Source organism: Sphaerisporangium sp. NPDC049457 (genome assembly GCF_055586705.1).
The window spans coordinates 57,672-114,969 of sequence record NZ_JBVJHR010000029.1; the positions used below are offsets into that span (position 1 = coordinate 57,672).

General features: G+C 72.1%; 47 protein-coding genes (2 of these 47 only partly in view). 19 read left to right on the forward strand and 28 right to left on the reverse strand.

The window, feature by feature from the left end:
• Window positions 1-170 carry the 3' end of an aldo/keto reductase gene (locus ACZ6QO_RS34990; RefSeq protein ID WP_465857325.1) on the forward strand. The gene continues 880 nt to the left of window position 1, outside the view, so the window shows 170 of its 1,050 coding nt (coding positions 881-1,050); its start codon lies off the left edge, out of view; its stop codon occupies window positions 168-170.
• A 99-nt stretch (window positions 171-269) separates the two neighbouring features.
• On the opposite strand, the gene ACZ6QO_RS34995 is transcribed toward ACZ6QO_RS34990, so the two are convergent.
• The 7 genes from ACZ6QO_RS34995 to ACZ6QO_RS35025 all read right to left on the reverse strand — a co-directional run bounded on the left by ACZ6QO_RS34995 (window position 270) and on the right by ACZ6QO_RS35025 (window position 9,230).
• Window positions 270-599, reverse strand: a complete 330-nt coding sequence (locus ACZ6QO_RS34995; protein WP_465857327.1) for a YciI family protein — start codon at window positions 597-599, stop codon at window positions 270-272.
• A 250-nt stretch (window positions 600-849) separates the two neighbouring features.
• A complete protein-coding gene (locus ACZ6QO_RS35000) occupies window positions 850-2,508 on the reverse strand; it encodes an MFS transporter (RefSeq protein WP_465857329.1) in 1,659 nt (552 codons plus the stop codon).
• Between the two features lie 596 nt (window positions 2,509-3,104).
• Window positions 3,105-4,106, reverse strand: coding sequence for a prephenate dehydrogenase (locus tag ACZ6QO_RS35005; protein ID WP_465857331.1), 1,002 nt, complete (start codon window positions 4,104-4,106; stop codon window positions 3,105-3,107).
• Between the two features lie 699 nt (window positions 4,107-4,805).
• Window positions 4,806-5,609, reverse strand: a complete 804-nt coding sequence (locus ACZ6QO_RS35010) for a TIGR03084 family metal-binding protein (protein WP_465857333.1) — start codon at window positions 5,607-5,609, stop codon at window positions 4,806-4,808.
• A gap of 56 nt (window positions 5,610-5,665) precedes the next feature.
• The gene (locus ACZ6QO_RS35015; RefSeq protein WP_465857335.1) at window positions 5,666-6,859 is read right to left on the reverse strand and encodes a carboxymuconolactone decarboxylase family protein; all 1,194 of its coding nucleotides are present in this window, start codon (window positions 6,857-6,859) and stop codon (window positions 5,666-5,668) included.
• A gap of 149 nt (window positions 6,860-7,008) precedes the next feature.
• Window positions 7,009-8,664 (reverse strand): FAD-dependent oxidoreductase, encoded by a 1,656-nt coding sequence (locus ACZ6QO_RS35020; RefSeq protein WP_465857336.1) that lies wholly within the window; start codon window positions 8,662-8,664, stop codon window positions 7,009-7,011.
• Window positions 8,661-9,230, reverse strand: a complete 570-nt coding sequence (locus tag ACZ6QO_RS35025; protein WP_465857339.1) for a DUF5987 family protein — start codon at window positions 9,228-9,230, stop codon at window positions 8,661-8,663. The genes ACZ6QO_RS35020 and ACZ6QO_RS35025 overlap by 4 nt, the downstream gene beginning before the upstream one ends.
• A gap of 368 nt (window positions 9,231-9,598) precedes the next feature.
• On the opposite strand from ACZ6QO_RS35025, the gene ACZ6QO_RS35030 reads away from it, so the two are divergent.
• On the forward strand, window positions 9,599-10,372 hold the full coding sequence (locus tag ACZ6QO_RS35030; protein WP_465857341.1) for a helix-turn-helix domain-containing protein: 774 nt from the start codon (window positions 9,599-9,601) through the stop codon (window positions 10,370-10,372).
• A gap of 404 nt (window positions 10,373-10,776) precedes the next feature.
• On the opposite strand, the gene ACZ6QO_RS35035 is transcribed toward ACZ6QO_RS35030, so the two are convergent.
• The 9 genes from ACZ6QO_RS35035 to ACZ6QO_RS35075 all read right to left on the reverse strand — a co-directional run bounded on the left by ACZ6QO_RS35035 (window position 10,777) and on the right by ACZ6QO_RS35075 (window position 24,792).
• On the reverse strand, window positions 10,777-12,258 hold the full coding sequence (locus tag ACZ6QO_RS35035) for a cytochrome P450 (RefSeq protein ID WP_465857343.1): 1,482 nt from the start codon (window positions 12,256-12,258) through the stop codon (window positions 10,777-10,779).
• Window positions 12,255-12,794: a flavin reductase family protein gene (locus tag ACZ6QO_RS35040; RefSeq protein ID WP_465857345.1), complete on the reverse strand. Its 540-nt coding sequence runs from the start codon at window positions 12,792-12,794 to the stop codon at window positions 12,255-12,257. The genes ACZ6QO_RS35035 and ACZ6QO_RS35040 overlap by 4 nt, the downstream gene beginning before the upstream one ends.
• 33 nt (window positions 12,795-12,827) lie before the next feature.
• Window positions 12,828-13,256, reverse strand: a complete 429-nt coding sequence (locus ACZ6QO_RS35045; protein WP_465857347.1) for an acyl-CoA thioesterase — start codon at window positions 13,254-13,256, stop codon at window positions 12,828-12,830.
• A gap of 76 nt (window positions 13,257-13,332) precedes the next feature.
• Window positions 13,333-19,128, reverse strand: a complete 5,796-nt coding sequence (locus ACZ6QO_RS35050) for a type I polyketide synthase (RefSeq protein ID WP_465857349.1) — start codon at window positions 19,126-19,128, stop codon at window positions 13,333-13,335.
• Window positions 19,125-20,132: an enediyne biosynthesis protein gene (locus ACZ6QO_RS35055; protein ID WP_465857351.1), complete on the reverse strand. Its 1,008-nt coding sequence runs from the start codon at window positions 20,130-20,132 to the stop codon at window positions 19,125-19,127. Before ACZ6QO_RS35055 ends, ACZ6QO_RS35050 begins: the two co-directional genes overlap by 4 nt.
• Before the next feature lie 5 nt (window positions 20,133-20,137).
• Window positions 20,138-22,105 carry a CRTAC1 family protein gene (locus ACZ6QO_RS35060; RefSeq protein ID WP_465857353.1) on the reverse strand — a complete coding sequence of 656 codons (1,968 nt, stop codon included), beginning with the start codon at window positions 22,103-22,105 and terminating at the stop codon, window positions 20,138-20,140.
• Window positions 22,102-23,082 (reverse strand): DUF1702 family protein, encoded by a 981-nt coding sequence (locus ACZ6QO_RS35065; RefSeq protein ID WP_465857355.1) that lies wholly within the window; start codon window positions 23,080-23,082, stop codon window positions 22,102-22,104. The genes ACZ6QO_RS35060 and ACZ6QO_RS35065 overlap by 4 nt, the downstream gene beginning before the upstream one ends.
• 237 nt (window positions 23,083-23,319) lie before the next feature.
• Complete coding sequence (locus ACZ6QO_RS35070; protein ID WP_465857357.1) at window positions 23,320-24,312, reverse strand: DUF1702 family protein; 993 nt, start codon at window positions 24,310-24,312, stop codon at window positions 23,320-23,322.
• 234 nt (window positions 24,313-24,546) lie between these two features.
• Window positions 24,547-24,792 (reverse strand): acyl-CoA carboxylase subunit epsilon, encoded by a 246-nt coding sequence (locus ACZ6QO_RS35075; protein ID WP_465857359.1) that lies wholly within the window; start codon window positions 24,790-24,792, stop codon window positions 24,547-24,549.
• Between the two features lie 297 nt (window positions 24,793-25,089).
• Here ACZ6QO_RS35075 and ACZ6QO_RS35080 point away from each other — a divergent pair, with 297 nt between their 5' ends.
• Window positions 25,090-25,809 (forward strand): carboxymuconolactone decarboxylase family protein, encoded by a 720-nt coding sequence (locus ACZ6QO_RS35080; RefSeq protein ID WP_465857361.1) that lies wholly within the window; start codon window positions 25,090-25,092, stop codon window positions 25,807-25,809.
• A 153-nt stretch (window positions 25,810-25,962) separates the two neighbouring features.
• Here the strand turns inward: ACZ6QO_RS35080 and ACZ6QO_RS35085 are convergent, their stop codons facing one another.
• Window positions 25,963-26,358 carry a nuclear transport factor 2 family protein gene (locus tag ACZ6QO_RS35085; protein WP_465857363.1) on the reverse strand — a complete coding sequence of 132 codons (396 nt, stop codon included), beginning with the start codon at window positions 26,356-26,358 and terminating at the stop codon, window positions 25,963-25,965.
• A 279-nt stretch (window positions 26,359-26,637) separates the two neighbouring features.
• On the opposite strand from ACZ6QO_RS35085, the gene ACZ6QO_RS35090 reads away from it, so the two are divergent.
• The 3 genes from ACZ6QO_RS35090 (at window position 26,638) to ACZ6QO_RS35100 (ending at window position 29,424) form a co-directional block, all read left to right on the forward strand.
• Window positions 26,638-27,195, forward strand: a complete 558-nt coding sequence (locus tag ACZ6QO_RS35090) for a carboxymuconolactone decarboxylase family protein (RefSeq protein WP_465857365.1) — start codon at window positions 26,638-26,640, stop codon at window positions 27,193-27,195.
• 107 nt (window positions 27,196-27,302) lie between these two features.
• On the forward strand, window positions 27,303-27,869 hold the full coding sequence (locus ACZ6QO_RS35095; protein ID WP_465857367.1) for a hypothetical protein: 567 nt from the start codon (window positions 27,303-27,305) through the stop codon (window positions 27,867-27,869).
• Window positions 27,870-27,873: 4 nt separating this feature from the next.
• On the forward strand, window positions 27,874-29,424 hold the full coding sequence (locus ACZ6QO_RS35100) for an NAD(P)-binding domain-containing protein (RefSeq protein ID WP_465857369.1): 1,551 nt from the start codon (window positions 27,874-27,876) through the stop codon (window positions 29,422-29,424).
• A 37-nt stretch (window positions 29,425-29,461) separates the two neighbouring features.
• Here the strand turns inward: ACZ6QO_RS35100 and ACZ6QO_RS35105 are convergent, their stop codons facing one another.
• On the reverse strand, window positions 29,462-30,616 hold the full coding sequence (locus ACZ6QO_RS35105; protein ID WP_465857371.1) for a carboxylate-amine ligase: 1,155 nt from the start codon (window positions 30,614-30,616) through the stop codon (window positions 29,462-29,464).
• 345 nt (window positions 30,617-30,961) lie between these two features.
• On the opposite strand from ACZ6QO_RS35105, the gene trpS reads away from it, so the two are divergent.
• From trpS to ACZ6QO_RS35125, 4 genes are all read left to right on the forward strand, one after another.
• Entirely contained in the window at window positions 30,962-32,083 is a 1,122-nt protein-coding gene (gene trpS / locus ACZ6QO_RS35110; RefSeq protein ID WP_465857372.1) for a tryptophan--tRNA ligase, read from the forward strand.
• A 225-nt stretch (window positions 32,084-32,308) separates the two neighbouring features.
• Window positions 32,309-32,995 (forward strand): GOLPH3/VPS74 family protein, encoded by a 687-nt coding sequence (locus ACZ6QO_RS35115; protein ID WP_465857374.1) that lies wholly within the window; start codon window positions 32,309-32,311, stop codon window positions 32,993-32,995.
• Between the two features lie 31 nt (window positions 32,996-33,026).
• Complete coding sequence (locus ACZ6QO_RS35120; RefSeq protein ID WP_465857376.1) at window positions 33,027-34,499, forward strand: APC family permease; 1,473 nt, start codon at window positions 33,027-33,029, stop codon at window positions 34,497-34,499.
• Window positions 34,496-35,137 carry a GNAT family N-acetyltransferase gene (locus ACZ6QO_RS35125; protein WP_465857378.1) on the forward strand — a complete coding sequence of 214 codons (642 nt, stop codon included), beginning with the start codon at window positions 34,496-34,498 and terminating at the stop codon, window positions 35,135-35,137. Before ACZ6QO_RS35120 ends, ACZ6QO_RS35125 begins: the two co-directional genes overlap by 4 nt.
• Before the next feature lie 139 nt (window positions 35,138-35,276).
• On the opposite strand, the gene ACZ6QO_RS35130 is transcribed toward ACZ6QO_RS35125, so the two are convergent.
• Window positions 35,277-35,717: an ester cyclase gene (locus tag ACZ6QO_RS35130; protein WP_465857380.1), complete on the reverse strand. Its 441-nt coding sequence runs from the start codon at window positions 35,715-35,717 to the stop codon at window positions 35,277-35,279.
• 529 nt (window positions 35,718-36,246) lie between these two features.
• On the opposite strand from ACZ6QO_RS35130, the gene ACZ6QO_RS35135 reads away from it, so the two are divergent.
• On the forward strand, window positions 36,247-37,902 hold the full coding sequence (locus ACZ6QO_RS35135) for a M28 family peptidase (protein WP_465857382.1): 1,656 nt from the start codon (window positions 36,247-36,249) through the stop codon (window positions 37,900-37,902).
• Between the two features lie 411 nt (window positions 37,903-38,313).
• Complete coding sequence (locus ACZ6QO_RS35140) at window positions 38,314-40,149, forward strand: glycoside hydrolase family 27 protein (RefSeq protein WP_465857384.1); 1,836 nt, start codon at window positions 38,314-38,316, stop codon at window positions 40,147-40,149.
• A 73-nt stretch (window positions 40,150-40,222) separates the two neighbouring features.
• Here ACZ6QO_RS35140 and ACZ6QO_RS35145 read toward each other — a convergent pair whose 3' ends face one another.
• Together ACZ6QO_RS35145 and ACZ6QO_RS35150 are read right to left on the reverse strand one after the other, a co-directional pair.
• Complete coding sequence (locus tag ACZ6QO_RS35145) at window positions 40,223-40,957, reverse strand: SDR family oxidoreductase (RefSeq protein WP_465857386.1); 735 nt, start codon at window positions 40,955-40,957, stop codon at window positions 40,223-40,225.
• A 106-nt stretch (window positions 40,958-41,063) separates the two neighbouring features.
• Entirely contained in the window at window positions 41,064-41,294 is a 231-nt protein-coding gene (locus tag ACZ6QO_RS35150) for a hypothetical protein (protein WP_465857388.1), read from the reverse strand.
• 281 nt (window positions 41,295-41,575) lie between these two features.
• Here ACZ6QO_RS35150 and ACZ6QO_RS35155 point away from each other — a divergent pair, with 281 nt between their 5' ends.
• From ACZ6QO_RS35155 to ACZ6QO_RS35170, 4 genes are all read left to right on the forward strand, one after another.
• Window positions 41,576-42,496 carry an RNA polymerase sigma-70 factor gene (locus tag ACZ6QO_RS35155; protein ID WP_465857389.1) on the forward strand — a complete coding sequence of 307 codons (921 nt, stop codon included), beginning with the start codon at window positions 41,576-41,578 and terminating at the stop codon, window positions 42,494-42,496.
• Between the two features lie 490 nt (window positions 42,497-42,986).
• Window positions 42,987-43,808, forward strand: coding sequence for a sensor histidine kinase (locus tag ACZ6QO_RS35160; RefSeq protein WP_465857391.1), 822 nt, complete (start codon window positions 42,987-42,989; stop codon window positions 43,806-43,808).
• 64 nt (window positions 43,809-43,872) lie between these two features.
• Window positions 43,873-44,856, forward strand: coding sequence for an ATP-binding protein (locus tag ACZ6QO_RS35165; protein ID WP_465857393.1), 984 nt, complete (start codon window positions 43,873-43,875; stop codon window positions 44,854-44,856).
• Window positions 44,857-44,900: 44 nt separating this feature from the next.
• On the forward strand, window positions 44,901-45,665 hold the full coding sequence (locus ACZ6QO_RS35170; protein WP_465857395.1) for an SDR family NAD(P)-dependent oxidoreductase: 765 nt from the start codon (window positions 44,901-44,903) through the stop codon (window positions 45,663-45,665).
• 81 nt (window positions 45,666-45,746) lie between these two features.
• Here ACZ6QO_RS35170 and pdxR read toward each other — a convergent pair whose 3' ends face one another.
• The gene (gene pdxR, locus ACZ6QO_RS35175; RefSeq protein WP_465857397.1) at window positions 45,747-47,162 is read right to left on the reverse strand and encodes a MocR-like pyridoxine biosynthesis transcription factor PdxR; all 1,416 of its coding nucleotides are present in this window, start codon (window positions 47,160-47,162) and stop codon (window positions 45,747-45,749) included.
• 47 nt (window positions 47,163-47,209) lie between these two features.
• On the opposite strand from pdxR, the gene ACZ6QO_RS35180 reads away from it, so the two are divergent.
• Together ACZ6QO_RS35180 and lexA are read left to right on the forward strand one after the other, a co-directional pair.
• Window positions 47,210-48,373, forward strand: a complete 1,164-nt coding sequence (locus ACZ6QO_RS35180) for an MFS transporter (protein ID WP_465857399.1) — start codon at window positions 47,210-47,212, stop codon at window positions 48,371-48,373.
• 179 nt (window positions 48,374-48,552) lie between these two features.
• Window positions 48,553-49,212 (forward strand): transcriptional repressor LexA, encoded by a 660-nt coding sequence (gene lexA / locus ACZ6QO_RS35185; RefSeq protein WP_465857401.1) that lies wholly within the window; start codon window positions 48,553-48,555, stop codon window positions 49,210-49,212.
• Between the two features lie 126 nt (window positions 49,213-49,338).
• Here the strand turns inward: lexA and ACZ6QO_RS35190 are convergent, their stop codons facing one another.
• Window positions 49,339-51,144 (reverse strand): family 43 glycosylhydrolase, encoded by a 1,806-nt coding sequence (locus ACZ6QO_RS35190; RefSeq protein ID WP_465857403.1) that lies wholly within the window; start codon window positions 51,142-51,144, stop codon window positions 49,339-49,341.
• 649 nt (window positions 51,145-51,793) lie between these two features.
• On the opposite strand from ACZ6QO_RS35190, the gene ACZ6QO_RS35195 reads away from it, so the two are divergent.
• A complete protein-coding gene (locus ACZ6QO_RS35195) occupies window positions 51,794-52,534 on the forward strand; it encodes a FadR/GntR family transcriptional regulator (protein ID WP_465857405.1) in 741 nt (246 codons plus the stop codon).
• 15 nt (window positions 52,535-52,549) lie between these two features.
• Here the strand turns inward: ACZ6QO_RS35195 and ACZ6QO_RS35200 are convergent, their stop codons facing one another.
• The 5 genes in view from ACZ6QO_RS35200 to ACZ6QO_RS35220 are tightly spaced (each overlapping or abutting the next) and all read right to left on the reverse strand, a layout consistent with a single transcriptional unit that may run on beyond the window.
• Window positions 52,550-53,404 (reverse strand): amidohydrolase family protein, encoded by an 855-nt coding sequence (locus ACZ6QO_RS35200; protein WP_465857407.1) that lies wholly within the window; start codon window positions 53,402-53,404, stop codon window positions 52,550-52,552.
• Complete coding sequence (gene larC / locus ACZ6QO_RS35205) at window positions 53,401-54,525, reverse strand: nickel pincer cofactor biosynthesis protein LarC (RefSeq protein WP_465857409.1); 1,125 nt, start codon at window positions 54,523-54,525, stop codon at window positions 53,401-53,403. The genes ACZ6QO_RS35200 and larC overlap by 4 nt, the downstream gene beginning before the upstream one ends.
• A complete protein-coding gene (larB, locus tag ACZ6QO_RS35210; protein WP_465857411.1) occupies window positions 54,522-55,187 on the reverse strand; it encodes a nickel pincer cofactor biosynthesis protein LarB in 666 nt (221 codons plus the stop codon). The genes larC and larB overlap by 4 nt, the downstream gene beginning before the upstream one ends.
• Window positions 55,184-56,437 (reverse strand): nickel-dependent lactate racemase, encoded by a 1,254-nt coding sequence (gene larA / locus ACZ6QO_RS35215; protein WP_465857413.1) that lies wholly within the window; start codon window positions 56,435-56,437, stop codon window positions 55,184-55,186. Before larA ends, larB begins: the two co-directional genes overlap by 4 nt.
• A protein-coding gene (locus ACZ6QO_RS35220) for an aldo/keto reductase (protein ID WP_465857415.1) crosses the window boundary here: on the reverse strand, window positions 56,427-57,298 show its 3' portion. Its footprint extends 43 nt past the window's final position; only the last 872 of its 915 coding nucleotides appear in the window; its start codon lies beyond the right edge, outside the window — the gene reads right to left on this strand; it ends in the stop codon at window positions 56,427-56,429. Before ACZ6QO_RS35220 ends, larA begins: the two co-directional genes overlap by 11 nt.

Sequence of the window (57,298 nt, forward strand, 5' to 3'; positions counted from 1 at the left end):
CGCTGCTGAAGGGCGCCTCACTCACCCTCGACGACGCGACCCTCGACCGGATCGACGAGATCGTGCCACCCGGGACCGACATCTACCACCCGGACGGCGCCTGGCGCCCGCAGTCGCTGGCCGACACCGCCCTGCGCCGCCGGCCGTTCGCCGAACGATCCGCGGCCTGACTTCGGCCCGGTGGAAAACGCGATCGCCGCGGCGGGCCGTTGGACCGCCGCGGCGATGGGTGCCGCTCTGGGATCCCGCCCCACGGGCGGGTGGGGAAGTCAGCCGAACAGGGGGCGGACCTCGATGCCGCCGCGCCAGGTGCCGGGGCTGAGCTTGGCGATCTCCACGGCGTGGTCGATGTCACGGGCCTCGATCACGGTGAAGCCGCCGAGCACCTCCTTGGCGTCGATGAAGGCGCCGTCGGTGACGCCGTCACTGCGGACGGCCTTGGCGGTGGTGCTGGGCTGGAGCGCGTAGCCGGCGACGATGCTGGCGCCGAGCTCCTCGATCTTGCCCGCGTACGCGCCGTGCGCCTCGAGCTCCTCCGGCGGGGCCTCCGACCAGTCGGCGGGGGTGGGAGCGTAAAGCAGAACCGCGAACTGAGCCATCAGAATTTCCTCTCGTCGTTTTCATTTACAACGAACCGGCTACCACCGTATGGGGATCGTTCTTTTATCAATGGTACGGTCCGATTCTTTTGGTGTCCTGGAATCGACGCGTTCGGCCGGCGATCCAGAAATCGGGTCCCCAAATGCGGGGAATTCGGATAGGCGCGATCGCCGGATTTCGTGCGGCACGTGCCCCGGTGCCGCCGGGGCCTGGAGGACGACTCGCTCCGCCAGGCCCCGACAGCCGCCGCTAGGACTCGCGACCCGCCACGGCGACCTCGTCCCGTGCCGGCTGAGCGCTCGGCTGCGCCTCGCCGGCGGCCGCGCCGCCGGCCTGGGCCTCGCCGTTCGCCTCCGCGCCGCCGCCCGCCTCGCCGCCGTCCGGGCCGGCCGGGGGCTGCCCGAAGGCGGGCAGGTCCTTCAGCACGACCGCGTTGAGGACGGCGATGCCGAGGACGATGAGGGCGCTGATGGCGGCCACCACGTGCAGGCCGTTGGAGAACGCCTCACGGGCGGGCGCGAGCAGCGTCTCGGCGACCTGCTGTGGCAGGCTCCCGGCCGCGGCCGTGGCCCCGGCGACGCTCTCTCGCGCCGCTCCGGCCGCGGCGGCCGGGACGCCCGCGGGGATGGCGTCGGCGATCTGGGTGCGGTAGACGAGCGTGCCGATGGTGCCGACCGTCGCGATGCCGAGCGCGTAACCGAACTCGTTGGAGATCTGCGCCAGCGACGACGCCGACCCGGCCTTCTCCGGCGGGACGGACCCGACGACCAGGCCCATGCCGAGCGTGAGCAGCGGGCCGCCGCCGAGGCACCAGATGGCGTAACCGATGATCATGCCGGCGGCCGAGTCGACCTGGGTGAGGACCACGAGACCGGCGACCACGATGAGCAGGCCGCCCGCGATGAGGTGCGCGGGCTTGAAGCGCCCGCCGAGCTGCGGGCCCACCGTGACGCTGACGATGCCGAGCACCAGGCCGGGGAGCAGGCCGAGGCCGGCCTGCAGCGGCGTCATGCCCGCCACCGTCTGGAAGTACTGGGCGACGAACAGCATGGTGGTGCCGGTGAGCGCGCTGTAGAGCAGCATGCTGCCCAGCTCGGTGTTGAACATCTTGTTGCTGAACAGCCGCAGGTCGAGCAGCGGGTCGCTCAGCGCGCGCTGGCGGCGCAGGAACACGACCGCCATGATCAGGCCGAAGACCAGGGCGACGAGGGGGACCGCCTGCCAGCCGGTGCGGGCGAGCTCCTTGATGCCGTAGATGACCGGCAGGACCGCCGCCAGGGACAGGGCCACGCTGGTGAAGTCGATCTTCCCGGCCTGGGGGTTGCGGTACTCGGGCAGCAGGATCGGGCCCGCGATGAGCAGCAGCACCATCGGCGGCACGCCCAGCAGGAAGACCGAGCCCCACCAGAAGTGCTCCAGCAGCACGCCGCCGACGACCGGGCCGATGATCGCGCCCAGCGAGAACGACCCGGCCCACACGCCGATCGCGCTCGCGCGCTGCTTGTCGTCGCGGAACATGTTGCTGATCAGCGAGAGCGTGGACGGCCCGAGGGTGGCGCCGGCGATGCCGAGCACGGCACGGGCGATGATGAGCGTGATGGCGCTGGTGGAGTACGCCGCCACGATCGAGGCGACGCCGAAGGCCGCCGCGCCGATGAGCAGCAGCTTGCGGCGGCCGATGCGGTCGCCGAGGTTGCCCGCGGTGATGAGGAAGCCCGCGACCATGAACCCGTAGATGTCCACGATCCAGAGCTGCTGGGTGCTGTTGGCGCCGAGCTTCGCGCTCACCTCGGGCAGCGCCAGGAGCACCACGAAGATGTCCAGGGCGACGAGGATCGCGGGCAGCGCCAGAACCGCCAGGCCCACCCACTCACGTCGTCCGGCCTTGAGCCGCACTTCGTCGGTCACATTCTTGTCCTCTCTTCGTCGGCCGCGCACCAGCGGGTGACCGCTTGGAGCCGGGTGGTGCGATTACGGGAGGTGCTCGATTTCCGGCCGGTCTTCCGGTGCCCGCGAGACGGGGCGTACCGGCCGCGGAGTTCCGGCAGCGGCGCCCCCTTCCACAGGGATCCGAGATCGGTCTGATCACGCGGGCGGCGCCTGCGGAGTGACAGGGACCCGGACGAAGGGAGCGCCCAGCGATCGCCACCAGAGGACACGGCGGGAGACCGAGCGACATTCCCGCACACCCCGCCTGAGAAGAGAGAAAGCGGGGTCTTCACCGAACCGCCCTGCCGGGGTGGTGAGCCGGTCAGAGCGCAAAAGGGCGGAACACACCGACACCAGCCGACGCGCGATACTCCGGACCTGGCCGCCGAGGTGCGCCACAGGGCGGAACCTTGCCGGTAAAGCCAAGTCAAGCCGTCTTGTCATGCTGGTCGGCACGCTCCTTTCCGCCGGCGGTGGCCGGGCCACGGCCATCCGCCGATGCTCTCCTCAGCATTGTCTCGTCGGCCGCCCCGCCGTACTTCTTCCAAAATGCTCTGTCACGGAGACCGGGCCGCTCAGGCCGCCACCCGCACCGCCGTCACGGAAGCCTCCGACACGGAATCGGCCTGAACGGAAGCGGCGGGCTTGGCGTGTGTCCAGCGCGACGGGCCCGCCTCGACGATGCGCTCGCGGCCGAGGTTGCCCCTGACGAGCAGGTCGGCGAGGACGCCCGCCGCGGCCGGGTCGTCGCCGCGCAGCGCCGCGGCGACCTCCGCCAGGTCGCGCACCACCGCTTCGAGCGCGGCGGCGACCGGTTCCGCGTTCTGCCGCAGGATGTCGCACCACAGGCCCGGGGATCCGTTCGCGATGCGCGTGGTGTCCTGCAACCCCGCGCCGACCAGCGACAGCGTCGCCTCGTCCGCGCCGGCGAACCGCGCGGCGAGCGCCGCCGCCACCAGGTGCGGCACGTGCGACACGGCGGCCACCACCCGGTCGTGGGCGTCGGACGCCAGCATCCTCACCCGCCCGCCGCACATTTCGACCAGCCGGGCGACCAGCGCGACCGCCTCCCGCCGCGTACCGGGGTGCGGGCACAGAGCCCACGGCCGCCCGGCGAACAGCTCCTCGCGGGCGGCGCCGGGCCCCGAGAGCTCGCGGCCCGCCATCGGGTGCCCGGGTACGTAGGTCGCCATGTCACAGCCGGCCGGCTCGGCCTGGGCGGTGATGCGGTCCTTGGTGCTGGCCACGTCGGTGTAGGCGGCGCCGAGCCCGCGGGCCTGCGCGTCGCGCAGCACGGGCACCACGGTGGAGGGCGGGGTGGCGATGACCACCACGTCGGCGGCAGGGGTGCCGGGCCCCAGGGGTACGCCCGCGCCCATCCGCACCGCCTCCGCGAGCGAGGCGGCGTCCCGGTCGTACAGCGCGACCTGGACGCCGGCGCGCCGCAGGCCGAGCGCGATCGAGGTGCCGATCACCCCGGTGCCGATGACCGTGACGCGGCGGATCGCGGGCGAGTCCGGCGCGCCGGCCACCCGGATGTGCGATGGCTTGGCGCCCGCGGTCATCGTCGTCACCATGGCGTCGCTCCCTTTTCTCTACGTTCTCTTCGCCGGTTACGGAGAATGCGTCCGGCGGTGGAATTCCGCGGATTCGTTCCGCACCACCAACTGTGCGCCATTCCGACGTCCACCGGACCAGAGAACAAAGGCAGCAAGTTGCCGACCCCCCGCCATTTCCTGCCATCAGCCACCGGACGAATCCCTTATCACCTCCGCCGGGCACGGCAAGCCCGGTAGACCAAGGGCATAAGAAGGGCCTCACCGGCACCCGCCCGGTGAGGCCCTGTTCCGACGACCCGCGCTTAGTGCGGTGTCCACCAACGTTCGCCGGGCCGGCCGCCGTAAGACCGGCGCCGGTCTCGCCGTACCCATGACCGGCCGCTTCGGCGCCAGAAAAGCGCATCCACTGGGGCGGCGAAAGCTCGGTACACGCCGACCTTCGCGGAGCGAGCTTCCCGCCGACCCACCAATGAGGTTCACTCATCGGCGCCGGGGCGGCGGGACGGTGGGCGGCGAACTCGGCGCCGCCCTACGGCGCGGACCCCGCGAACCCTCCCGGTCACCCCGTCCAGCGCGGTGTCCACCAAGGATCGCCGGGCCGGCCGCCGTAAGACCGGCGCCGGTCTCGCCGTACCCATTGACCGGCCGCTTCGGCGCCGGACAACGCATGCATGCGGGCGGTGGAATCCTCGGCACGGTCGATGAGTGGGTACCGCACTAGACTCCGGCGGTGGCGAATTGGCCGGGGGTGCGGCCGGCGCCGGCGGGGCCGCGGTAGCACTGGGCGATGTCCAGCCAGTGGTCGGCGTCGGGCCCGATGGCGGTGACCGCGAGGTCGTCGCGGTGCCGGCGGCGGGTGGCCAGCAGGCAGAAGTCCACTGCGGGGCCGGTGATGCGCTGCTCGGCGTTCTCGGGGCCGAACGCCCACAGTTCACCGGACGGCGCGGTGAGCTCCCAGCGGAACTCCACGGGCGGCGGGGTCAGGCCGCGCGCCTGGTACCCGAAGTCCTTGGTCAGGATCGCGAAGATCACCAGGTGCTTGATGCGGTCGGTGCGCTCCAGGCGCGCGCCCACCGCGTCGGCGATGTCCTGCCCGTGCGCGAACTGCTCCATGATGCCCGCGCAGGTGAGGATGATCGGCGGCAGCGGGTTGACCAGCCACGGCACCACCTGTCCGTCGGGCACGGCCGCGAGCGCGTCGACCACGAACGCGCGCTCGGCGCGCCAGCGGGCCAGCAGCACCTCGGGGGTGTCGCCGGCATAGTCGGCGAGGGCGGCGTTCACCGCGCCGTTGAAGTCGTGTTCGGCGCCCGCGGCGATGGCCTTGAACTTCTCCGGGTCGGCGGCCGCGGTGCCGGCGATGCGGAAGATGAACGCCAGGTGGGCGATCTGGTCGGCGACGGTCCACCCCGGCGCGGGAGTGGGCAGGCGCCACTGGTCGGGGGTGAGGCCGGCGACCAGGTCGTCGAGTTGCTCACCTTCCGCGGTCAGGTCTGCGAGCACGGCATCCAGTTCGGACACGTGTCTCTCCTCTCACTGGTCACTGGTCGTCGGTCACAGGTCTGTGGCGGCGGTCGTCACTCGGCGCCGGCGCCGGAGTTCTCGCGGGCGTCGACTCGGTCAGCGGATGCCGAGCCGCCGCCAGGACCGGAGTTTTCGCGGGAGGCGGCGCGGGCGTGGCTCGTGGGGTCGGTGCTGGGGGTTCTTGGTGTGGTGGGGAGCCAGGTGGCGATTCGGCGGGATGCGGTGAAGGCGGCCCAGGAGGTCAGCTCGACCAGGGCGCGGTCGCCGGGCGTCTCGGCTCGGAACTCGGCCACGACCGAGCGGTCGACCTGGTAGGAGGCCTTCGCGGTCAGCAGCGCCAGGCGGCCCGCCGGGCGGAGGCCGGGCGGCAGCGCGGACACGGCGTTGTTCACCCACGCGCGGCTCGGGCCCGCCGGCTCGCCGTTCCAGGCGTCCAGCTCGGCCGTCACCAGTTCGCGTACCGGCGGCGGCACCGCGTGGCGGCCCGCCTGTTCCATCGCCGCGGCGGCCCGCGCGAAGGCGCCGGCGACGAACGGCGTGCCCTCCGCCCAGGCCAGGTCGCCGGGCAGCGGCGCGGGGGGCAGCAGCACCAGGGACGCGCCGGGGGTGGCGGCCCTGCGGGCGGCCGGCCGCATGACCAGGCCGAACAGCCGCATGAGCGGGCCGCGCGCCCGGTCAGGGACCTGAGGGGGCAGCGGAGAGTCGTCGAGGAAGACGTTCACCATGCGGTTGAGGTACTGGAACGTCACCGCCACCGCGGCCAGTTCCCTCATCTCCTCCGCCGGTGCGGGCGGTTCCAGCCGCGTGGCCGTCTCCCGCGTCCCGCTCGCCAGCGCCCACTCGGCCACCGCGCGCATGCGGAGGTCGGCGATCGCCCCGGCGCGGTCGCGGGCGATCGCGGCGGCCTGGCCGCCCGGCACGAGGCCGTCCATGGTGGCCCGGTGCACGTCGACGCAGTACGGGCAGGCGTTGCCGGCCGAGACGGCGGTGGCGACCGCCTCCTTGACCGGACGGGGCACGGCGCCGGCGGCGAGCAGCGACTCGCGCAGTATCGCCCAGGAGGCGGCGAGCGGCCCCGGCGCGGGCGAGTGCAGGATGATGGGCGGCGCGAGCATGCCGAAGTCCGGCTCGACCTGCGCGTACACCCGGGCGACCAGGCCGTCGGCCGCGCCCGGCCGCACCGGCGTGACATGCCGCACCTGTCTCAGCACCCCGGGCAGCGTCAAGCGGCTGAGCACCCTACCCATCGCTCCCCCTCCCTCCCTGGTCGTCCACGCGCACGCGCCGGGCGGCGCGCCGTCGAAGGCGCCGGCCGCCCGGCGCCGCGTCCACCCGCCGCGGCGTCGCAGGACGGCACGGCGGCGGGACGCGGACGCCCCGTCCACCCGGCATCGGGCTATCGGCGCATCAGTTCGGGCACCTGGGGTGCGGCGGCGCGGCGGGCGGCGACGCCGCCGTTCGGCGCCGGGGCTCCGTAGGTGACCTCGACGCCCCGCTCGCGGGCCGCCGCGACGATGCCCGGGATGGCGCGCTCGGCCAGGGCGGAGATGGTCATCGCCGGGTTGACCGTGAGCGCGCCGGGTACGGCCGAGCCGTCGGTGACGAAGATGCCGGGGTGGCCGCGCAGTTCGTGGCGGTCGTCCAGCGCCGAGGTCTCCGGGTCGTCGCCGATGCGGCACGACGAGAGCGGGTGGACGGTGTAGGCGCCGACCACGTCGTTGGTCCACGCGGCGACCTCGGCCAGGCCGTCGCGCTCCAGGATGTCCTTGCACTCGGCGTCGGCGAGGGCCCAGGCGCGCAGCGTCTGCGGGGTCGGGTCGTAGCGCAGGCTGCCGACGCCGAGCATCTGCTGCGAGAGCCGGTCGGCGTTGCCCCGGGCGGGCGGCGGGCCGAAGACGCCCTCGTTGTTGTCCTCGATCATCTGGAAGATGATCAGCCAGGAGCGCCAGCGCTTGAGCACTTCCTTCTTGTCCACGCCGAACCAGCTGATGCCCTCGGCGCCGGGGACCTGGGCGAGGATGGTGCCGAGGCCCGGCGGGAAGTACAGCTGCTCCAGTGAGAAGCGCTCGAACTCGGGCAGCGAGCCGTCCAGGCGATCCCAGTTGGCGACGACCGGGCCCCTGCCGATCTGGTTGGCCTCGTACGCCATGCCGTTCCCGCGCGAGAGGCCGAGGACGTCGCGCACCTTGTCCTCGTTGAGGATGGCGGTGTTGAGCCGCTCGCCGTTGCCGGAGAAGTACCGGCCGACGGCGCGCGGCATGGCGCCCAGCGTGGCCTCGCTGCGCTGGAGGATGACCGGGGTGGCGCCGGCGCCGGCCGCCAGCACGATGATCTTGGCGTCGATGGCGCCGCTTCCGGTGGTGATCCGGTAGTCCTCGCCGTCGACGACCTGGTAGTGGACGCGGTAGCCGCCGTCGTCGGTGCGGGAGATGTGCTGCACCTCGTGCAGCGGGCGGATCTCGGCCCCGTGCGACAGCGCGGCCGGCAGGTAGGTGAACAGCAGCGACTTCTTGGCGTCGAAGCGGCAGCCGGCCATCATCCAGTTGCAGTTCACGCACTGGGTCGGGTCGACGGCGACCGGCACCGGGTTGGCCGTGCGGCCGGCGTGGTCGCACGCCGCCGCCCACAGGCCGCCCGCGTAGGAGACGTCGTTCCAGCCCTGCTGGTAGATCGGGATGGACTCCGCCACCCGGTCGTACCAGGGGTCGAGGGTGTCGCGGCTGATGGCCGACGGCCACATGCGCCGCCCGATGCTGCCGTGCCGTTCGAAGACGAAGCGCGGCGCGCGCGGCATCGCGGCGAAGTACACGACGCTGCCGCCGCCCACGCAGTTGCCGCCCAGGATGCTCATCCCGTCGCCCACGACGAAGTCGAACGCCCGCGTGTAGGACGAGCCGAGCTTGAAGTCGTGGTCGAAGTCCTGGCCGGTCAGCCACGGCCCTCGTTCGAGCACCACGACCTTCGCGCCGCCCGCGGCGAGGTGGTAGGCCGCGATGGCGCCGCCGAAGCCGCTGCCGACCACGAGGACGTCGGTGCGTTCGGTGCTGGTCATGCGGGGCTCCCTGAGGGGGTCGTGTCCGGGTGCAGGCGAGCCAGGGGACGGCCGTAGGTGTACTCGTCGAACCGCCACAGGCCGCCTGCGCCGGGCTTCTCGATGCCCAGCGCGATCAGCCCGGGGTGCCCCTGGGCGATCGCGTCGGCGGTGTGCATGTGGGCCGCCGAGTCGAACGCCATGTTGCTGAACAGCGCCAGGCTGACCCACAGGGCCTTCTCGGGGTGGCCGGGGAGCGTCAGCCGCTGCACCAGGGCGGTGCGGTCCTCGAAGGGCAGCGCGACGAAGGGCGGCACGGAGTCGTCCAGGGTGAGGCCCCGCTCGTCGGCGTAGGCCCGCGCGTGGGCGTCCAGCGCGGAGGCGAAGCCGTCCAGGCTGTCGGCCAGGCCGGTCGCGTCCCATTCGAGCAGCTCGATGGCGCCGGCCTGCACCGCGCCGCCGCCGTCGGCGGCGCCCGCGATGGCCCTGTCGTCCGGCGACCGCTTCTCGCCGGGGACGATCGTGTCGGCGAACGCCTCCAGCGTCATCGTCCTGGCGTGTTCCCCCTCGGGGGTTGGCGACGGCATAGGCGTTCCCTTCGTCGGTCCCAGGCGGCTGCTGACCAGTTCCACGTTCAGGCACGCCCGCCGCCGGTGCATCTTCTGAGTTGCTTTCACATTCCCTCCCCGCCGCGGGCGCAGAAAGCGGATATGGGCAGGCAGGGGGGCCTTAGGGGTTGTCGCAGAAGGCGCCGGACGCCAATTCTGATGGCATGGCCGAGTGCCGTCGATGTGTCGTCGCCGAGCGTCGTCTTTCCCGGAATTCAGCACGGTGACCGGGTGGGGTCCATTCACTGCAGTGAGGTGTGAGCTAATGACGGAGGCTCGCGAACACGAGTTCTCCCGTGGCAATTCGAGGTCGATTCCGTCAACACCTCCAATGCACGGGAGGAGCAATGGATAGCGCAATCGAACAGGCCGTCCTTCGTGTCGTCAGGAGCATGCACGAAAACCTCGGCGAGCAACTGACCATCAATGACATGGCGCGTACGGCGATGTTCAGCAAGTTCCACTTCTCCCGCGTCTTCCAGCGGGTCACCGGGTTGTCGCCCGGCCGCTTCCTGTCCGCGGTCCGCCTCCAGGAGGCCAAGCGGCTCCTGGCCTCGACCTCCTTGACCGTCACCGACATCAGCCACCGGGTGGGGTACTCCAGCGTCGGCACCTTCAGCTCGCGGTTCACCAGCAGTGTCGGGGTCTCGCCGACCAAGTACCGCCAGCTCAAGAGCGTCGCGCAGGACACGCCGTTCGACCCGCTGGACGAGCCGCCCGTCACGGGGCCGGCGACCACGACGATCAGGGGCGACATCTTCTGCCCGCTGGAGGACCAGCCCATCTTCGCCGGGCTGTTCCCCGACCGGATCCTCGAAGGCCGGCCCGTCAGGTACACGATCCTGCCCAGGTCCGGTTCCTACGTGCTGGAGGACGTGCCGCAAGGTGACTGGCACCTGATGGCCCAGGCCGTCGCCCCCGGCCGCGAGGACGCCCTGGACCACGCGCCCGGCGGCGACACGGCCGTCTGCGTGGGACGCCACGGGCCGATCACCGTACGCCCCGGCACGCACACCAGGGTGGCCGACCTGTCACTGCGGCCGATGCGCCCGCTGGACCCGCCCGTGCTGCTCGCCCTGCACGATCTGCTGCCGGTCAACGTCCCCCAGCTGATCCACTGATCCGTAACCGATTCACTGATCTGTTCGTTCTCCCGGCCGGGACGTCCCGTTCCGGCGGCGTCGCCGGCGACGTCACACGCCTTCTCGCGCGGCTCCCCGCGTTACGCCTCCCACCGGAGCTCCCGCGTCTCCCGCGGCGTTCATCGTTCGCCAGGATCTCTGGGCGCCGGCGCCGTTCGCCGTTCGTTGCCGTTCGCCGCCATCGTCGGCCGTCGCCGTTCACCGCGCGCTTTCTTCCCGCGCGCCCTTTTCATCGCGCCCGTTCACCATTTCGCCATTCATCGGGAGCGCCTTTCCGGCGCCTCTTCCCCGCTGTGATTCCACGGGCGAGTGCGTGAAAGGCGGGCGCCCGGAAAAGGGGCGCCCGCCTTTCATGTCGCTCGCCGCTGGTCGCCTCCGGTCCGTCAGGCGAGGTGGACGCTCATCGGCAGGCCGCCGCGCACCCGCAGGGACAGCATGGGCTCGGCCACCACCTCGTGCCCGGGGAGCCGGGTCAGCCGCAGGTCGCGGGCGACCATGGCGATCACGAACGTGGCCTCCATCATCCCGAGGTGGTTGCCGACGCAGAACCGCGGTCCGGCGCCGAACGGGATGTAGGCGTACCGCGGCCGGTTCACCGGGCGGCCGGGGTCGAACCGGCCGGGGTCGAACCGGTCGGGCGCGTCCCAGAACGCCGGGTGCCGGTGCAGGGTGTAGGGGCTGATCAGCACGTCGGACCCGGCCGGCACGTGGTAGCCGCCGACCTCGTCGTCCCCCTGCGCCTCCCGGGGCAGCATCCACACCGGCGGGTAGAGCCGCATGACCTCCTCCACCACCATCGCCGTGTACCGCAGGCGGTGCAGGTCCTCGTAGACCGGCGGCCGGTCGCCGAGGACCTCGGTCGCCTCGGCGCGCAGCCGCTCGCGCACCTCCGGGTGCCGGTCGATGAGGTGGAACGTCCAGGCCAGGGTGCTGGCCGTGGTCTCGTGCCCGGCGAGCAGCAGGGTGACCAGCTCGTCGCGCATGCGCTGGCGGCCGACGCGCGGGTCGGCCTCCTGGCCGGTCGAGCCGATCAGGCGGGAGACGACGTCGTCGCCGAGGCCCTCGGGACGGGCCATCCGGTCGGCGACCAGGTGGTCGACGATGCGCTGCAGCTCGGCGCGGGCGCGGCGGAAGCGGAGCTGCTTGGGCAGCGGCACCCACATCGGCACCTTGCTCAGCGTGACGAGCTCGAACATCGCCTGGTCCTGGACGGCCTCGAAGGAGTGGCCGATCGAGCTGAACGCGCCGAGGTCGGCGTCGAGCAGGGTGCGCCCGAGCACGCCGAGGCTGAGCCAGGTCATCTCCTGGACGACGTCGACCGGGTCGCCGCCGGCGTGCGAGCGCAGCCGTTCGACGAGGCCGGCCGCCTCGGCGGCGATGACCTTGTCCATCCGGGAGATCCGCTTGTTCTGGAACACCGGCTGGATCATCCGGCGCTGCTTGCGCCACAGCTCGCCCTCGCTGGTCAGCAGGCCGTCGCCGATGGCGCGCCGTGCCTGTACCAGGCCCACGCCCTTGTGGTAGTTGCCGCTGTTGTCGGCCAGGACGTGCTTGGCGTGGTCGGGGTGGTTGAAGAAGTACAGCGTCTTCGGCCCGATGCGCAGCCGGGCCGCGTCGCCGTAGGTGGCGGCGAGGTTCATCAGCGCGAGCCGGTCGGTGGCGAGCTTCTTGAACAGGCCGGGCCCGGCCCACAGCGGCGGGCCGGGCGGCACCCTGCGGCGGGACGGCGCCGCCGCCCCGGGCGCGCCGGCGTCCCCCGCCGCGGCCTTGGCCGAGTCCTTGGCCGCGTCCTCGACCGTGTCCCTGGCCGTGTCCCTGGCCGTGTCCCTGGCCGCCTTGCCGGCCTCGGGTCCGGTGAGCGTCACAGTGGCACCTCGCTCCAGTCGGGGCTCATCTGGCGGACCTTGCCCTTGAAGAACAGCAGCCCGTCGCGGTCGGTCTGCTGGATGAGGGTGAGGATCCTGCCGATGAAGATGGTGTGGTCGCCGCCGTCGTAGGTGCGGAAGACCTCGCACTCGAAGCTGGCGAGGGTGCCGGTGAGCAGGGGCACCCCGGTCTCCTCGCCGGGAGCCCACTCGACGTTCTCGAACTGGGCCGCGCCCAGGGGACGCCATCGGTTGGCGAAGTGCATCGCCTCCGCCTCCTGGTGCGCCGCCAGTACCGACACCCCGAAGTAACCGGTGGTGGTGAGGCACTGGTGCATCATCGCGCCCCGGTCGACGCAGACCAGCAGCAGAGGCGGTTCGAGGGACACCGAGGTGAAGGAGTTGGCGGTCATGGCGTGCGGGACGGCGCCGCCCGTCGTCACCACGGTGACCCCGGTGGCGAACGTCCCGAACGCCCGCCGCAGCGATTTCACGTCCGCCACCTGGCGGGTTCGCGTGGATAGGTCGGCGTTCACGCTGTCCTCCTGGCTGACTGTCGGGGGCCGCGCCTACGAGGCATACGGTTCGAGCGCCCGTGCCAAGGCGTCGGGGACCCTGGCGGGGACCGTGCGGGTGTTCGGCCCGCGCATGCAGGCGATCCGCTGGCGGCCCCGGGCGATCAGCGTCTCGGTGCCGTCCGGGTCGAGCCGGACGTAGTCGAAGCTGAACTCGACCTGGGTCTGGGCCAGCTCCTGCAGCCGCATTCTGATGGACAGCTCGCTGAAGGCCGTGATCTCGGCGAAGAACTCGCAGTCGACCTTCAGCGTGAACAGCTTCAGGTCGTCCTGGAGGTCGGCGAGCACCTCGGGCGCCCGCTCCTTGAGGAACATCTCCCGGCAGCGTCCCTGCCAGCGCAGGTAGTTGACGTAGTAGACGTTCCCCACGATGTTGGTCTCTTCGAAGCCGACCGTGTGCAGGTATTCGTAGTACTTGCCCATCGGGCTAGGACCGCCCTTCCGTGTGGCGGGGGGCCGCCCGGTGAGGGCGGCCCTTCCGCGTCGAACTCCCCATGCCCTACGACCGCCCTCCGGTGAGGACGGCGAACACGACCGGGTCCGGGGCGTCCCGGAGGGTCGTGACGAGCGTCGAGACGTGGCCGCCTCCGCACGAGAGCACGGCCCAGGCGCCCCGCAGCGCGGGGGTGAGGGTGACCGGAGCGCTCGGCAGGATCCCGGCGCCGCGCAGGGCGCCGGCGGCGGCCAGCACGCGCGTCGCGGCCGTGTGGTACCCCTCGCCGGTCGCCGCGGCGAGCTGCTCGGCGAGCGGCGCGTGCGCGCCGAGCAGCTCGGCCCACTCCTTCGCGGTCCGCTCGGCGACCGTCTCGACGGCGGCGCCGGCCAGGCCCTCGGCCACGACGGCCAGGGTGACGCCGGCGCCGTGGGCGGCCGAGAGCGTGCGCCCGCCGTCGATCTCGGGCCGCCCGTCGGGGCCCTGGCGGACCTCGACGGCGTGGCCGAGGGCGCGCCCGGCGGCCACGGCGGTGCGGGCGGCGCGCGCGTCCTCGTCGTCGGCGCCGGTGTACGGCTCGACGGCGACGGCCGCGCGGACCCCGGTCAGGTCCTCCAGCGTGCGCTCCAGGTAGGACCCGAGCAGCGGGGCGACCCACGGGCCGCGGCCGTCCTTCTTGCGGACCGCCTGCAGGCGCAGGCCCTCCCACCGCTCGACGACCTCGCCCGTGGCGGTGCGCACGGCGATGTCGTAGATGTAGGTGTCGCCCTCGTGGAACCGCTCGGTCGCGCAGTAGCGCAGCCGTCCCGCGTCCGCCAGCGCGGCGCCGCCGGGCCAGATGCGCTCGATGCCGACCGGCAGCAGGGTCGCGTCGGGGACGCAGACCTGGTTGCCGTGCATGAGGGCGTCGCGCATGCCGGGGTCGCCGAGCAGCAGCTCGCCCGGCAGGAAGCCGGCGAACCAGTCGCGCGCGTCCACGGCCGCCACGTCGGCGTCGACGTGGCGCGCGGCGGCCCGGTGGTAGCCGCGCAGCCGGTGGAACCGGCCGCCCTGGAACAGCACGTCGCCGTACATCTCGGTCGGCGGGTCCAGCGGCACGGCCGGCAGGCCCTCGCCGATCTGGGCGGGCGGCCCGTCGGGGGCGCCCTGTTCGGTGTAGCGCAGCCGGGCGCGGAAGTGCTCGACCTCGAACCCGGTCTCCGCGCTGCGGATGGCCACCTGGACGGTGTCGTCGTCGGTGACGGTCGCGGCGACGCGCACGGTGGTGCTGCCCTCCGGCGGCACGATGATCGGCCGCAGGAACTCGGCCTCCTCGATGACCGGCGGGGTCTGCCTGCCCGTGGCGGCCGAGGCGACCTGCGCCATGGCCTCCATGCCGAACACCGCCGGGAACAGCAGGTTGCCGTCCAGCAGGTGGTCCGCCAGGTAGAGGTCGGTGCCGGCGTTCATCTCGGCCTCGGCGACCAGCTCGACGCCGTGGTAGCGGATGAGCGCCTTGTCGACGAAGCGCAGCAGCGGCAGCTCCGGCAGGTCGCGGCGGACGGTCTCGATGCCCTCGGTGCGCCCGCTGATCACCACGACCGGCGGGACGTCGGGGTCGGCGACGAGCCGGCGCATGATGCGCACGCCCTGGTCGGGCGCGATCGGCACGATGCCCTGGCGGGACAGGCCCTCGACGACCGACAGCTTCTCGCCCATGCCGACCTCCGACCAGACCGACCACTCCATGCAGATGGCGCGGCAGCCCTCGTTGGCCTCCCCCACCTCGCGGGTGAGGGACGCCATCCAGTCGTTGGCGGTGGAGTAGTGCGCCTCGCCGTGCAGGCCGGCGCGGCCGATGATGCTGCCGAAGGTCACCAGCAGGCGCAGCCGGTCCTGCTCTACGGCGTCCAGTACGTTGCGCAGGCCGTCGACCTTGGGGGCCAGGGTGCGCCGGAAGGCGGCCATGTCCAGCGTGGTGAGGCCGGCGGGCTCGTTGCGGCCCGCGCCGTGCAGCACCGCGGTGACCGGCCCGAGCGCGGCCTCCAGCTCGGCGATGCCGGCGCGCACCTGGGCGGCGTCGGTGACGTCGGCCCTGGCGTAGTGGACGGCGACCCCGGAGTCGGCCATCCTGCGCAGGTTGTCGCCCAGCTCGGCGTCGGCGGCCGGGTCCGAGCGGCCCAGGATGGCGAGCTTGGCCCCGCTGTCGGACGCCACGGCCAGGGCGCACTCGGCGGTGATGCCCTTGCCGCCGCCGGTGACGAGCAGGACGTCGCCTTCGCCCAGCGGGTGCTCGGCGCGGGCGGAGTTCACCGGCATGGCCCGCAGGGTGGGGACCCGCCGCACGCCGTCGGCGTCGTAGAACGCCTCGGCGAACCTGGTCGTCCCCGCCACCTCCTGCACGACCCAGCCGACCGCGTCGGGCGTCACCGGGACGTGCACGATGGTGGTGCGCAGGTGCGGCGCCTCCAGCTGCAGCGTCTTGGCCAGCCCGGCCGCGCCGCGGTCGTGCTCCACCAGGACGAAGCGGGTGCCGGGGGCGGCGGCGACGGCCGACTTCGCGCCGAGCAGCGCCTGCTCAAGGTGCTCCTCCGCGCAGCCGGGCGGCAGCACCACCAGGATGCCGGAGCCGACCTTTCCGCGTTCGAGCGCCTCGCGCAGCGGCACGGCGAGCGGGGAGTCCCCGGCCGTGTACAGCTGCCAGGGGCCGTTCTCCTGCGGGGAGGTGCGCGCCGGCAGCGGCAGCGCGTCCAGGTCGACGCTGAACGGCCGCGCCCAGGGGGCGGCGCCGGCCACCGCGGACGCGGGGGCCGCCTCGGCGGTCCCGCCGCCGGCGACCAGCGCGTCCAGCGCCTCAGACAGCTCGCGCAGGCTCGCGGTGGCGAGGTTGGTCGGCGCCTTGGACGCGGGCACGCCGAGCCGCTGGGTGGCCTGGTCGATGATGTGCATGACCGTGACCGAGCTGAGGTGCAGCTCGTCCAGCGGCCTGCTGTCCTCGCCGACCATCTCCAGCGGCAGCTCGGCCCGCTCGGCCGCGAGGCGGCGCAGCAGGTCGATGCTCGACTCGGCGGCGTCGCCCACCGGCTGCGGCGCCTCGCCGGCGACCGGCGAGGCCGGCGCGGCGGGCGCGGCGGCCCGGGGCTGCACGGTGCCGGTGATGCTGACCTGCGGCGCCTGCTCGGTCGGGTTCTGGAAGAAGGTGAACTCGGCGCCGACCTCCAGCGGCCGGACGAGCCTGCCGTGGAACAGCTCCTCGTGCACGATCGGCACGCCGGCGACGTACGCGGCGCCGGCCACCCTGAGCAGGCCGGTCAGCGACTCGTCGTCGGTGTCGAGCGCGAGCGCCGGCACGTCGGTCACCGACGCGGCCAGCCCGCTGAGCACCCGCCCGGGACCGACCTCGACGAGCAGGTGCAGGTCCTTGGCGGCGGCCTCGACGGCCTGGGTGAACAGGACGGGGGCGGTGATCTGGTCGCGCAGCAGGGCGCGCACGTCGGTGTCCGGCTGGAGGGTCTCCCCGGTAACCGTGGAGACGACCGGACGGGCCACCGGGCCGAAGTCCTCCTCGGCCAGGTAGGCGTCGAGGGCCTCGGCGGCCGGCGCCACCAGCGGCGAGTGGAACGCGTGGGACACCGCGAGCTTGGTCCACTTCAGCCCGGCGTCGCCGGCCTTGCGGCCGAACGCCTCGATGGCGTCGAGCGGGCCCGCGATGACGGTCTGCTCGGGGCCGTTGTACCCGGCGATGACGACGGGCAGGTCGCCGGCCAGCTCGGTCACCGTGTCCGGCGTCGCGCGGACGCTGGCCATGGTGCCCGAGGCGCTGTGCTCGGTCATGGCCCTGCCGCGGACGCCGGCGACGCGCAGCAGGCCCTCCTCGTCCAGCGCGCCGGCCCAGTGCAGCGCCGAGATCTCGCCGAGGCTGTGACCGACCGCGACGTCCGCCTCCACGCCGATCATGGACAGGGCGCGCAGCCCCGCCATCGACCCGGTGACGATGCGCGGCTGCGCCACGGCGGTGGCGACCATGTCGCCGCTGGTGGGCAGCGCCGCCTGGACGTAGATCTCCTCGACCTCGGCGAAGCGCCGGCGCAGCGCGCCGCCGCTGGTGCCCCGGCCCGATCCCTGGCCGGGGAACAGGAAGCCCACCCGGCCCGGCCCGTCGGCGTGGCCGTAGAAGGCCTTGCCCTCCGGGCTGAACAGGCGGGTCTCCCCCGCGTCCAGGGCGTCGAGCACGGTGCGCAGCCGCCGCTCGGCGTCCTCGGGCGAGGAGGCCACCACCGCGGCGCGGTAGGGCAGGTCGCGCAGGTCGCGCTGGAGGGTGGCGGCGAGGTCGGCGAGCTGGGCGTAGGACACCGTGATGACGAAGCCGGCCAGTTCGGCGACCCGCTCGCGCAGCGCCTCGGGGGTGGCCGCGTCGACGAGCAGCAGCTCGGCGTCCTGGAGCGAGGCGGCCAGGGTGCGGGTCCGCGTCGAGATCGGCGCCCGCTTCCTCGGGCCGTTCTTCTCCAGCACGACGTGGGTGTTGATGCCGCCGAAGCCCATGGCGGTGATGCCGGCGCGCACCGGGGCGCCGGCCGGCCACGGCTCGGCCTTGCGCAGCGCGCGCAGCGTCGCGCCGTCGCCGGACAGCACCTCGTGCGGCTCCACGCAGCCGATGGCCGGCGGGAGCACCTGCTCGTGCACCGCCATGGCGGCCTTGATGAGGCCGGCGACGCCGGCGGCGGCCTTGGCGTGGCCGATCATCCCCTTGATGGAGGTGACCGCCGCGCGGGTGGCCGATGGGTCGGCCTCGGCCCTGGCCTCGGTCAGCGCCCGCAGCTCGGTGGCGTCGCCGACCGCGGTGCCGGTGCCGTGGCCCTCGAACAGCTCCACGGTCTCGATGCCGAACCCGGCGCGCTCGTAGGCGCGCCTGAGCGCGAGCTTGTAACCGCTGACCTCGGGACGGGTCATGCCGCCCTTGCCGTCGGAAGAGATGCCGTAGCCGGCGACGGTGGCGTAGACGCGGCGGCGGGCCTTGACGGCCTCGTCCTCGCGCATCAGCACGATCATGCCGCAGCCCTCGCCCGGCCAGAAGCCGTTGGAGTGCCGGTCGTACAGCCGGAACTCGCTCTTGGCGAGCGCGCCGGTCTTGGCGAAGCCGACGATCTCGAACGGGTCGATGGACAGGTCGACGCCGCCCGCGATGGCCACGTCGATGTCGCCGTCCTCCAGCGCCTTGCAGGCCGTCGTGACCGACAGCAGCGAGGAGGAGCAGGCGCCGTCGACGATGTAGCCGCCGCCGTTGAGGTCGAAGTAGTTGCAGATGCGGCCGGCGATGGTGTTGGCGAGGCCGCCGGCCAGGGTGTCCTCGTCGATGCCGGGGAAGGGCGCCTTGTAGGTGGCCTCCAGGTCGGCGAGGAAGGTGGCGAGCCGGTCGTCGTCCCAGCCGAGCTCCTTGAGCTGGGCGGCGACGGTGCGGCGCACGTACGGCCAGCGCAGGCGCATCACGTTGGCGCGGGTGAACTCGCCGGTCAGGGTGTTGCCGACGACCACGCCCGTGCGGTCCCTGGGCAGGCCCTCCGCCCCGGGGAAGCCCGCGTCCGCCAGCGCCTGGCCCGCCATGTCGAGCGCGAGCCAGTGCGTCAGGTCGGTCGAGCGGTACGTGCTGCCGCCGATCTTGTAGCCGATGCGGTCGAACTCGTAGCCCTCGATGACGGCCGCAGTGCGCGCGTAGAAGGTGTCCGGGTGCGCCGGGTCGGCGTTCCAGTAGTCCTCCAGACGCATGCGCACGTCGGGCAGCCTGCGGAAGGCGCGGCGACCGGCGATGGCGTTCTCCCAGAGCTCTCTGGGCGACGCGGCGTCCGGGTACCGGCACGCCATGCCGACGATCGCGATCCTGGTCATACCGTGGCGACCTTCTTGTCCGCGGCGGGCACCTGGTCGACGGGGAACTCCGCCACCGCCTTGAGCGCCGCCTGGGCCTCGCGCTGCTCACGCGCCTTGATCATGAAGTGGGCCGACCAGAAGAACCCGCCGCGGATGGCGCAGACGCCGGCCACGGCGAAGAACAGCGCGTAGGAGATGTGGATGGCGGTGAGCACGCCGTACATCGCGGCCACGCCGCCGCCGAAGAGCACCTGGTTGATCGGCCGGGAGGGGCTGGTGCCCGGGTCGGTGATCATGTAGTTGCTGAAGAGCACGAACGCGACGCCGGTCATCATGCCGAGCGCGGCGGGGATCGAGGTGCCGAAGAGCAGGCCGCGCACGATGGACTGGAGGGCGAAGACGCCTACCCAGCCCATGATCAGCGGCATCCTGTTGGTCAGCTTGCCGTTCAGCATCGTGCCGCCGATGATGATCAGACCGGGGATGATCCAGTCGAACCAGGTGTCGGTGTGCTCGGTGAAGTGGTACGGCGGGGCGATGCTGGCCCAGGGGAAGACCAGCAGGATGACCGCGATGCCGAAGTTCGACGGGTTCATGTAGTGGCGCAGGCGGCCCTTGACCGGCGCCCGCAGCACCCACTTGGCGCCGACGGCGACCACCACGCCGAACAGGAGCACCCAGATCTGGTCGTTGACGTAGATCAGCATGTTCATCGCGAGGCTGGTGATGTGCGCCGGGTACAGGAACGTCAGCAGTCCCTTGAAGCCGCCGCCCTTGAAGCGCGGCGCGCGTCCCTCGACCTTGGCGCCGATGATCTCAAGGCCGATCTCGGTCGCGTAACCGGTGGCCAGGGCGATGAAGGGCCACAGCCACGGCTGCTCGAAGCCGAGCACGGTGTAACCGAAGATGTTGAAGACCGAAATCGAGATCGCGAAGTTGCGCAGGGCGGTGACCACTTTGGGGTCATGGCGCGGTGGCGCGGCGGGCTTGTTCTCGGCCGCGCTGGGCTTTGAGTCAGCCATGTCGATCACTTCTCCTTGGCCTGCAGGCCGAGCTCGAGCGAGTGCCAGCCCGTGGTGAGCTGGACGTCCTGGTCGTGCACCTGTCCGTTGCGGTCGCGCCACTGGATGTTCGCCGTCACCGGCCCTGTGACGTTCTGGCCGAGACCGATGTGCACGTCGGTGGACCGCCGGCCGGAGTGGCCGCTGCTGCCGTCGACCCGGGCGACGAACACGCGCCCGTCGGCGGTCTTCACGCGGACCTGCGCGCCGGTGACCGGGGATCCCGCGGCCGGGAGCGTGCCGGGAGAGGCGGGGGTGTCGCGCGTCAGCTTCAGGCCGAGGAAGGCGCCGGTCGCCGGGCTCTGGTTGGAGTAGAACACCGGCTCGTCCCACTGGCGGGCGACCGCGAAGTCGAGCCGGCCGTCGCCGTCGGCGTCACCGGTGGCGATGCCGCGGGTCGGCGTGGGGATCGCCAGGCCGAGATCCTTGGCCATGTCGACGTAGCGGCCCGAGGGACCCTTGACGAAGAAGTGCAGCGTCTGGTGCCCGCCGATGTCGTCGCCCGCGCGGGCGTTCGGCCACCAGAACGGGTTCTGCAGCAACTGGTCGTTGGCGGTGGCGAGCTCCTGCAGCTGCGGCCAGCGGTCGGTCTGGCCCTTGACGAAGCCGGTGGCCTGCGCGATCTGCAGGTCGCCGCTGTTGTTGAAGTCGGCCATCTTGATGTCCCAGCCCCAGCCGGACCACGCGGTGCCCGACGGGCCGCTCTCGTCCTTGAACGGCGCCTCGCCGGAACGCAGCTTCGCGGTCAGCTCGGCCTTGTTCGCGGCCGTGGCCATGTACTGGAAGTTGCTCTCCTCGATGCCCCACGAGGTGGTGATGTTGCTGACGAACATGTCGTACAGGCCGTCGTGGTTCAGGTCGCCGAAGTCGACGCCCATGCCCTTGAAGGAGTCGTTGCCGACCGACTTGGACTTGGGGATGATCGGCGAGCGGACGCCGGTGACCGGCGAGAGCTTGATGTGGCCGGGCGTGGACCGGTTGTAGAACATGCGGTCGGGGCCGAAGTCGTTGGCCAGGTACAGCTCGGGGAGCTGGTCGCCGTCCAGGTCGTTGGAGGCCGCGCCGAGCTCCCAGCCCTTGGAGGCGTCCTTGGGCAGCACGTCGTCGAGCTTCTGGTAGCTCACCGAGGGGGTGGCGCCGGTCGAGGAGCCGGTCCAGCGGAAGAAGTAGTCCTCGCCGCCGTTGAAGCCCTCGGACATCGAGTGGTTCATGTGCACGCCGCCCTCGACCGTCGGGTCCAGGACGGGGCTGTCGGCGAAGTAGTTGCCGATGAAGATGTCGTCGTGCCCGTCGCCGTCGAAGTCGGCGACGGTGGCCGCGTTGGTGTTCCACTGCGGGCCGGTGTACCTGCCGTTGGTGGAGTTGGCGCCCGGGACGAGCTCGACGGCCTGGTAGGCGGCGGCGTCCAGCCTGGTCGCGCCCGGCCTGGCCAGGTACACGATGGGCGTGCGGCCCCACATGTAGACCAGCAGGTCGATGCGGCCGTCCTCGTTGTAGTCGCCGGGGACGCAGCCCATCGGCGCCATGGTGTCGTTCATCGGCAGGCCGGCCGGGTTCAGCGCGAACGGCGCGTACCGGCTGCCGCCGGCGCCCGGCGTGGGCGTCACCACGGCCTGGTCGATGCGCGTGTCCACCAGGCACAGGTCGTTGGACAGCCCGTCGCCGTCGAGGTCGTTCATGGCGATGGCCGCGCCGACCGAGGAGATCCAGGCGTCGATGTGCTCGTAGTCCTTGTTCACCTTGCGGATCGTCTGCTGCTTGTAGCCGCTGGGCAGCGCGATGGACAAGGGCTTGAACGAGAACTTGTTCGCGATGGTCGCGGTCTCGGCCGCGGAGTAGGACGGCAGGCGGGCTATCGAGAAGACGCTCACGATCAGCGCGAGAGCGACGATTCCCGGTAGCTGTCTGCGCAGCCAGCCAAGGGTCGCGGTCACCGGCTAACACCTCCAAGAGAGACGAATTGGTCGGCGATGCGCTGCCGCCACACCTCGTAGGCCGGCACATCACCCTGGATCGGCTGGTCTGGGCGGGATTCGTTGCTGATCCGCGCCGCCTGCTCCGGCGGGACTCCGCAGAACACGCGCGTGGCGACCTCGGTGGCGGGCACCACCAGGCCGGGCCGCACCCGGGCCTCGGCGGCGAACGCCGAGCCCTGCGCGAGCTGGGGACGGTACGGGCCGGCCAGTTCGGCGAACCTGCGCAGCTCGTCCTCCTCGGCGCCGCAGGCGTAGGTCGCGGCCAGGCCGGCTCCGGCGTACAGGTCGCCGCGCCGGTGCTCGGGGAACTTGGCGATCAGCGAGGTGACCACCTCGACGTCGGTGCCGCCGACGAACCACAGGGCCCGTCCGACGCCCTGGTCGATGACGCGGTTGGCGTACTCGGACGTGCCGTCCTTCGGCCAGGGGAAGCGCGGGTCCTGGTACTGCCCGTGCACGTACTGCTCGGTGCGGAAGTAGGCCTGGTGGAAGCCGTAGCCGTCCAGCGCGAGCCACCGCAGCAGCGGGTCGGGGGCGTGCACCTTGGACCACAGCATCCGGGGCAGCCGCGCCATGGCCCAGCCGACGCCGACATAGATCAGGTACACCTGGCCGTCGCCCCGCCCGGCGAGGCTGCCGGCGACCTTGCCGCTCGTCGCGAGCGGCGTGGCGTCGAGGATGGCGTACGCCATGCCCGCGCCCTCGTAGGCGAAGCCGCGGAACCGGCGGGGGATCTGCTCCAGCCGCTCCTCCGCCTCGGCCGGCGTGCGCGCCTCGGCCGCGTAGGCGTATCCGGTGAGGAACATCTCACCGACCGCTTCGAGCAGGTCGCGGGCCTCGGCGTTCTTCACGTGGAAACCGCGCGTCGCGAGTTTCGTCTCCGAGACGTCAGGCGTGATAATACGCCGCCTCAATGACCTCAGCAGGCTGGCCAATTGCCTCTCCCTCCCCCGGTGGTTTCCCTGCTCCGCGGGATATCTTGTGCTTAGAATGTAGCCATATACGGTTACTTCAGGTCCACTTCAAACGTGCTCATCCAGCTGTGCCGAATTTCCGTCGGCGGGCATGCCGAAATGGCTCGCCACGCTATTCGGCAGACGATTCCCGGGTGCGGGAACGCCTTTTACACCGCCGTTTCACGGCGGCGTGGAAAGGGGTGGGCGCCGCGGGCGTCAGCCCGCGACGCGCTCCCCCGACGAGACGAAGTGCGCGCGCACCGCCCGCCGCCACAGCTCGTACGCCGGCACGGCGCCGGGGCCGGCCGTCACGGCGGTGGCGTCCGCGAGCGCGACGGCGGCCTCGATCGACAGCTCGGCCAGCACCGAGGCGGCCGCCTCGGTGTGCTCGGGAACGAAGCACGAGAAGTCACGCGCCTTGGCGGCGAAGACCACGCCCTGGGCCAGCTCGGGCCGGTACTCTCCCGCGGCGCGGCGCAGCGCGGCGAGCCCATCGGGCGTCGAGCCGCCGGCGAAGGTGGCGGCCAGCCCGACGCCGCTCCACAGGTCGGCCCGCCGGTCGGCCGCGAAGCCCTCGATCCGGGCGGCGACGCCGGGGACGTTCCCGCCGTGGATGAACCACAGGGCGCGGCCGATGCCCTGGTCGACGGCCCGCAGGAAGTAGCCGGGGGATCCCTCCCACGCGTACGGCGCGGGCACCCGCTGCTCGTCGACCCAGCGCCGGGTGTCGAAGTAGGCCCGGTCGAACCCGTAGCCGTCGACGGCCAGCCAGCTCATGGCCGGGTAGTACGCCGAGCCGGTGAGGTCGGGCATGACCTTCTTCCACAGCGGCCGGGGCAGCCGTGCCATGGCGAAGCCGATGCCGATGTAGGTGAGGAAGATGTGCGGCTGTCCGGGGCCGAGCAGCAGGTCCCTGGTGCGGTGGCCGCGCCCGCCGCCCATCGCGTCGAGCACGGTGAACGCCATGGTCGCGCCCTCGTAGGCGAACCCTCTGTGCTCCTGGTCGACCAGGGCCAGGCGGCGCTCGACCTCCCACTGGTCGCGCGCGTCGATGCCCCACTCGAATCCGCAGATCACCGCCTGCGGGATGGCCTCCAGCCCGCGCGTCGCCTCCGAAGGTGTGACGGGAAAGCCGCGCACGCCGAATGTCACATCGGCCAGCGATGGAGTCAGCACGAGCCTGCGCAGTGAACCGAACAGGGTAGGCATAATGCTCCTCGTCTTCGCCGTCAGCCGATGACGGTTCTTCACCCCCAACTGGACCATTTCATGGTGATATGCCGGATACTTCCGCGCCATCTCCCGTATTGCGAAGCTAAGTCATGATCTGTAATGGCACGCCTTACGGCGCTGGAAGATCGGCTGCGGAACGGCGCGAGGAGCGCGGAAAACACGTCAAGCCCCCGCGAATGCGGGGGCTTGGAAAAGCGGGCCGGACGAGGGTCAGCCGGCCCAGCCGCTGACCCGCCAGGCCGCGGGGCCGGCGCCGGGGACGGCCGGCTTGCGCGCCGTCCGCTTGCCGTCCAGCCAGACCGAGACGACCTCCGCCGGACCGGCCGCGTCGGCCGGGCGGGACTCGGACGCGGCGGCGGCCGAGGCGGCGCGCGCGGTCAGCACAGTGATCAGCGCGGCCAGCTCCTCCGCCGTCGGATTGCCGCGTACCACCTTCAGGTAGACGTCCTGCGCCACGTCGCCCTCCAGACTGGGATGACCGTCCTCTGAGCGTCACCTCCGGCCGGCGGCCGGCGCATCTTCTCGAATGCGCAGCTGCCTCCCGCACACGGGCCCGTCCCGGAACCGGGCCCGGACCCGGTGCGCACCCGGACCCGGCGTCGCCCGGGACGCGGGCCGTCAAGGGCGGCGGCCTGCAGGAAGCGGAAGCGCCCCGGCAGCTTGCTGACCTCCGATCCCCTGTCTCCGGCCCCCGCGGCGGACGCACAGTTGATTTCGCGAGCTGTAGTTGGCCGCCGAACGAAGGAATGGTTCATGTCGAACGCACTGGCACTACCCGTCCGCCCGACCGTGTCCGTCGACCTTGACGCCCTGCCCGACGACGCCGGGCTGTCATGCGGGCTGGAATGGCCGGCCCGGCCCCCGCTCGTGCCGCTGGGCGCGCCGAGCCCGAGCGAAGCGCACATCGCCCTGAACTCCGACGAGCCGGGGATCCGCGGGCTGTTCCGCTTCCGGCCCGAGGCCGCGTTGCCGTTGAACGCCCTGTCGGAGGTGCTGCTGTGCGGCGAGAGCACGCTGACGCGCGGGGAACGCGAGCTGATCGCGGCCTACGTGTCGGCGCTCAACCAGTGCCGGTTCTGTTTCTACACCCACGCGGCGTTCGCCGCGGTGCGCTCCCCCGACGGGATGTCGCTGGTGGAGCACGTGTGCGCCGACCTGTCGACCGCGCCGGTGTCGGAGAAGCTCAGAGCGCTGCTGGCCATCGCCGCGGCGGTGCAGGAGAGCGGGAAGAAGGTGACCGAGCGGCATGTGGCCGAGGCGCGGGCCGCGGGCGCGACCGACGTCGAGATTCACGACGCGGTGCTCATCGCGGCGGCCTTCTGCATGTACAACCGCTACGTCGACGGCCTGGCGACGTTCGCGCCGGACGATCCCGCGGTCTACGCCGCGCGGGCGCGGATGGCGAACGGCTACCTGGCCGTGTTCGCCGAGTCGCAGTCACAGGCGCAGTCGCAGGCGCAGTCGCAGGAATGACGCGGCGCACGGCCACCGCCCGGCCCGCGCGGCGCGGGCCGGGTGGTCGTCACGAAAGGCGGTCGTCACGGAAGGACCGCTGCCGCCGGGCCGCCGGCGCGCGGGCCGGCCCTGGAGGACGAAGAACGACGCGAACGACGCGCGGAACGCCGCCTACGCGAAGAACTCGTCGATGACGTGGGTGTCGTACGGGAAGCTCCACCGCTCGGTGATCTTGCCGTCCGAGACGTGGAACACGTGGACGCCGCGCTCGTCCAGCGACTTGCCGTCACGGTCGCCTCTGATGCGCAGCAACGCGGCGACGTGACCGTCGTCGGCGAGGAAGGTGTCGGGATCGTAGCGGAGCGAGTTGTCAGTGTGCGTGGCCAGTTCGGCCAGGTAGCCGAGCACCTGTTCCTTGCCGGTGTAGGTGCCGGCGAGCGGGCCGCGGCCCGGCACATGGAAGGAGACGCCTTCCGCGAGCAGACTGTCGCGGATGTAGTCCAGATCGCCCTTGGCGATGGCGTCGTAGATCTCGCGGACCGGGTTGACGTTGGGATGTTCGGACATGGAACGGCCTCCTCATGATGGTGCGGATCGTTTGGGGGCGACGTGGTGACGCTACGCCGACGCTTTACCCGCGAACAAGGGAGTAGCGACACACTTACCGTATGGCCATACCGGTGTGGACAACGGAATTCAAGGGGTGCCGTCAAGGGCATTAGGGGTGTCCGTAAATCCCCCATTGACAGCCGGGTGGTCAAATGACGAGCATGAACGTTTGTCGGATGGAATGCGCACCCGGGGCTGTGTGAGAGGCCTCTGATCCTTGACGGCGAGGGAACGACCATGCCCCACATCACCCTTGGCAACGACCACCCTGGCATCCGCGGCCTGTTCGGCTTCCGCCCCGAGACCGCCCGTCCCCTCAACGAACTGGTCGAGGTGCTGCTGCGCGCCGACGGCACGCTCACCCGCGGCGAGCGTGAGCTGATCGCCGCGTACGTCTCCTCGCTCAACAGCTGCCGCTACTGCTACACCTCGCACGCCCACTACGCCGCCGTCCAGCTCCCCGAGGGCATGGATCTGGTGGAGCAGGTGCGCGACGACCTCCACTCCGCCCCCGTCTCCGACAAGCTCAAGGCCCTGCTCGTCATCGCCGCGGCCGTCCAGCGCGGCGGGCGCGAGGTCACCGACGAGCACGTGGCCGCCGCCCGCGCCGCGGGGGCGACCGACCTGGAGATCCACGACACCGTGCTCATCGCCGCGGCCTTCTGCATGTACAACCGCTACGTCGACGGCCTGGCGACGATCGCCCCCGACGACCCGGCCTCCTACGCGGCGCGGGCCGAGCGCATCGCCGCGGACGGCTACCTCGCCCTGCTGGCCGAGGCGCAGCGCTCCTGACCTGCGCGCCGGTCCGCGCCGGCGGGCCGGCGCCCCCGCATCTCTCCGCCGCGCGGACCGCGACGGCCGCGCCCGGCGGCGACCGACCCGACGACCGCGGAGGAACCATGGCCAGTCAATCGAGCGCCTTACCGCACAGGAGCGACCTGCTGACGTCGCTGAACACCGACCACCACCGGCTCGGCCTCAACGTCTTCCTGTTCATCGTGCTCGCCCACTGGGCCGAGCACGTGGCGCAGGCCGTCCAGATCTACGCCCTCGGCTGGCCGGTCCCCGAGGCGCGCGGCGTGCTCGGGCTGCCGTTCCCGTGGCTGGTGACCTCCGAGTGGATGCACTACGGCTACGCGCTGCTCATGCTGGCCGGCCTGATCGTGCTGCGGCGCGGGTTCACCGGGCGCGCGCACACCTGGTGGAGCGTCGCGCTCGGCATCCAGGTCTGGCACCACCTGGAGCACCTGCTCCTGCTGCTCCAGGCGCTCACCGGCAACAACCTGCTGGGCCGGCCGGTGCCCACGAGCGTCGTCCAACTGCTGGTGCCCCGCGTGGAGCTCCACCTGTTCTACAACGCCGTCGTGTTCATCCCCATGGTGGTGGCCATGTGGCTGCACCGCCGTCCAAGGCCGGCCGAACGCGCGCGGATGAACTGCGGCTGCGCCGTCGCCGCCGCCACCTGAGCCTATGGCGACCAACGAACAGGACGGGCGCGTGCACCGCTATCTGATCATCGGAGCCGGCCCGGCCGGGCTGCAGCTCAGCTACTTCCTCAAGCGCGCGGGCGCCGACTACCTCACGCTGGAGCGCGAGGACGCACCGGGCGGGTTCTTCCGGCGCTACCCGCGCCACCGCAGGCTCATTTCGCTGAACAAGGTGAACAACACCGAGAAGGACCCGGAGATCCTGCTGCGCTGGGACTGGAACTCCCTGCTCAACGACTCCCCCGAGCTGATGTTCCCCCAGTACTCCAAGGAGTACCTGCCCTGCGCCGACGACCTGGTGCGCTACCTGGCCGACTTCCAGCGCGAGCACGCGCTCAACGTCCGCTACTCCACGCCGGTCGCGCGCGTCGAGAAGGCCGACGGGGTCTTCGTGGCGCACACGGCGGCGGGCGAGGTGGTGCGCGCCGAGTGCCTGATCGTCGCCGCCGGCTGGGGCGGGCCGTACATCCCCGACATCCCGGGCATCGAGCTGGCGACCGGCTACGAGGACATCGCGACCTCGGGCGACGACTTCACCGGCAAGCGCGTCCTGATCATCGGCAAGGGCAACTCGGCGTTCGAGACCGCCCACGCCATGCTCGGCGAGGCCGCGATCATCCACCTGGCCAGCCCCAGCCCGGTCAAGCTCGCCTGGACCACCAAGCACCCGGGCCACGTGCGCGGCCAGTACGGCACCCTGCTCGACAGCTACTGGTTCAAGACCCTGCACGGCGTGCTGGAGTGCCAGATCGACCGCCTCTGGCGCGAGGGCGACACCTACAAGGCCGCGATCACCTACACCCTCGCCGAGGGCGAGCGGGCGCTGCTGGAGTACGACGCGGTGATCCGCTGCACGGGGTTCACCATGGACACCGGCCTGTTCGACGAGTCCTGCCGGCCGCGGCTCGCCCCCAACGGGCGCATGCCGGCCATCCGCCCCGACTTCCAGTCGGCCAACGTCGACGGCCTGTACTTCGCCGGGACGCTCATGCAGGCCCGCGACTTCAAACGCGCCTCGTCGGCGTTCATCGACGGGTTCCGCTACAACCTGCGCACCCTGGCCGCCCTGCTCGCCGAACGGTACGAATCGACGCCCCTGGACCGGCAGGTGCTGCCGCCGGACGCCGACCGGCTGGCCGACGCCATGCTGGAGCGGGTGAACTACAGCTCGGCGCTGTGGACCCAGTTCGAGTACCTGTGCGACGCGTACGTCGTCGACGAGGACGCCGGGGTCGTCGTGTGCTACCGGGACCTGCCGGAGGACTACGCCGCCGAACGGTTCGCCGCCCACCCGCTGTGCTTCACCGTCACCCTGCGCTGGGGACGCGACCAGTACGAGGACGTGTTCGCCATCCAGCGGCATCCCACCCCCGACCGGGCGCACGAAAGCGCCTTCCTCCATCCGGTCGTCCGCGTCTGGCAGCACGGCGAACAGGCCGGCGAACGCCACCTCCTGGAAGACCTCCTGGCCCAATGGCGCGACCCGGTCCGCCATGTGACCCCGCTGAAGGAGTTCCTCGCCCCCTACCTGTGAGCCCCCTACCTGTGAGCCGGCCACCTGTGCGCCGGCGTCAGGGCGTCAGGTCTCCTTGCGGGACCAGGTGCTCGACGAGGTGGTCGACCACGTCGGTGAGCAGGTGGCGGCGGTCGTGGGCGGCCCGCTGGCGCGCCGCTCCCGTGCCGGTGGCGCACAGCCGCCGGAGCCGGTGCGTCACCAGCTCCAGGTCGCCGGTGGCCTCAAGGGCGGGGCGGAGGTGGTCGAGCAGCACCCCGGGCAGCTCGGCCGCGGGCCGCAGGCGGCCGGTGACGGGGTCGACGCCGTGCCCGTCCAGCCCGTCGCGGGCCGCCCGCCAGTACGCGACGCGCAGCCGCTCGGCGGCCAGCTGCGGCCCGGGGTCGCCGCGCTCCACCCTTTCGAGCGAGACCACGACCAGGGCCCGTACGACGGCCGCGAGCAGCGCGGACTCCTCGGCGGTGGCCGGGACGTCGGTCACCCTGACCTCCAGCGTCGGCAGCCGCGACGACGGCCGGACGTCCCAGAAGATCGTGCCGGGGTCGACCAGCGCCCCGGCCTCGGTGAGCGCGGCGATGGTCTCGTCGAACTCCCGCAGCGAGCCGAAGTACGGCGGCGGCCCGGCCACCGGCCACTTGCCCCACGACAGCGTCCGCCAGCTCGCGTAGCCGGTGTCCCGGCCGGCCCAGTACGGCGAGTTGGCCATCAGCGCGATGAGCACCGGCAGCCAGGGCCGCAGGTGGTTGCCCACCAGCACGGCCCGCTCGCGGTCGGGCAGGTGCACGTGGACGTGGCCCGCGCAGATGCTCTGCTCGTCGTGCAGCGCCCGGTAGTTCGCCATGCCCACCGCGTACCTGGCGTCGTCGGTGATCGGCGGCGGCACGGCGTCGCCGAGCACCGGGGTGCCGGACGCGACCAGCGCCAGCCCCTCGTCACGGGCCGCGGCGGCCACCGCGAGGCGCATCCGCCGCAGCTGGCCCTCCAGCTGCGCGACGCCCGCGCACGGGGTGGTCTTGGCCTCCACCTGGAACTTGGTGATCTCGGCGCAGACCTGCTCGCCCATCGCGACGGCGGCACGCCCCACCACCCGCGCACCCCAGGGGCTGACCTCCCTGGTCACCGGGTCGACGACCAGGTATTCCTCCTCCACCCCCATCAGCGGGCAGACCGCGTCGAAGGGAACGGGGTGCGGTGCGTCCACGGTGACCGTCATCGTGTGTACTCCAGGGAAAATCCGCCCGCCCGGCGGGCGCGCGTGCCGACTCCCGCCACGTTACCCATTCAGATCTTCGACGCACCGGCGTAAAGGGGGAACGTCCCCATCAGACCGGGGTGAGGCCGGTGGGGCCACGGTCACCGCGCCCGGACGGCGGGGGTTCGTTACACTTGCCGCATGCATCGTGTCGCGTGTCCGAGCTGGTGGCGCTCCTCGTAGGAGCGGCCATCTCTCTCGCACGCGTTCGGGCCGTTCGGATGGACGGCCCTTCGTGTTTCTCCCTGCCGACGGGCGAGGGCCGCCATCGCACCGAGCGGCCGCCCCACCCATCAGGAGGAACACATGACCAGCGGCATCGACACCGTCTCCCCCGCCGAGCCCGGCCGCGCGGCGCCGGCCCCTTCGGACGTCCTCGGCGTGCGCGCCGCCCAGCGTCGCAGCGCCGAGCTGGAAGAGCTGATCCGCAGGGAGCCCCGGCGGTTCCGGGTGTCGACCGGAGACCGTCCGACGGGCCGGCTGCACCTCGGCCACTACTTCGGCACCCTGCACAACCGCGTCCGGCTCCAGGACCTCGGCGTCGAGCTGTTCGTCGTCATCGCGGACTACCAGGTGCTGACCGACCGCGACATCGCCGACCGCCTGGTCGAGCGCGTGGAGGACCTCGTGCTCGACTACCTGGCCGCGGGCGTCGACCCCGCGAGAAGCACGATCTTCACCCACAGCGCGGTCCCGGCGCTCAACCAGTTGCTCCTGCCGTTCCTCAGCCTGGTCTCGGTCCCCGAGCTGAGCCGCAACCCGACGGTCAAGGACGAGATCGCCAAGTCCCGGCAGTCCTCCGTCAGCGGGCTGATGTTCACCTATCCCGCGCACCAGGCCGCCGACATCCTGTTCTGCAAGGCCAACCTCGTCCCGGTCGGCCAGGACCAGTTGCCGCACCTCGAACTGACCCGGGTCATCGCCCGGCGCCTGAACAACCGCTACGGCGCCGGGGGCGTCCCGGTGCTGCCCGAGCCGGAGGCACTGCTGTCGGCCGCTCCGCTGCTCCTCGGCACCGACGGCGCGAAGATGAGCAAGAGCCGGGGCAACGCCATCGCCCTGGCCGCGACCGCCGACGAGACCGCCAAGCTGATCCGCGGCGCCAGGACCGACGCGGAACGGCACATCACCTACGAGCCGGCGACCAGACCCGAGGTCGCCGGCCTGGTGCTGCTGACCGCGTTGTGCCTGGGCCGCGACCCGCACCAGGTCGCCGCCGACATCGGCGGCAGAGGCGCCGCGGCGCTCAAGGCCCTCGCCACCGAGGCCGTCAACGAGTTCCTGGCGCCGCTGCGCGCCCGCCGCGCCCTGTACGCCGAAGATCGCGGCCACGTCCGCCGGGTGCTGCGCGACGGCAACGAACGGGCCGCCGCCATCGCCGAGGCGACCCTGAACGAGGTGCGCGCCGCGATGAGGACGCTCTACTGACACCGGCCACGCCCACGGGCCGGCGGCGGTCGCGCGGCACCGCCGCTGCACCCGCGGAGCGCCGAGATGCGCCGGAGAAGCGCCGGGAAGCGCCGCTGTCCGGGCGGCCGATCGCCGTCCGGACCGAAAATGGCGGTAATACATTAATCCCAAAAAGGAGCGTCCGCTACATATTTTGTCAATGATGGCTCGCAGGGAATGAATGTTCGGATAGCCGGCAGAACTTTGCTCGACGACAGATCCAACTTCACGCCTATATCATCGTCGACCGTGGCTAAAGGTGACCTTTCCAACCCTTCGCTGGCCGACGATCTGTTCTTCGTCATGCACAACAGCGTGACGGGCCGTCCACGGGTCCACCCTCGCCTCGCGAGCCTGGCGCTGGCGGGCGCCGTGATCGGCGAACTGATGCTCGGCGAGCGCGTCACCGCCGAGGTCGGGCCGGGCCACGACCGCCTCTACGCGACCGCGCGGGACGCCACCGGCGATCCGCTCACGCAGAAGGTGCTCGACCACGTCATCGCCGAGCCGCAACACCCGGTGAACACCTGGCTCGTCTTCTTCTCCCATACGGTCTACGCCGACGTGACGGCCAGGATGATCTCCGCGAAATTGCTCAACCCGCCGGCGAGACACCTGTTGAAAAAGCAGCCGCCGGCGCCCGCGAACGTGAACTCGGCCGCGTGGCCGCTCGCGCGGCTCAACCTCGCCGTCCGCCGGCGCGAGGCTCCCTCGGTCACCGACCGCGTCCTCTACGGGCTCTTCGCCGCCACCGGCGCCGCCCAGCGGACTCTCTGGGAGCACGATCCGGCGTTCGTCGCGGCCACGCTCGCCACGCTTCCCCCGCCGCTGCACAGGCTCATCGTCCAGACCGAGGTTGTCGTCGGCCAGGCCGTCATCAGCCGTCGGTGAGACCCCCTTCCCCCCATCTCACGGAGTCCGGATGTCCCTCACAGAGCAACGGCCCAGCGTCGTGTCCGCCGCACTGGCCAAGGATCGGCTCGGCGTTCCGTCGGTGGTCTTCTTCGTCGTCTCCGCGGCGGCGCCGCTGATGGTCGTCGCCGGTTCCGTGCCAACGGCGTACGCGGTGACGGGCGTCATCGGCGTGCCGTTCGGCTTCCTGCTGCTGGGCGCGATCTTCGCGCTCTTCGCCGTCGGGTACGTGACCATGGCAAGGCACGTCGTCAACGCGGGCGCGTTCTACGCCTACGCCGCCCAGGGTCTCGGCCGGACGCAGGGGGTGGCGACCGCCTGGGTGGCGCTGCTGGCCTACAACGCGCTCCAACTGGGCCTGTACGGCATCATCGGATCGGCGGCCGAGCCGCTGCTTCGCGACTGGTTCGGCGTCTCGCCCGCGTGGTGGGTGATCGCGCTGGTGGCGTGGGCGCTGGTCGGCGTGCTCGGCCTGCTGCGGGTGGAGGTCAACGGCAAGATCCTCTCCGTGCTGCTCATCAGCGAGATCGCCGTCGTCCTGGCGTTCGACATCGGCGACGTGGTGAACGCCGCCCCGGGCGGCGTCGACTTCACCGGCTTCACCCCCGGCTCGCTGTTCGTGCCCGGCGTGGGCGCCGCGCTCGCCACCGTCGTCGCGGGGTTCGCCGGCATCGAGTCGTCGGTGGTCTTCGCCGAGGAGTCCAAGGACCGCAACAGGACCGTCCCCATCGCCACCTACCTGGGCATCGGGATCATCGCGGTGCTGTACTCGGTCTCCGCCTGGGCGCAGACGGTGCCGACCGGGCCGTCCGGGATCGTCAAGGCGGCCACCGAGCAGGGTCCCGTGCTCGTCTTCAACCAGGCGGCCGCCCACATGGGCTCCGCCGTCGCAACGATCGGCTCGGTGCTGTTCGTGACCAGCAGCCTCGCCTGCATGATCGCCTTCCACAGCACCACGGCCCGCTACATCTTCGCCCTGGGCCGGGAGAACGTGATCCCCTCGGTGTTCGGCCGCACCTCGGCCCGCACCGCCGCTCCGGTGACCGGATCACTGCTGCAGACGGCGCTCGGGCTGATCGTGATCGCCGTCTACGCGGTCTCCGGCCTCGACCCGGTGACGAAGCTGTTCTTCACCTTCGGCGCGTTCGGCGGGCTCGGTCTGCTGAGCCTGCTCACCATCACCTCGATCGCGGTGATCGTGTTCTTCTCCCGCAATCCCGCGCGGGAGACGGCGTGGCGGACGCGCGTAGCGCCGGCCCTGGCGACGCTGGCGCTCTGCGTGATCATCGGCATGACGCTGATCAACTTCGACACGGTGCTCGGGGTCGCCCCCGACTCGGTCATCCGCTGGATCCTGCCCGGCATCTTCGTCGTCGCGATCGTCTTCGGCGTCGTATGGGCCCGGGTGCTGAAGGCCACCCGGCCGGCGGTGTACGCCAACATCGGCCTCGGCGCCCAGGCCGTCGGCGGAGGCGCCAAGTGAGGGCCGAGATCACCCGGGTCACGGACGCGGCGGTCGCCGGGAACCTCATCGCCGACACGTTCAGCGGCGACGAGATCTCCCGCTGGCTCGTCCCGGAGCCGCAGGACCGGCTGCCGATCCAGCGGCGGTTCTTCACCATGCAGGCGGAGCACGCCCTCCAGCACGGCGACATCTACGGCGTCCACGAGTCCGGCGAGCTCGCCGGGGTCGCGGTCTGGTTCACCGCCCCGTTCCCCGAGATCCCCGGCCAAGAGAAGCTGATCGCGTCCTTCGCCGGAGAGCACGCCGGGCGCTACAACCTCCTCGGCGAGATCATGGACGAGCTCCACCCGCACGAGCCGCACCACTACCTGGCGTTCATCGCCCTGCTCCGCGGGCGGACCGGCCGCGGCCTCGGCACCCTGCTGCTGGAGGAGCACCACCGGCGGCTCGACGCCGAAGGCATGCCGGCCTACCTTGAGGCCAGCAGCGAGGCGAGCCGCCGCCTGTACGCCCGCCACGGCTACGTGGACATGCCCGAGCCGCTCCGGCTGCCGGACGGCCCGGTCATGTACCCCATATGGCGCGCCCCGTCGCCCGGCGCCGCCCGCCCCACCGGCGGCCGCGCCGGGCAGAACGGTTCGCCCGACGCGGGGTGACCGGTTCCGGAGCGCGGGTGAGGGCCGGGCACGGTGGGCCCCCACCCGCGCATTCCCCGGCGGCAGGGTGGCCTGACGCGCGAGCGCGGCCGGGCGGCGGCCGCGCCGGATCGCATGGAGGGATCCGGCCGCGGCCGGCTCAGACGGCGTGGCTGCGGAGCTCGGACAGGCCGTATCCGAGCTGGCTGTACAGCTCAAGCTGGTCGTAGTACTCCCGGTGCGTGATGATCTTGCCGTGCTCGGCGTAGAGGCTGCACGTGGCGCGGACGATTATGTGCCGGCCGGTCGCCTCGGCCTCACGCCCGTCAGGCAGCAAGAAGGGCCCCAGATGGGTGCCGGTGATCGTCCATTCCGTTATGGCGGGCTCGTCGCAGGAGAGCTCCGTCCACGCCGTCTGATGGAAATCAGGAAAGCCCTGGAAGAGCTGTTCATACACCCAGGAGATCTGCTCGTGCCCTTCCGCGACGCCCATCGGGCTGACGTAAACGGCGTCGGGGCTGTAGTAGGCGAGCACTCGCCGCAGGTCATGAGCGTTGACGGCTTCGCCCAACCCGCGCTTGAGCTCCCATAGACCGACCATAGTGATAGCCCTTTTCGATATGGCGGACAAGCCGGCCGAACGAGGATGAGCCCTTCGGCCCGATGGGCGGAAAGGGCGTGACAATCTCACCGCACCCCACGGCGGCGGCCTGCCGGCACGTCGGTGACTCTTCCTCACAGGCTAGCCCGAGGTGAAGTCATCCCCCGTTCCAAATGGCGTTCTATGTTCACCACGGTACGCACAACGATTTCCTCGTTGGCTCTACGGCGGTACGGGTCACGGCAACGACGCGCCTCGCCGCGCCCGCTCGCGCGGCCCGTCCACCCCGCCGCAGGGCCAGGGCGCGGACCAGACCGCTCGCGATTTTTCGGTACATGTACGGATGCCGCTACGTATGTACGGCGCCGGACCGCGGCTTTACCGTCACGCACAACCCCCGGTTCCCCGACGAGGTCACCCAGTCCCCCCCACCACCCTCGCGCCGTCCGGCGTCCGGTGACGCACGATCAGCGCTGCCCGCGTCACGGTGGAAGCGCGGCAGTGGGACGCCGAGAAAGGACAACGACACATGAGGCGCACGGCCGTCCTCACCGCGACCGTCTCCATGGCCCTGATGGGCCTGCTCGCGTCCGCGACCCCCGCGACCGCCCAGGCGTCATCCGGGCACACCCGGCATGGCGCACCCCTCAGCGCGCCGCCGAACGCGCCCCTCGCCGCCCTGGCGCCCCCCGACGTCAGCCTGCAGAACATCAAGGCCCACCTGGGCCAACTCCAGAGCATCGCCGACTCCAACGGCGGCACCCGCAGGTCGACCGGACCCGGCTACACCGCGTCGGTCGCCTACGTCGAGCAGAGGCTCCAGGCCGCCGGCTACACCACCCGGCGCGTGACCTGCACGCCGGGCTGCTCCAGCGGCGCCGGGCCCGACCTGATCGCCGACTGGCCGGGCGGGGACGAGAGCCAGGTCATCATGTCCGGCGCCCACCTGGACAGCGTCTCGGCCGGTCCCGGCATCAACGACAACGGCTCGGGATCGTCGATGCTCCTGGAGGTCGCGCTGACCCTGGCCGCGCAGCGCCCGTCGATGACCAAGCACGTGCGATTCGGCTGGTGGAGCGACGAGGAGCAGGGCCTCCTCGGCTCCCGCGCCTACGTCAACTCGATCGGCTCGACCGAGCGCGCCAAGATCAAGCAGTACCTGAACTTCGACATGGTCGGCTCCCCCAACGGCGGCTACTTCATCAACAACATCACCACCGCGGCCGCCGCCGACCTGCGCGCGTTCTACACCGGCCTCGGCCTGCAACCGGAGGAGAACACCGAGGGCGCCAACCGCTCCGACGACGCCTCGTTCCGCAACGCGGGCATCGCCACCTCCGGCGTCGCGGCCGGCGCCAGTGCCACCAAGACCTCGTCGCAGGCCGCCAAGTGGGGCGGCACGGCCGGCCGGGCGTACGACTCGTGCTATCACCGCTCGTGCGACACCACGGCCAACATCAACGACACCATCCTGGACCGGGCGGGCGACGCCCTGGCCTACGCGATCTGGACCCAGGCCGTGGGCACCCCCACCGGCAGGGACTTCTCGATCGCCGCCGCCCCCGCCTCCGGCTCGGTACAGGCGGGCCAGACGGCCACGACCACGATCACCACCACGACGACGTCGGGCGCCGCGCAGACGGTGGGCCTCACGGCGTCCGGGCTGCCGAGCGGCGCCACGGCCGCCTTCGACCCGGCCTCGGTGACCTCGGGCGGCTCCGCGACGCTCACCCTCGCCACCTCGGCGTCGACGCCGGGCGGCACCTACGCCATCACCATCACCGGCGCCGGTGAGACCGCGACCCGCGCCACGACCTGGACGCTGACGGTCACCGGCACCGGCGGGAGCCGGACGTTCACCAACGGCACCGACTACGCGATCAACGACCTGTCGACGATCAACAGCCCGGTCACCTCGACCGCGACCGGCGCCGCCGTGTCGCCGGTCCGGGTCAGCGTGACGATCTCGCACACCTGCGCCGAGGACCTGCGCATCCGCCTGCGCGGCCCGAACGGGACGTACTACACGATCGACAGCAGCGGCGGCACGTCGTGCACCTCCTACGGCACCCGCACCTACTCGGTCCCCGTCAGCCAGTCGGCCTCGGGCACCTGGACGCTGCAGGTGACCGACGACTACCGGCTCGACACCGGCTTCCTCGACACGTGGAGCATCACCGTCTGAGCGAGGCCGGGGAAGCCGGAGGCGCGGCGAGCCGAGCGGCACGGGCACGGCGAGGTGTCCGTGCCGCTCGGCTCGGCCCCGTCCGGAGGATCTCCGGCGGGGGTGCGCCGGTCGTGCGCCGCGCCGGGAGGCCGCCGCCGTGATGAACGTTTCATCACCGGGCCCCTTCCGCGCGGTGCGGCCGTGCGGCGTCGGCGCAGATGGCGCGCGACGGCCCGGCGGGCGGCGCCGGAACGGCGGCGCCGGGAGCATTGACGAGCGCAGGTCCCGTCGTATTTGCTCGCGCAGCCGCCATCACCTCCGCCGCCAGCCCCTCCCCCGAATTCGCCGCGAGGTTCGGCGGCAGAAGTTTGTTAGCGCTAACAATGCCAGCGGGCCCTCGGCAGATCCCGTTACCCGAAGGAGCTACGGATGCGACTACGCAGATCCGCACGGCCACCGTCCTCCGTCACCGTCACGAGCGCCCGGCCTCGTCCGGCCCGCTCCGGGCTGCGGCTGCTCCTCGCCGCACAGCTGGCGGTCCTCACGGTGGCATCGGCGGGGTGGGCTCTCGCGGACACGGCGAACGCCGCGGACACCCCGAAAACGGCGATCATGACGAACATGGCGAACATGGCGCACACAGACGGTACGAAGGACGCAGAGGGCACGGAGCACGCGGCGCGGGCGGACGCCGCCGCCGCCGCGTCGCCGGTGACGACGCCGCCGATGGGCTGGGCGTCCTGGAACACCTTCGCGGCCCAGATCGACTACAACGTCATCAAGGCCCAGGCGGACGCGATGGTGTCCTCGGGGATGAAGGACGCCGGCTACGAGTACGTCAACATCGACGAGGGCTGGTGGCAGGGCACCCGGGACTCCGCCGGCAACATCACGGTGGACACCAGGGAGTGGCCCGGCGGGATGAAGGCGATCGCCGACTACATCCACAGCAAGGGGTTGAAGGCCGGCATCTACACCGACGCCGGCCGGGACGGATGCGGCTACTACTACCCCACCGGACGGCCGGCGGCGCCGGGCAGCGGCAGCGAGGGCCACTACGACCAGGACTTCCTGCAGTTCTCGCAGTGGGGCTTCGACTTCGTCAAGGTCGACTGGTGCGGCGGCAACGCCGAGGGCCTGGACTCGCGGCGCACCTACCAGGCGATCAGCGACGCGATCGCCAGGGCCACCGCGCAGACCGGGCGGCCGATGGTGCTGTCGATCTGCAACTGGGGCAACCAGAGCCCGTGGGACTGGGCGCCGGCCATGTCCACCATGTGGCGCACCAGCGGCGACATCATCTACTGGGGTCAGAGCGCGTCGATGGACCGCGTGCTGGCCAACTTCGACTCCGCCCAGCACCCGAGCGCCCAGAGCGTGGGCCGCTACAACGACCCGGACATGCTCATCGTCGGCATGCCGAACTTCACCGCCGCCCAGAACCGCACCCACATGGGCCTGTGGGCGATCTCGGGCGCGCCGCTGCTGGCCGGCAACAACCTCGCCACGATGAGCGCCGAGACCAGGGCGATCCTGACCAACCGCGAGGTGCTGGCCGTCGACCAGGACTCCCTCGGCCGGCAGGGCGTGAAGGTGGCCGAGGACCAGTCCGGCCGCCAGGTGTACAGCAAGGTCCTGTCCGGGGACGGGCGGCGGGCCGTACTGCTGCTCAACCGCACCACCTCCGCGGCCTCCATCACCGCCCGCTGGTCCGACATCGGCCTCACCGGCGCGGCCACCGTGCGCAACCTGTGGACGGGAACCGACGCTGGCACCTTCACCGGCGGTTACACCGTCACCGTCCCCGCCCGTGAGGCCGTCCTGCTCACCGTCACCGGCACCGCGGGCACGCCGTCCCCGACGCCCACGCCCACCCAGGGCACCGGGGCGATCAAGAGCGCGAGTTCTGGCCGGTGTCTCGACGTGTCGGGCGCCTCGCAGGCCAACGGGGCCGCGGCGCAGATCTGGGACTGCAACGGCCAGGCCAACCAGCAGTGGACGCCCACCGCGAGCGGCGAGCTTCGCGTCTACGGCAGCAAGTGCCTGGACGTGTACAACGGCGGCACCGCCAACGGCGCCAACGTCATCATCTGGGACTGCAACGGCCAGAACAACCAGAAGTGGCGGTTCAACTCCGACGGCAGCATCACCGCCGTCGGCGCCAACAAGTGCCTGGACGTGCCGAACAACGCCACCGCCAACGGCACCAAGCTGACCATCTGGTCCTGCAACGGCGGAGCCAACCAGCGCTGGACCCGCACCTGATCGCATGCTCGGCGCCCCGCTCGCCCCGGCCGCGTCCGGCCGGGGCGAGCGTGCGGCGTACCGCGCCGCGGACCTACTTGCGCAGCCAGTCGGCGTAGTGGGTGGGGGCGACGCGGGCGCCGGCCTTGGTGGTGAGGACGTCGCCGCGGACGACGGCGAACATGCCGGCGGTCTCGTCGGTGGTCACCGAGCGCTTGTCGTCCTTGAAGGCGAGGGTGACGCGGCCCAGCTCGTCCAGCGGATAGGTGTCGGGCCCCCCGACGTCGAGGACGCCGCCCAGCGGAGTTCCCGCCGCGACGTCGGCGACCGCGGCTGCGACGTCGGCCGCGGCGATCGGCTGGATGGGGGTGCTGGGAAGGCGGACGGTCTCCTCGTCGGCGGTCCAGGAGAGGACGGCGTCGACGAACTCCATGAACTGCGTGGCGCGGACGATGGAGTAGGGCACGGGCCCGGCCTTGAGGAGGTCCTCCTGGAGGACCTTGGCGCGGTAGTAGTCGAGCTCGGGCACCTGGTCGACGCCGACGATGGACAGGATGACGAAATGCCCGGCGCCCGCCCGCCCGGCGGCGGCCAGCAGGTTGTCCATCGAGGTCTGGAAGAACGCGATGGAGGCCTCGTCGAAGGTCGGGGAGTTGGTCAGGTTGACGACCACGTCGGCACCTGCCAGCGCCTCGTCCACCCCCTCGCCGGTGAGGATGTCGACCCCGGTGGACAGCGAGTGCGGTACGGCCTCGTGCCCGGCCGCGTTCAGGATCCGGACGACCTGCGATCCGATCAGCCCGGTTCCACCAATGACTGCGAACTTCATACGATCTCTCACCTTTGTTCAATGACTTACGGCTGGATATGGCATCGCGTCCATCGAGGTGGACGCCACCGGAGCCGGACGAGCCCGGTGCGGGTGCGCGGTCGTGTCAACCGCGGTGATCTCCGGGCCGCGAGTCGCCCTCCAGCGCCTCCACGGCGCCGAGCAGGCCCCGCAGGGCGATCTCCTCGCGCTGGGCCTCCACCGGATCGAACGGCCAGTCGGTGATCGGCAGACCCATGACGTCCTCGGGGTGGCTCGCCTCGATCAGGGTCACTTCCGCCCGCACCTCGGTCTCGAGCTCGTACAGGGAATCGTCATCGCCGTTCGGCGTGCTCATCTTTCCTCCATGTGTGGCGTCGGTGGACCCGGCGGGCCGGCCGCGGGCACGCGCCGTCCGGCGGCCGCCGGCCGGGGTCCTGAGGTGGGGCGCCCGTCCAGGGACGGGCGAGGGGCATGGGATCGGTCGCCAGCTAAGACCGGCCGGCCCTGCGGCCTGTGACAGCTTCGCGAAGATTTCTTCCCCAGGCCCGCGCGGACGCCAGGGTCGCCCCTCTCGTCCAACCGCGGGTCATGCCCTTTTTTTCCGCACTTGCATACTGGAAGGCGGACGAGGGGGCGATGAGGGTGTCAGACGGCGAATCGGGCGGTGTGCGAGAGATCGAGCAGGCCGTGGCGGTGTTCTCCAGCGTGCGGCCGCGCTTGTTCGGCATCGCGTACCGAATGCTGGGCAGCGTCGCCGAGGCCGAAGACCTGGTGCAGGAGATGTGGCTGCGCTGGCAGGGCTGTGACCGCGCCAACGTGGACAACCCGGCCGCGTTCCTGGCGACGGCGACGACGCGGCTGGCCATCAACACCGCCCAGTCCGCACGCGTCCGCCGCGAGACCTACGTCGGCCCGTGGCTGCCGGAACCCGTCGACACCAGCGCCGATCCGCACCTCGGCGCCGAACGCGGCGAAGCTCTGGAGCTGGCCATCCTGTTCCTGCTGGAGCGGCTCTCGCCCACCGAACGCGCGGCGTACGTGCTGCGGGAGGCGTTCGACTACCCCTACCGGGAGATCGCCGAGATCATCGGGATCAACGAGACGACGGTACGCCAGCTGGTCAGCAGGGCGCGCAAGCACGTTCGCGACAAGCGCAGGACCCGGGTGACCGGGGGCGAACAACGCAGGCTGCTCACCGCCTTCGTCTCCGCGGCCCGCTCCGGCGATCTGACCGCCCTGGAAGAGCTCCTCGCGGCGGACGTGATCAGCTACTCCGACGGCGGCGGCGCCGTGCGCGCCTCTCGTTTCCCCGTCGTGGGCGTGACGCGGGTGGCGAAGTTCATCAGGGCGTTCTCGGGCCACTTCTGGGTCGGGATCGACGTGGAGTGGGCGACCATGAACGGCCAGACCTCCGCGCTGATGTGCCGGGACGGCAAGGTGGTGACGATCGTCACGGTCAGCGCCTCGGAGCAGGGCATCGACCAGGTGCAGTGGATGATGAACCCCGGCAAGATCACCGAGGTGCCGGCGACGCCTTCCGGCGCCCGTCGCTCGTGACGGCGACCAGGACGACGCAGGTGACCGCGATCGCCGCCACCACGGCGGCCGGTCCGCTCCACCGCCACCTCCAGCCGGCGCCGACGGCCGCCAGGGCCGCGAAGATGCCGTAGTGACCGTATCCCCACAGGTAGGACCGATAAGGACCGGAGCCGGTCCGGCCTGGCCATGGCCGCCGGCGATACGGAAAGCGCTTACCGAAGAGTTGTCACAGTTCGCGAGGCTGTCCTGTCTTAGCTGGTGACCGCCTTGCGGAGCTGGTGACCGCATCGCGGCGAACGTCCCACCGGCGAGAACCCCGACAAGGATCGCAGCGGACGGCGGACCTGCCGCGCCGCCCCGGAACGCCGCGGCGGAGCCGGGAGATCTCCGGCCATGCGGCGACGGCGGCGGCACCGGACATGGGCGGCGACGGCACGCGGCGTCCGTCCCCGCATGACCGCCAGGTGACATCTCGCACGGAACGTAGGCACCGGAAGGAGCATGTGCTGTGACGGCACCCCCGACACCTCCACACGATTACGAATTCTCTCCCTCACCTCGTCAAGGGCGGGCCGGGCCGGCGATCCGCACCCCCGCCGACAAGTTGCGCGAGTTGCGGCGCGAACTGCAGAAGAAGCGGCGGTTCACCTCCGACGCCTCACATGAGCTGCGCACGGCGGTGGCGGGGCTGCGCGCGGAGCTGGAGGAGGCCCGCCTGCATCCGGCCGACACCGATCTCTGCGAGCTGCTCGTCCGGGCGCTGAGAGACGTCGACCGGCTGGACGCGATCATCACCGACCTGAACGTCCTCGCCGAGATGGAGACCGGCCCGGCCCTGGCGCCACTGGCCGTCGACCTCGCGGAGACGGTGCGCGGCGAGATCGCCCGCAGGCGCGACCGGATCGACGTACGGCTCCGGCTGGAACCCGGGGTCGTCGTCCACGCCGTCCCGATCCGGATCGGCCGGCTGCTCACCAACCTGCTGGACAACGCCCAGCGGCACGCCAGGAACCTGGTCGAGGTCCGGGTGAGCCGCGACGGCGACCACGCCGAGCTGACGGTCGCCGACGACGGAGACGGCATCGCCGAGCCCGAACGGGAACTGATCTTCCAGCGCTTCACCCGGCTCCCGGCCGCACGCCACCTCGACCACACCGGCACCGGCCTCGGCCTGGCGATCGCCCGCGACATCGCCCTGGCCCACACCGGCAGCCTGCACACCGAGGAGTCCGAGGCCGGTGGCGCGAGCTTCGTCCTGCGACTCCCCCTCGCCGGTCCGCCCGCCGCTACGACCGGTCGGTGTACGGAGAACGCCTGCAGCTCGAAGTGATGAATCCGTTGGCCCTGCTGAGCGCGCTCGGAAGGGACGCCTGATGAGAAAAGGGGAAACCCGGATGAGACCGGACGTCGACTATGCCGCTCTGTTCGCGGCCGTTCCGAGCCCTTGCCTGGCCATGACACCGGACATGACCGTCGTGGCCGTCAACCAGGCATATCTCGACGCCTGCGGACGCCCGCGAGAGGAGTTGCTGGGCCGTCGTGTGCCCGACTTCCCCGGCCATGACCACGCCGGGGCGGTGATGTTGTACCTCCAGGGCGCGGAGGACGTGTGCGCGCTGCTTCAGCGCGACCGGACGCGGGCGGGCCCGCCGTGCGCGCGCGCCCAGGAGGTGCGGGAACTGAACGAGCAGGTGCGAGGGGCTAGAACGTACGCCGAGCAGTTGCTCGATCGCCAGCGTCAGTTCGCCGTCGACGCCTCGCACGAGCTGCGCACGCCGCTCGCCGCGCTGCGCGTGCAGGTGGAGGAGGCCCAGCTGCATCCGGACGACGCCGACCTGTCCGACCTGCTGCGCCATCTGACGGACGACCTCGACCGGCTGGAGAACATCATCAACGACCTGCTCCTGCTGTCCACGCTCGAGGCCGACCTCGCAGGAAGGCTGGAGGAGGTGGACCTGACGTGCCTGGTCGAGACGGTGGCGGCCCGGTGGGCCAAGACCTGTGACGTGCGGCTGAGCCTGGAGCCCGCGGTCACGGTGCTGGCCGCCTCCTGGCAGATCGCACGGTTGCTCGCCAACCTGCTGGACAACGCGCGGCGGCACGCCGCGCACCGGCTGGCGGTGGACCTGCGCCGCGTGGGCGGCCATGCGGAACTGGCCGTGGCCGACGACGGGCAGGGCGTCCGCCCGGCCGACCGCGAGCGCGTCTTCCAGCGCTTCGTCCGCCTGGACACCGCCCGCAGCCGCGACCACGGAGGCGCGGGCCTGGGCCTGGCCATCGCCCGTGACATCGCCGCGGCCCACCACGGCACGATGCACGTCGAGGACGCGGCCGACGGCGGCGCACGCTTCGTGCTCCGCATTCCACTCGTCTCGTGAACCGCCACACCGAGTCCCACGAACACCGAACGAAGGAGGGGCATGTGACCGCTCAACCCACCGGCCGCCTGCGGGACCAGGTCGCGATCGTGACCGGAGCCGGATCCGGCATCGGCCGCGCCACGGCGATCGCCCTCGCCCGCGCCGGCGCGCACGTACTCGGCGTCGGACGCCGGGCCGACGCCCTGCACCAGACCGCCGCCCAGCACTCAGGCATCACGGCCCTGCCGGCCGACATCACCGCCGACGGCGCGCCGCACGCGGTCGTCGAGGCGGCCGCCGGCCGATGGGGCCGCCTGGACGTGCTGGTCAACAACGCCGGAGCCGCTCTGATCATGCCGTTGGCCGACACCGACGCCGGGCGCGTCGCCGAGCTGCTGGCCCTCAACGTCACCGCGCCCAGCCTGCTCGCCCACGCCGCGCTGCCGCATCTGCGCGCCGCCCGCGGCACGATCATCAACGTCTCCAGCACCTACGGCCACCGCCCGCTGCCCGGCGGCGCGCACTACGCCGCCACCAAGGCCGCCGTGGAACAGCTGACCCGCAGCTGGGCGCTGGAGCTGGCCGGCGACGGCGTCCGCGTCAACGCGCTGGCCCCCGGGCCCACCGAGAGCGAGGCGCTGAGCGCCGCCGGGCTGCCCGCGACGGTCGTCGAGCAGATCAAGCAGGAAGAGAGCGCGCGCATCCCGCTCGGCCGCCGCGGCGCTCCCGAGGAGGTGGCCGCCTGGATCGTGCACCTCGCCGACCCCGCCGCCGCCTGGGTCACCGGCCAGGTCATCACCATCGACGGCGGCCTGGAACTCACCTGAGCCCGGCCGCCCCGGCGACCGCCCGCGAACCGGTCGCGCAGGCGGCCCGGCCGGGTCGACCATGCCTCCGGCCCGGGACGCTCATCGTCCGCGCAGCAGGTCGGCGATGGCGGCGACGCCGGCCTCGATGGCGCGTTCAGGGGTGTCGCCGAAGCCGAGGACCAGCCGCGGCCCGGCCGGCTCGGCCGCCCGGTGCATCCGCGCCATGCCGTACAGGCCGACGCCGCGCCGCCGGGCCCGCTCGATCAGCTCGTCCTCGTCGGTGCCGTCGGGCAGGTGCAGGACGGCGTGGAATCCGGCGGCGAGGCCGGTGACGCGCAGGCCGGGGGCGTGGACGGCGAGGGCGGCGAGGAGGGCCGCCCGGCGGGCGGCGTACTCGGCGCGGGCGCGCCGCAGATGCCGGTCGTATCGGCCCGACTCGATGAGCGTGGCGAGCGCGAGCTGGTCGAGGCCGGGGCTGCCGCGGTCGGCGACGAGCTTGCCGCGCGCCAGCGCGGGGAGCAGCCGTTCGGGGGCGACCAGCCAGCCGAGGCGCAGGGCCGGCGCGAGCGACTTGCTGACCGTCCCGAGCGAGACGACGCAGTCGGGCGCGAGCCCCTGCAGTGAGCCGACCGGATCGCGGTCGTATCGGAACTCGGCGTCGTAGTCGTCCTCGATGATGACGCCGCCGCGGCGCCGTGCCCACGCGATGAGCTCCTGCCGGCGGCGCCCGGCGAGCACCACGCCGGTGGGCCACTGGTGGGCCGGGGTCACGAGCACGGCCCGGGCCGTGGTGCGTTCGAGCGCGGCGACGTCGAGCCCGTCCGCGTCCACCGGGACGGGCACGGCGGCCATCCCGGCGGCGGCCGCCTGCTCGGTCGTCGAGCCGCCGGCCCCGGGATCCTCGAAGGCGAGCGTGCCGACGCCCTCGCCGGCGAGCACCCGCAGCACGAGCCCGAGCGCCTGCGCCATTCCCGTGCAGATGACCACCTGGCCGGCGGTGGCCGCGACCGCCCGCACCCGCCGCAGGTAGGCGGCGAGCACCTCCCGCGGCCACGGCTCGCCGATGGGGTCCCCGTAGTCGAAGACGGAGTTCGGGGCCGTGCGGCAGACCTCGCGGACCGCCCACGCCCAGTCGTCGCGCGGCGCGAGGCGCAGATCGGGCACCCCATGCCGGAAGTCGGCGACCGCGTGACGGGGCCGGGCCGGCGGGCTCGCCGACGGCGGCGCGTGCGGGCGGGCCACCGCGGCCGCCGCCACGCGCGTGGCGGATCCGGGGCGGCTGGTCAGGTAGCCCTCGGCCCGCAACTGCGCGTAACAGTCCTGGACCAGACCGCGGGACAGCCCCAGCGCACGGGCGAGCTCACGCGAGGACGGCAGCCGCTCGCCGCCGGCCAGCCGGCCGCGGCGGATGGCGTCGCGCATCTGGTCCTCGAGCTGCGAGCGGAGCCCCGCGCCGCTGCGCCTGTCGATCGTGACGAGCAGCTCTGGCCCCGAACCGGCCCACTCCACAGGCATGGAACCGGACCTTATCACCGGGCCGGTCGGCCCATACCGTTCTTGTCATGACCACTGATCTCCAGATCCGGCCGGCTTCGACCGGGCTCGTGTCCCGGGCACTCCTGCTGCGCTTCGTCTCCATCGTCGGCGCCTCGATCGGCTTCTACCTGCCGCTGTCGGTCGTGCCGCTGTTCGCCGAGCAGGCCGGTTCCGACAGCGGCGCGGGGCTGGCGACGGTCGCGCTGCTGCTGGCCACCGTGGCGTTCGAGCTGGTGACCCCGCGGCTGGTCCTCCGGCTCGGCTACCGGTGGTCGCTGACCCTCGGGCTGGTCCTGCTCGGCGCGCCGACCGTCGTCCTGACGTGGAGCGACAGCATGTGGGTGATCATCGTGGTCAGTCTGGTGCGCGGGTCGGGTTTCGCGATAGCCGTCGTGGCCGGCGGCGCCGTCACCGCCCTGCTCATCCCGGCGGACCGGCGCGGCGAGGGCCTCGCGCTCGTCGGGACCGTCAGCGGGGTGTCCAGCCTGCTCGCGCTGCCCGCCGGCGTGTGGGCGGCGGCCCACTGGGGCTACACCCCCGTGTTCGTCGTGACGACGGTGGCCACGCTGCTGACCCTGCTGTCGGTGCCCGGCCTGCCGCGACGCACCCCGGCGGCACGGGCCGGGAACCACCACGGCGTGCTCAGCGGCCTGCGCAACCCGGCCCTGACGCGACCCGCGACCATCTTCGCGGCGTCCACCGCGGCGGTCGGGGTGCTGGTCACCTTCCTGCCGCTCGCCACCTCCCACCAGCCGGCCTGGGTGGCCGCGACCGCGTTGCTCGTCCAGCCCGCGGCGTCCACCCTGGCCCGCTGGTTCGCCGGACGGCTCGGCGACCGCCACGGCTCGGCGCGTCTGCTCGCGCCCGGACTGGTGCTGTCCGCCGCGGGCTTGGCGGCGCTCGCCGCGACCGGCGCACCGCCGGCGGTGATCGGCGGGGCGCTGGTGTTCGGCGTCGGGTTCGGCATGCTGCAGAACGCGACGCTGGCGCTGATGTACGCCCGCGTGCCGGCCGGCGGCGAGAGCGCGGTCAGCGCGATCTGGAACGCCGCCTACGATCTCGGCATGGCCGCCGGCGCGCTCGGCGCCGGGCTGGTCATCACCTCCATCGGATACACCCCCACCTTCCTCCTCACCGCCGCCGTGATCCTCCCGGCGCTCGCCCTGGTCCGCCGCGACCGCCGTCCCTGAACTCCTCCGGCCCCGGCCCCCGGCCTCCGGCCTTCGGCCCCCGGTCGCCCCCGCCCCCGGCATCCCGGCCCCGCGGCCCCTCCTCCCGGCTCGCGGGGCTCGGCGGCGCGCACGATGCCGGCACGATGAAGGGTGGATGAAGGGCGACGGCCGGGGCCCGCGCGTCTAGCATTCCGGGGGTGACCTCTTACGACGATCCCGACGCGTTCGACCACCTGGACTTCTCCGCCCTGCCGCGGCGCCAGCAGCGGATCCTGGCCGCGATCCGGGACTGGGTGGTCAGGTACGGGTATCCGCCGAGCACGCGCGAGATCGGCGACGCGGTCGGGCTGCGGTCGTCCTCATCGGTGTCCAGGCACCTGAGGAGCCTGGAGGAGAACGGCTTCCTCAGCCGTGGCGCGACCACGACGCGGCCGGTCGACGTGCGCCCGTTCCTGCGGCCCCCGGCGGCACGGCAGGCCGGCGACCTGGTGAGCGTGCCCGTCGTCGGAGAGATCGCCGCGGGCGTGCCCATCCCGGCCGACCAGCAGGTGGACGACATGCTGACCCTGCCCCGCGACCTCACCGGGCGCGGCGAGGTGTTCGGTCTCCGGGTGCGGGGCGATTCGATGATCGACGCCGCGATCTGCGACGGCGACATCGTCGTGGTGCGGCGGCAGCCCGAGGCGCACTCGGGCCAGATCGTCGCCGCGATGATCGACGGCGAGGCCACCGTCAAGGTGTACCGCAGGCGCGACGGGCACGTCCGTCTCGAACCGCGCAACCCCGCCTACGACGTCATCGACGGTGACGACGCCGTCGTCCTGGGCATCGTGGTCTCGGTCCTCCGCAACCTCTGACCTCGTCGTCGTCCCTGCCGGCCGGCCTGTGCGGGGTTCCCGCGTACGCGGTCGTCCCGCACAGGCCGCACCCGTCAGGCGGCGCCCCTCGCCAGGGCGGCGTCCCTGCTCAGAACGGCGGCGCCGTCAGGAGCCGGTGCAGGTCAGCGACGGCGTGGAGGCGGTGCCGTTGGCGAGGAAGCCGAACGTCGTCGAGGCCGACGGCTGGAGCGAGCCGTTGTAGGAGGCGTTGCTCACCGACACCGTCGAACCGCTGGTGCTCAGCGTGCCGTTCCAGACCTGGCTGATCGTCTGGCCGTTGCCCAGGGTCCATCGGACCGTCCAGCCTCTGATCGCCGAGGCGCCGGCCGTCACCGTGACCTCGCCCTGGAAGCCGCCGGACCAGGAGTTGGTGGTGTGGTAGGTCGCGTCGCAGGCGCCGCCCGACGTGGGAGTCGGGGTCGGCGTGGGGGTCGGCGTCGGCGTGGGTGTGGGGGTGGGAGTCGGCGTCGGGGTGGGAGTGGGCGTGGGGGTCGGGGTGGGCGTCGGCGTGGGGTCGCCCGAGCCGCTGAACTGCCACCAGTTCACGTTGAACAGGGTGCCGCTCCCGCCGGTGTACTTGAAGTACAGATCGTGGGTTCCCGTCGCGCCGTTCACCCCGCAGGAGACGGTCGTCCACGTCTGCCAGCCACCGGTGCCCGGCACGGTGCACGTTCCCACCAGCGTGCCGTTGGCGCCGTCCAGGCGCAGCTCGATCCGCCCGCCGCTGTTGGCCGAGGCGACGCGAGCGCTGAAGGACGTCGCCCCGGAACCGAACGCGACCCCCTTGACCTTGACGTAGTCCCCGTTCTCTATCCACCCGATGTTCATGCCGCCCTCACTGGCGGCCTCGGTCTCCACCCCCGACTCCCAGGCGATCGTCTCGGCCTCCTGGCGGACGTAGGGGTCCAGGGTGCCCACCTGCGGCGCCCCGGTCGTGGTCATGTTGATCGTCGGGATGGTGCCGTCGCTCCGGTAGGAGAACTTCTCCACCGCGACGGAACGCGTGTAGCCGCCGCCGCCCGGCAGAGCGCCGTTGTGGTAGAAGAAGTACGACCCGCCCTTGTAGTCGACGACGCCCGGGTGGTTGGTGAAGCTGCCGCCCTGGGTCGGCATGATCGTCCCCCGGTAGGTCCACGGACCGGTGGGGCTGGTGCCCGTCGAGTAGGCGATGAACTCCGAACAGCACTTCGCCGCGAACACGAGGTAGTACAGGCCGTCGCGCTTGTAGACCCACGGCCCCTCCTCGAAGAGGGTCGGCCGGTTCGCGTCGCCGCTTCGGGAGCCGAACCCGGCGGTGGTGAGCTGGATCTGCGACACACCGCCCGAATAGGAGATCATGTCGGTGTTCAGCTTCACATACGACAGGTGCGGGTTGCCCCAGTACAGATAGGCCTGCCCGTTGTCGTCGATGAACACCGTGGGGTCGATCTCACCGTTCTCCACCAGCGGACGCCCGATGGCGTCCCTGAACGGCCCGGTGGGACTGTCAGAGACCGCCACCCCGATGGCCATCCGCCCGGTCGACCGGTTGGTCGTCGGGACATACCAGTAGAACTTGCCGTTCCGGTAGATCGTCTGACCCGCCCACGCGTCGGACTTCGCCCAGCTGAAAGTGGCCACGCTGAGCGGCGAACCGTGGTCGGTCCAGTTCACCATGTCGACGGTCGACCAGACCCGCCAATCCTTCATGGTGAAATACGTCGAGCCGTCCTCGTCGTGTCCCGTGTACAGGTACAGCCGGCCGTTGTACACCAGCGGCGCCGGATCGGCGGTGTAAACGGTCTGGACGATCGGATTATCCGCCCGCGCCGATGTAGCGGGAAATACCGCCATAAGGCAGATCAGGCTCAGCACCCAGAGGAGACCTCGCCTGGAGGCGAGATTCACCGGACGCGGTAACGTGATTCTCATGATCACCTTTCCGGAGCGGTAACCGCTCACCCTGCGCTCGCGTTCGAAGGAGGGTTGACCTGGCCGAATTACGCCCGCCAGATTTGTTAGCGCTCACATTCGACGGTGCCGAAAGGCATCACCGATGGCGTGGGCGGTCGCACACGATTCTGCGATGTGCGGCGGGGCGGCCACGGACACCGCCCAGCGCGGAGCCAACCCCATGTCCAGGAACGGGTCAAGGCGCATGCCCCTTTCCCGGGCGCCCTCGCACGCCGCGGCGACCCTGCTGAGCTGGGCGCCGGAGCGGCGCGGAGGGGACGCCGATCTCGCGGGTGAGTCTGAAACTTTCAGCTGGACATCCGCGCGAATCAGGCAATGGATGAGATTCGTTCTCGCGCCCATATATTCACCCGATGGGACGCGCGCCGTCCACCCGGCGGCCGCCATGCCGCGGCGCCGGCCGATGACTTCCACGCCACTCCGAATACCGGGCGCGGTCACAATTGGCGGCCCGGAAACGCGGCGTTCCGTGGAACTCGGAATCGGATGCCGCCGGCCGCGTCCACGGCGGCCGGCGTGCGGCCGCGGGGTGTCGCACTAATCCGCGCGCGGCGCACGGACCGGTCGATGAGCCATACTTCTGCCAGGCATCACAAGGAGGGGCATCGTGACCGGGACTCCAGGCGAGGGCGGCTACCGGCCGGGCTACGAGGTGGCCGCCGAGCAGGTGCTGGAGCTGATCGCGCGGCTGCGGCTGCGCCCCGGGGACCGCATGCCCACCGAGAACGAACTGGCCCGGCAACTGGGCACCAGCCGCACCGTCGTACGCGAGGCCGTGAAGATACTTTCGGCGATCGGCCGGGTGCGGGCCCAGAAGGGCCGCGGCCTGTACGTGTCCGACGACGAGGGGACGCTCGGCGCGGCGCGGTGGGCGTCCTTCTTCCTCCCCACCGACCTGGACCACGTGTACATGCTCTTCGAGTTCCGCCGGGCGCAGGAGATGGAGACCTGCCGGCTGGCCGCCCGCCGCGCCACCCCCGCCGAGCTCGGAGCCATCGAGGCGGCGGCCGAGGTGTGCCGCCAGGGGTTCCGGACCGGACGCGAGGACATGTTCATCGAGGGCGACGACGCCTTCCACGCCGGCATCGCCAAGGCGTCGCACAACATGTTCCTGGAGGTGGCGGTGCGCGAGGTCCGCCGGCTGCAGTCCCAGTCCAACATCATCGGGCTGCGCGGCTCGATCGGCGGGCACGCGGCCAAGGCGGTCGAGGAGCACGATGCCATCCACCAGGCCATCCGCGCCGGCGACCCCGAGGCGGCCGCCCACGCCGCGGCCACCCACATCGACAACACGCTGGACGACTACCGCAGGGAGATCCAGCAGCGCCTGTTCTCCGCGCCGGGCTGACCGCCGCGGCCGCGCTCACCCGTCCAGGCGGTAGACCCGGGTCGCCGTCCCCTGGAAGACCTCGTCACGCTCGGCGGCCGACAGCCCGGCGTCGCCGAGCAGCGTCTCCACCGTGCCGGTCCAGGCCGGCAGGGCGCCCGCGAGCAGGCAGACCGGCCAGTCGGAGCCGAACATGAGACGTCCGGGGCCGAAGGTCTCAAGGGCGACGCCGGCGTACGGCCGCAGGGCTTCGGCGTCCCAGTCGTCCCAGGCCGCTTCGGTGATCAGGCCGGACAGCTTGGCCGTCACGTTGGGCTCGGCGGCCAGCTCGCGGATCAGCCCGGCCCACGGTTCGAGCTCGCTGGAGGCGACCGGCGGTTTGGCCAGGTGGTCCAGGACGAAGCCCAGCTCGGGGACGGCGCGCACGGTCTCGATCGCGGCAGGGAGCTGATGCGGCGCGACGAGCAGGTCGTAGGTGAGCCCGGCCGCCGCCACCCGCCTCAGCCCGGCACGGACCTCGTCCCGGGCGAGCCAGCGGGGATCGGGTTCGGCCTGGACGAGGTGCCGTATGCCGCGCAGCAGCTGCCCGCCGGGCGAGGCGGCCAGCGCGGCCAGCTCGTCGGCGAGGTCGGGGCGGGTCAGGTCGGCCCAGCCCACCACCGCCGCGACGGTGTCCGACTTCTCCGCCAGCGCGAGGAACTCGCGCGTCTCCTGGGCGTCGTTCAGGACCTGCACGAGCACGGAGCGGCCGATGCCCGCCCGCCCCGCCTCGGAGGCGTGGTCGGCGAGGGTGAAGTCCCGCCGGATGGGGGTCATCTTCGCACCGTCAAGCCAGGCCTGCGGACGCCGGGCCAGCTCCCACATGTGGTGATGAGCATCAATACGGGTCATAGTGCGTTAAGGGCCTCTCGTGCCAGTTCTCTCAGCGGTCTGCCAGTGCTCGCGGCAAGCTCGGCCAGGTCGTCGTGCTCGGGCTTGACGCCCCACGGTCCGCGCTTCATCCGCACCGGCCGGCCGTGCAGCAGCACGGTCTCGACGTGCCGGGGCAGCGCGACCTTGTCCACCACGGTGCGGCGCAGGCCGAGGCTCCCGGTCTCGGCGAAGACCAGGTCCTGCAGGGTGCCGGCCAGCTCGGACGTGGTGAGCACGTGCAGGACGTGCGCGGGACGGCCCTTCTTCATGACCGCCGGCGTGACCCACGCGTCGGCCGCGCCCGCGGCCAGGGCGCGCTCGATGACGTGCCCGAGAACCTCTCCGGTCACGTCGTCCAGGTTCGTCTCCAGAACGACCTGCGGCTCGTGCCCGCCGTGCCGGTCGGCGGGACGTCCGAGCATGGCCACGGTCACGTTGGGCCGGTCCGGCAGCTCCCGGCTCCCCGCCCCGTACCCCGTGGCGCGCAGTTCCATCTCGGGGACCGGCCCGTAGACCGCGCCGATGGCGTGGAGGAGGGCGGCCCCCGTCGGGGTGACGGCCTCCCCCGCCGCGCCTCCCCGCACCAGCGCCCCGCGCAGCAGGGCGATCGTGGCGGGAGCCGGCACGGGAAGCACGCCGTGCCGGGTGCGCACGGTGCCCTCCCCCAGCGGCAGGGGCGCGCAGTGGACGCGCGTCACGCCGAGGTCGCGGAGCGCCGCCGCGCAGCCGACGATGTCGACCAGCGTGTCGTGCCCGCCGAGCTCGTGCAGGTGCACCTCGGCGGCCGGCACGCCGTGCAGCGCGCCCTCCACCTCGGCGATCGCGGCCAGTGCCTTCTCGGCGACCGGCAGGCCGGTGCGCGCCGCCATCTCGATCAGCGTCGACGCGGGCCGCTCGGTGGCGTCGTCGTCCACCTCGACGCGGACGCGGACCGCGGTCAGCGCGCCGGTGCGCACGCGTTCGGCCTCCAGCCGCCAGCCGGTCAGCCCGGTCAGGGCGACGGCGCGGCGTACGGCGTCGGCGGAGGCGCCGGCGTCCAGCAGGGCGCCGAGCAGCATGTCGCCGGCCAGGCCGGTGAACGGGTTGATGTAGAGGATCACCTCGGCCTCCTCGTGAGCCGGTAGGCGGCGAGCGCCGCCCCGAACCCGGAGTCGATGTTGACCACGGTGATCCCGGCCGCGCACGAGCTGAGCATGGCGAGCAGCGCCGTCACGCCCTCCAGCGCGGCGCCGTAACCGGTGGAGGTGGGCACCGCGATCACCGGCGTCTCGACCAGGCCGCCCACCACGCTGGCCAGCGCGCCCTCCATCCCGGCGATGACGATCACGCTGTCGGCCGCGCGCAGTTCGCCGGTCGCGTCGAGCACCCGGTGCAGCCCCGCCACTCCCACGTCCCTGACCACCGTGGTCGAAAGGCCCAGGACGGAGGCGACGGCCGCGGCCTCGGCCGCCACGGGGCCGTCCGCCGTGCCCGCGGTGACCACGGCCACCGTGTGCCCGATCGGCCGCGCCTCCCGCCAGACCAGCAGCCGGGCCTCCCGGTCGTACCCGCCGCCGGGGACGAGCGTGAGCACGGTCGCGGCGGCGTCGGGCTCCACCCGGGTCACCAGGACGGGCCCGGTGTTCCGGTCGAGCAGCGCGGTCACGATGCCGGCGATCTCGGCCGCCCGCTTGCCCGGACCGTAGACGATCTCGGGCAGTCCCTGGCGCGCCTCCCGGTCGAGGTCGACGCGCGCGTACCCCAGGTCGAACGAGCCGCTCATGCGGTGAGGTAGGGAATGGTCATCGGCCCCTCCGGCAGGACGCAGACCCGGCCGGGCAGGTCGCGCACGGTGGCGGCGATGTCGCCGGTCTGCTCCAGATGGGCGTCCGCCAGGTCGGCGTCGGTCAGGTACGAGGTGTGCATGACGACGCGGGCGGACCGCTGGATGCGCGCCTGGATCTGCACCTGCCACTGGTCGGGCACGGTCTCGGCGCGGCGCGAGATCTCCTGGAACAGCTCGTCGGGCGAGGCCGCCGAGGTGAGCACCTCGCGGTAGGAGCCGTGGTCGGGGAACCCGTCCCGGCACTCGGCGGCGCAGACGATGGTCCCTCCCGGCCGCACGACCTGGGCGGCGGCGCTCATGCCCTTCACCGACTGGTAGAGGTTCTGGTCGAGCGGGAACCCGGCGTTGGTCGTCACCACCACGTCGAAGGGCTCGGCGACCGGCCGCATCGCCACCGCGCGAGCGGCCTCGGTGGCGGCGGCGTGCATCGGCGCCAGGTCGCCGCCGAACGCCCGCACGATGCGCTGCTCGCGGTTCAGCACGACGTCGAGGGCGAAGGTGACGCCGGTCGCGGCGGCGATGGCGCGCACGTCGTCGTGCACCGGGTTGCCGTCGATGACGCCCCAGGTGGCGCGCGGGTCGCCGATGCGGGCCGCGTCGTGCAGGGTGAGCACGGTCTCCAGGGCGGCGAGCCCGGGGGCGACCAGCTTGGGCCCGCCGGAGAACCCGGCGAAGAAGTGCGGCTCCACGAACCCGGTCGTGATCCGCACGTCCGCCTCGGCCCACTCGCGGTTGAGCCACACCGGGACGTCCTTGCCGTGGCGGCCCATCCAGCGCAGCGACGAGCGGTCGCGGGAGTCGTGGTTGACGATGCGCACGGCGTCCACGACCTCGTCGCCGAACATCGCGCGCAGCTCCTCGGCGGTGTTGCCGCGGTGGGTGCCGGTGGCGACCAGGATCACGACGTCGGCGAGGTCGGTCACCCCGTCCAGCTCGGCGAGGATCGCCGGGATCATCAGGTGCCGAGGCTGCGGCCTGGTGCCGTCGCAGGCCGAGATCGCCACCGTCTGGCCGGGGCGCACCCGCTCGCGCAGCGGCGGCCCCGCCACCGGTTCGCGCAGGGCCCGCCGCAGCTCGGCCGCCTCGTCCGGGGCGGCCTCGCGGGTGACCGGCGTGATGACCGTGGTCCGGTCGTCCGGCAGGTCCACGACGAGCCCGTCCGCGCCGTAGGCGAGGTCAACCCGCATGTTCCAGCTCCTTCCAGAGCTCCTCCGGCACGTCGGCGGCCGCCAGGTCGAGGTCCTCGCGGACCTCGGCCGCGCTGCGCGCGCCGATCAGCACCGTGGTGACGGCCGGATGCCGGTGCGGGAACCGCAGCGCGGCCGCCGGCAGCGGCACGCCGTACGACGAGCAGAGCCGTCCCAGCTCACGCGCCCGCGCGAGCACCTCGGGCGGGGCCGCGTCGTAGTCGTAGGTCGTCCCGCCGGCCAGGACGCCGCTGTTGAACACCCCGCCCGCGATGACGGCGACGCCGCGCCGCTCGCACGCCGGCAGCAGTTCGGCGGCGGCGGACCGGTCGAGCAGCGTGTAGCGCCCCGCGACGAGGACCGCGTCCATGTCGGTCTCCCGGACGAAGCGGGTGAGCATCTCGGCCTGGTTCATCCCGGCGCCGATCGCGCCGACGACGCCCTGGTCGCGCAGCTCGGCCAGCGCCGGGTACGCCTCGCCCGCGGCCTGCTCCCAGTGGTCGTCCGGGTCGTGGATGAACACCAGGTCGAACCGGTCGAGCCCGGTGCGCGCCAGGCTGTCCTCCAGCGAGCGCAGGACGCCGTCGCGGCTGTAGTCGCGCACCCGCACGTGGCCGCCGCGGCCCGGGAAGCCGTCCTCCTCGCCCTGACCCGGCACCAGGACGCGGCCCACCTTCGTGGACACGACCGCCTGCCGCCCCGCGTCACCCGGCAGGCCGCGCAGGAAGCGTCCGAGCCGCTCCTCGGCGAGACCGGCGCCGTAGTGCGGCGCGGTGTCGAAGTAGCGGATGCCCGACTCCCACGCTGCGGCGAGCGCCTCGTGCGCCTCGTCTTCGCCGACCGGGGCGAACAGCCCGCCGA

What these genes read in the sequence shown, in the direction of transcription:
- ACZ6QO_RS35085 (WP_465857363.1), bottom strand. Translation starts at nt 26,358, where the DNA reads ATGTCCGAACATCCCAACGTCAACCCGGTCCGCGAGATCTACGACGCC.
- ACZ6QO_RS35100 (WP_465857369.1), top strand. Translation starts at nt 27,874, where the DNA reads ATGGCGACCAACGAACAGGACGGGCGCGTGCACCGCTATCTGATCATC.
- ACZ6QO_RS35045 (WP_465857347.1), bottom strand. Translation starts at nt 13,256, where the DNA reads ATGGGCAAGTACTACGAATACCTGCACACGGTCGGCTTCGAAGAGACC.
- ACZ6QO_RS35165 (WP_465857393.1), top strand. Translation starts at nt 43,873, where the DNA reads ATGAGACCGGACGTCGACTATGCCGCTCTGTTCGCGGCCGTTCCGAGC.
- ACZ6QO_RS35090 (WP_465857365.1), top strand. Translation starts at nt 26,638, where the DNA reads ATGCCCCACATCACCCTTGGCAACGACCACCCTGGCATCCGCGGCCTG.
- pdxR (WP_465857397.1), bottom strand. Translation starts at nt 47,162, where the DNA reads ATGCCTGTGGAGTGGGCCGGTTCGGGGCCAGAGCTGCTCGTCACGATC.
- ACZ6QO_RS35055 (WP_465857351.1), bottom strand. Translation starts at nt 20,132, where the DNA reads ATGGCTGACTCAAAGCCCAGCGCGGCCGAGAACAAGCCCGCCGCGCCA.
- ACZ6QO_RS35155 (WP_465857389.1), top strand. Translation starts at nt 41,576, where the DNA reads ATGAGGGTGTCAGACGGCGAATCGGGCGGTGTGCGAGAGATCGAGCAG.
- ACZ6QO_RS35050 (WP_465857349.1), bottom strand. Translation starts at nt 19,128, where the DNA reads ATGACCAGGATCGCGATCGTCGGCATGGCGTGCCGGTACCCGGACGCC.
- ACZ6QO_RS35135 (WP_465857382.1), top strand. Translation starts at nt 36,247, where the DNA reads ATGAGGCGCACGGCCGTCCTCACCGCGACCGTCTCCATGGCCCTGATG.
- ACZ6QO_RS35095 (WP_465857367.1), top strand. Translation starts at nt 27,303, where the DNA reads ATGGCCAGTCAATCGAGCGCCTTACCGCACAGGAGCGACCTGCTGACG.
- ACZ6QO_RS35030 (WP_465857341.1), top strand. Translation starts at nt 9,599, where the DNA reads ATGGATAGCGCAATCGAACAGGCCGTCCTTCGTGTCGTCAGGAGCATG.
- ACZ6QO_RS35105 (WP_465857371.1), bottom strand. Translation starts at nt 30,616, where the DNA reads ATGACGGTCACCGTGGACGCACCGCACCCCGTTCCCTTCGACGCGGTC.
- ACZ6QO_RS35200 (WP_465857407.1), bottom strand. Translation starts at nt 53,404, where the DNA reads ATGACCCGTATTGATGCTCATCACCACATGTGGGAGCTGGCCCGGCGT.
- ACZ6QO_RS35145 (WP_465857386.1), bottom strand. Translation starts at nt 40,957, where the DNA reads ATGAAGTTCGCAGTCATTGGTGGAACCGGGCTGATCGGATCGCAGGTC.
- larA (WP_465857413.1), bottom strand. Translation starts at nt 56,437, where the DNA reads ATGCGGGTTGACCTCGCCTACGGCGCGGACGGGCTCGTCGTGGACCTG.
- ACZ6QO_RS35190 (WP_465857403.1), bottom strand. Translation starts at nt 51,144, where the DNA reads ATGAGAATCACGTTACCGCGTCCGGTGAATCTCGCCTCCAGGCGAGGT.
- ACZ6QO_RS35020 (WP_465857336.1), bottom strand. Translation starts at nt 8,664, where the DNA reads ATGACCAGCACCGAACGCACCGACGTCCTCGTGGTCGGCAGCGGCTTC.
- ACZ6QO_RS34995 (WP_465857327.1), bottom strand. Translation starts at nt 599, where the DNA reads ATGGCTCAGTTCGCGGTTCTGCTTTACGCTCCCACCCCCGCCGACTGG.
- ACZ6QO_RS35120 (WP_465857376.1), top strand. Translation starts at nt 33,027, where the DNA reads ATGTCCCTCACAGAGCAACGGCCCAGCGTCGTGTCCGCCGCACTGGCC.
- ACZ6QO_RS35140 (WP_465857384.1), top strand. Translation starts at nt 38,314, where the DNA reads ATGCGACTACGCAGATCCGCACGGCCACCGTCCTCCGTCACCGTCACG.
- ACZ6QO_RS35070 (WP_465857357.1), bottom strand. Translation starts at nt 24,312, where the DNA reads ATGCCTACCCTGTTCGGTTCACTGCGCAGGCTCGTGCTGACTCCATCG.
- ACZ6QO_RS35025 (WP_465857339.1), bottom strand. Translation starts at nt 9,230, where the DNA reads ATGCCGTCGCCAACCCCCGAGGGGGAACACGCCAGGACGATGACGCTG.
- ACZ6QO_RS35015 (WP_465857335.1), bottom strand. Translation starts at nt 6,859, where the DNA reads ATGGGTAGGGTGCTCAGCCGCTTGACGCTGCCCGGGGTGCTGAGACAG.
- ACZ6QO_RS35180 (WP_465857399.1), top strand. Translation starts at nt 47,210, where the DNA reads ATGACCACTGATCTCCAGATCCGGCCGGCTTCGACCGGGCTCGTGTCC.
- trpS (WP_465857372.1), top strand. Translation starts at nt 30,962, where the DNA reads ATGACCAGCGGCATCGACACCGTCTCCCCCGCCGAGCCCGGCCGCGCG.
- ACZ6QO_RS35005 (WP_465857331.1), bottom strand. Translation starts at nt 4,106, where the DNA reads ATGGTGACGACGATGACCGCGGGCGCCAAGCCATCGCACATCCGGGTG.
- ACZ6QO_RS35080 (WP_465857361.1), top strand. Translation starts at nt 25,090, where the DNA reads ATGTCGAACGCACTGGCACTACCCGTCCGCCCGACCGTGTCCGTCGAC.
- ACZ6QO_RS35130 (WP_465857380.1), bottom strand. Translation starts at nt 35,717, where the DNA reads ATGGTCGGTCTATGGGAGCTCAAGCGCGGGTTGGGCGAAGCCGTCAAC.
- larB (WP_465857411.1), bottom strand. Translation starts at nt 55,187, where the DNA reads ATGAGCGGCTCGTTCGACCTGGGGTACGCGCGCGTCGACCTCGACCGG.
- ACZ6QO_RS35150 (WP_465857388.1), bottom strand. Translation starts at nt 41,294, where the DNA reads ATGAGCACGCCGAACGGCGATGACGATTCCCTGTACGAGCTCGAGACC.